The 54,729-nt window shown below is 46.6% G+C and carries 70 protein-coding genes (1 of these 70 only partly in view); 45 read left to right on the top strand and 25 right to left on the bottom strand.

Annotated elements, in window-relative coordinates:
* From rpoC to rplQ, 33 genes are all read left to right on the top strand, one after another.
* Positions 1-1,556, top strand: the final stretch of a protein-coding gene (gene rpoC, locus HXW94_RS03120) for a DNA-directed RNA polymerase subunit beta' (protein WP_178365439.1). 2,827 nt of this gene lie to the left of the window's left edge; 1,556 of the gene's 4,383 nt are visible here — the last part of the coding sequence; its start codon lies off the left edge, out of view; the stop codon is at positions 1,554-1,556.
* A gap of 102 nt (positions 1,557-1,658) precedes the next feature.
* Positions 1,659-2,030, top strand: a complete 372-nt coding sequence (rpsL, locus tag HXW94_RS03115) for a 30S ribosomal protein S12 (RefSeq protein ID WP_111956857.1) — start codon at positions 1,659-1,661, stop codon at positions 2,028-2,030.
* Positions 2,031-2,105: 75 nt separating this feature from the next.
* Positions 2,106-2,573, top strand: a complete 468-nt coding sequence (rpsG, locus tag HXW94_RS03110; protein ID WP_178365438.1) for a 30S ribosomal protein S7 — start codon at positions 2,106-2,108, stop codon at positions 2,571-2,573.
* Between the two features lie 47 nt (positions 2,574-2,620).
* A complete protein-coding gene (gene tuf / locus HXW94_RS03105; RefSeq protein ID WP_178365437.1) occupies positions 2,621-3,814 on the top strand; it encodes an elongation factor Tu in 1,194 nt (397 codons plus the stop codon).
* A gap of 23 nt (positions 3,815-3,837) precedes the next feature.
* Positions 3,838-4,146, top strand: a complete 309-nt coding sequence (rpsJ, locus tag HXW94_RS03100) for a 30S ribosomal protein S10 (RefSeq protein ID WP_178365436.1) — start codon at positions 3,838-3,840, stop codon at positions 4,144-4,146.
* Between the two features lie 24 nt (positions 4,147-4,170).
* Positions 4,171-4,803 carry a 50S ribosomal protein L3 gene (rplC, locus tag HXW94_RS03095; RefSeq protein WP_178365435.1) on the top strand — a complete coding sequence of 211 codons (633 nt, stop codon included), beginning with the start codon at positions 4,171-4,173 and terminating at the stop codon, positions 4,801-4,803.
* 142 nt (positions 4,804-4,945) lie between these two features.
* Positions 4,946-5,566: a 50S ribosomal protein L4 gene (rplD, locus tag HXW94_RS03090; RefSeq protein WP_178365434.1), complete on the top strand. Its 621-nt coding sequence runs from the start codon at positions 4,946-4,948 to the stop codon at positions 5,564-5,566.
* A gap of 1 nt (position 5,567) precedes the next feature.
* Positions 5,568-5,855 carry a 50S ribosomal protein L23 gene (gene rplW, locus HXW94_RS03085; RefSeq protein WP_178365433.1) on the top strand — a complete coding sequence of 96 codons (288 nt, stop codon included), beginning with the start codon at positions 5,568-5,570 and terminating at the stop codon, positions 5,853-5,855.
* 12 nt (positions 5,856-5,867) lie between these two features.
* Positions 5,868-6,701: a 50S ribosomal protein L2 gene (rplB, locus tag HXW94_RS03080; RefSeq protein ID WP_218576543.1), complete on the top strand. Its 834-nt coding sequence runs from the start codon at positions 5,868-5,870 to the stop codon at positions 6,699-6,701.
* 10 nt (positions 6,702-6,711) lie between these two features.
* Entirely contained in the window at positions 6,712-6,987 is a 276-nt protein-coding gene (gene rpsS / locus HXW94_RS03075) for a 30S ribosomal protein S19 (protein WP_178365432.1), read from the top strand.
* 29 nt (positions 6,988-7,016) lie between these two features.
* The gene (gene rplV, locus HXW94_RS03070) at positions 7,017-7,352 is read left to right on the top strand and encodes a 50S ribosomal protein L22 (RefSeq protein WP_178365431.1); all 336 of its coding nucleotides are present in this window, start codon (positions 7,017-7,019) and stop codon (positions 7,350-7,352) included.
* A 16-nt stretch (positions 7,353-7,368) separates the two neighbouring features.
* Entirely contained in the window at positions 7,369-8,022 is a 654-nt protein-coding gene (gene rpsC, locus HXW94_RS03065; RefSeq protein WP_178365430.1) for a 30S ribosomal protein S3, read from the top strand.
* Between the two features lie 23 nt (positions 8,023-8,045).
* Entirely contained in the window at positions 8,046-8,456 is a 411-nt protein-coding gene (rplP, locus tag HXW94_RS03060) for a 50S ribosomal protein L16 (RefSeq protein WP_178365429.1), read from the top strand.
* Positions 8,453-8,656, top strand: coding sequence for a 50S ribosomal protein L29 (rpmC, locus tag HXW94_RS03055; RefSeq protein WP_425484209.1), 204 nt, complete (start codon positions 8,453-8,455; stop codon positions 8,654-8,656). The genes rplP and rpmC overlap by 4 nt, the downstream gene beginning before the upstream one ends.
* Positions 8,657-8,671: 15 nt before the next feature.
* Positions 8,672-8,932, top strand: a complete 261-nt coding sequence (rpsQ, locus tag HXW94_RS03050) for a 30S ribosomal protein S17 (RefSeq protein WP_178365428.1) — start codon at positions 8,672-8,674, stop codon at positions 8,930-8,932.
* 18 nt (positions 8,933-8,950) lie between these two features.
* Positions 8,951-9,319, top strand: coding sequence for a 50S ribosomal protein L14 (gene rplN, locus HXW94_RS03045; RefSeq protein ID WP_178365427.1), 369 nt, complete (start codon positions 8,951-8,953; stop codon positions 9,317-9,319).
* 29 nt (positions 9,320-9,348) lie between these two features.
* Positions 9,349-9,669 (top strand): 50S ribosomal protein L24, encoded by a 321-nt coding sequence (rplX, locus tag HXW94_RS03040; protein ID WP_218576542.1) that lies wholly within the window; start codon positions 9,349-9,351, stop codon positions 9,667-9,669.
* A 22-nt stretch (positions 9,670-9,691) separates the two neighbouring features.
* Complete coding sequence (gene rplE, locus HXW94_RS03035) at positions 9,692-10,231, top strand: 50S ribosomal protein L5 (RefSeq protein WP_178365426.1); 540 nt, start codon at positions 9,692-9,694, stop codon at positions 10,229-10,231.
* Between the two features lie 21 nt (positions 10,232-10,252).
* Entirely contained in the window at positions 10,253-10,438 is a 186-nt protein-coding gene (locus tag HXW94_RS03030; protein WP_178365425.1) for a type Z 30S ribosomal protein S14, read from the top strand.
* 55 nt (positions 10,439-10,493) lie between these two features.
* Positions 10,494-10,892, top strand: coding sequence for a 30S ribosomal protein S8 (gene rpsH, locus HXW94_RS03025; RefSeq protein ID WP_178365424.1), 399 nt, complete (start codon positions 10,494-10,496; stop codon positions 10,890-10,892).
* A 15-nt stretch (positions 10,893-10,907) separates the two neighbouring features.
* The gene (gene rplF / locus HXW94_RS03020; RefSeq protein WP_178365423.1) at positions 10,908-11,450 is read left to right on the top strand and encodes a 50S ribosomal protein L6; all 543 of its coding nucleotides are present in this window, start codon (positions 10,908-10,910) and stop codon (positions 11,448-11,450) included.
* A 19-nt stretch (positions 11,451-11,469) separates the two neighbouring features.
* Entirely contained in the window at positions 11,470-11,838 is a 369-nt protein-coding gene (gene rplR / locus HXW94_RS03015) for a 50S ribosomal protein L18 (protein WP_178365422.1), read from the top strand.
* 17 nt (positions 11,839-11,855) lie between these two features.
* Positions 11,856-12,356: a 30S ribosomal protein S5 gene (rpsE, locus tag HXW94_RS03010; protein WP_425484208.1), complete on the top strand. Its 501-nt coding sequence runs from the start codon at positions 11,856-11,858 to the stop codon at positions 12,354-12,356.
* Between the two features lie 11 nt (positions 12,357-12,367).
* Positions 12,368-12,550, top strand: a complete 183-nt coding sequence (rpmD, locus tag HXW94_RS03005; protein WP_020589492.1) for a 50S ribosomal protein L30 — start codon at positions 12,368-12,370, stop codon at positions 12,548-12,550.
* 1 nt (position 12,551) lies between these two features.
* Entirely contained in the window at positions 12,552-12,989 is a 438-nt protein-coding gene (gene rplO, locus HXW94_RS03000; RefSeq protein WP_178365421.1) for a 50S ribosomal protein L15, read from the top strand.
* Between the two features lie 26 nt (positions 12,990-13,015).
* Positions 13,016-14,335 carry a preprotein translocase subunit SecY gene (secY, locus tag HXW94_RS02995; protein ID WP_178365420.1) on the top strand — a complete coding sequence of 440 codons (1,320 nt, stop codon included), beginning with the start codon at positions 13,016-13,018 and terminating at the stop codon, positions 14,333-14,335.
* A 34-nt stretch (positions 14,336-14,369) separates the two neighbouring features.
* Positions 14,370-14,588 (top strand): translation initiation factor IF-1, encoded by a 219-nt coding sequence (infA, locus tag HXW94_RS02990; RefSeq protein WP_004073836.1) that lies wholly within the window; start codon positions 14,370-14,372, stop codon positions 14,586-14,588.
* A gap of 35 nt (positions 14,589-14,623) precedes the next feature.
* Entirely contained in the window at positions 14,624-14,737 is a 114-nt protein-coding gene (rpmJ, locus tag HXW94_RS02985; protein WP_084691657.1) for a 50S ribosomal protein L36, read from the top strand.
* Positions 14,738-14,751: 14 nt separating this feature from the next.
* Entirely contained in the window at positions 14,752-15,120 is a 369-nt protein-coding gene (rpsM, locus tag HXW94_RS02980) for a 30S ribosomal protein S13 (RefSeq protein WP_178365419.1), read from the top strand.
* Between the two features lie 30 nt (positions 15,121-15,150).
* Entirely contained in the window at positions 15,151-15,546 is a 396-nt protein-coding gene (gene rpsK, locus HXW94_RS02975) for a 30S ribosomal protein S11 (protein WP_020589487.1), read from the top strand.
* Positions 15,547-15,595: 49 nt separating this feature from the next.
* A complete protein-coding gene (rpsD, locus tag HXW94_RS02970) occupies positions 15,596-16,222 on the top strand; it encodes a 30S ribosomal protein S4 (protein ID WP_178365418.1) in 627 nt (208 codons plus the stop codon).
* Between the two features lie 47 nt (positions 16,223-16,269).
* Positions 16,270-17,292 (top strand): DNA-directed RNA polymerase subunit alpha, encoded by a 1,023-nt coding sequence (locus HXW94_RS02965; protein WP_178365417.1) that lies wholly within the window; start codon positions 16,270-16,272, stop codon positions 17,290-17,292.
* A gap of 5 nt (positions 17,293-17,297) precedes the next feature.
* A complete protein-coding gene (gene rplQ / locus HXW94_RS02960) occupies positions 17,298-17,654 on the top strand; it encodes a 50S ribosomal protein L17 (RefSeq protein ID WP_178365416.1) in 357 nt (118 codons plus the stop codon).
* Between the two features lie 59 nt (positions 17,655-17,713).
* On the opposite strand, the gene HXW94_RS02955 is transcribed toward rplQ, so the two are convergent.
* From HXW94_RS02955 to HXW94_RS02930, 6 genes are all read right to left on the bottom strand, one after another.
* A complete protein-coding gene (locus HXW94_RS02955; RefSeq protein ID WP_218576541.1) occupies positions 17,714-19,210 on the bottom strand; it encodes a response regulator in 1,497 nt (498 codons plus the stop codon).
* Positions 19,211-19,437: 227 nt separating this feature from the next.
* Positions 19,438-20,457, bottom strand: a complete 1,020-nt coding sequence (locus HXW94_RS02950; protein ID WP_178365414.1) for a sensor domain-containing diguanylate cyclase — start codon at positions 20,455-20,457, stop codon at positions 19,438-19,440.
* A 20-nt stretch (positions 20,458-20,477) separates the two neighbouring features.
* Positions 20,478-21,461 (bottom strand): GTP 3',8-cyclase MoaA, encoded by a 984-nt coding sequence (gene moaA / locus HXW94_RS02945; protein ID WP_178365413.1) that lies wholly within the window; start codon positions 21,459-21,461, stop codon positions 20,478-20,480.
* Between the two features lie 8 nt (positions 21,462-21,469).
* Positions 21,470-23,020, bottom strand: a complete 1,551-nt coding sequence (cobA, locus tag HXW94_RS02940) for a uroporphyrinogen-III C-methyltransferase (protein WP_178365412.1) — start codon at positions 23,018-23,020, stop codon at positions 21,470-21,472.
* The gene (gene hemC / locus HXW94_RS02935) at positions 23,017-23,943 is read right to left on the bottom strand and encodes a hydroxymethylbilane synthase (protein ID WP_178365411.1); all 927 of its coding nucleotides are present in this window, start codon (positions 23,941-23,943) and stop codon (positions 23,017-23,019) included. The genes cobA and hemC overlap by 4 nt, the downstream gene beginning before the upstream one ends.
* Before the next feature lie 2 nt (positions 23,944-23,945).
* A complete protein-coding gene (locus HXW94_RS02930; protein WP_178365410.1) occupies positions 23,946-24,209 on the bottom strand; it encodes an FmdB family zinc ribbon protein in 264 nt (87 codons plus the stop codon).
* Between the two features lie 241 nt (positions 24,210-24,450).
* On the opposite strand from HXW94_RS02930, the gene HXW94_RS02925 reads away from it, so the two are divergent.
* Positions 24,451-25,626 (top strand): ATP-binding protein, encoded by a 1,176-nt coding sequence (locus HXW94_RS02925; RefSeq protein ID WP_178365409.1) that lies wholly within the window; start codon positions 24,451-24,453, stop codon positions 25,624-25,626.
* A gap of 17 nt (positions 25,627-25,643) precedes the next feature.
* Here the strand turns inward: HXW94_RS02925 and HXW94_RS02920 are convergent, their stop codons facing one another.
* From HXW94_RS02920 to HXW94_RS02890, 7 genes are all read right to left on the bottom strand, one after another.
* Positions 25,644-26,654 carry a GSU2086 family protein gene (locus HXW94_RS02920; protein ID WP_343054541.1) on the bottom strand — a complete coding sequence of 337 codons (1,011 nt, stop codon included), beginning with the start codon at positions 26,652-26,654 and terminating at the stop codon, positions 25,644-25,646.
* On the bottom strand, positions 26,644-27,216 hold the full coding sequence (locus tag HXW94_RS02915; RefSeq protein ID WP_178365408.1) for a D-sedoheptulose-7-phosphate isomerase: 573 nt from the start codon (positions 27,214-27,216) through the stop codon (positions 26,644-26,646). Before HXW94_RS02915 ends, HXW94_RS02920 begins: the two co-directional genes overlap by 11 nt.
* 61 nt (positions 27,217-27,277) lie before the next feature.
* Positions 27,278-28,507, bottom strand: coding sequence for a tetratricopeptide repeat protein (locus HXW94_RS02910; RefSeq protein ID WP_178365407.1), 1,230 nt, complete (start codon positions 28,505-28,507; stop codon positions 27,278-27,280).
* Positions 28,504-29,916, bottom strand: a complete 1,413-nt coding sequence (gene selA / locus HXW94_RS02905) for an L-seryl-tRNA(Sec) selenium transferase (RefSeq protein ID WP_178365406.1) — start codon at positions 29,914-29,916, stop codon at positions 28,504-28,506. The genes HXW94_RS02910 and selA overlap by 4 nt, the downstream gene beginning before the upstream one ends.
* Positions 29,897-30,913 (bottom strand): HDOD domain-containing protein, encoded by a 1,017-nt coding sequence (locus tag HXW94_RS02900; RefSeq protein WP_178365405.1) that lies wholly within the window; start codon positions 30,911-30,913, stop codon positions 29,897-29,899. The genes selA and HXW94_RS02900 overlap by 20 nt, the downstream gene beginning before the upstream one ends.
* 258 nt (positions 30,914-31,171) lie before the next feature.
* Positions 31,172-31,423 (bottom strand): hypothetical protein, encoded by a 252-nt coding sequence (locus HXW94_RS02895; RefSeq protein ID WP_178365404.1) that lies wholly within the window; start codon positions 31,421-31,423, stop codon positions 31,172-31,174.
* Between the two features lie 264 nt (positions 31,424-31,687).
* Complete coding sequence (locus HXW94_RS02890; RefSeq protein WP_178365403.1) at positions 31,688-32,740, bottom strand: GGDEF domain-containing protein; 1,053 nt, start codon at positions 32,738-32,740, stop codon at positions 31,688-31,690.
* Between the two features lie 153 nt (positions 32,741-32,893).
* On the opposite strand from HXW94_RS02890, the gene pyrF reads away from it, so the two are divergent.
* Positions 32,894-33,628, top strand: a complete 735-nt coding sequence (pyrF, locus tag HXW94_RS02885; protein ID WP_178365402.1) for an orotidine-5'-phosphate decarboxylase — start codon at positions 32,894-32,896, stop codon at positions 33,626-33,628.
* A 245-nt stretch (positions 33,629-33,873) separates the two neighbouring features.
* Here pyrF and HXW94_RS02880 read toward each other — a convergent pair whose 3' ends face one another.
* From HXW94_RS02880 to HXW94_RS02865, 4 genes are all read right to left on the bottom strand, one after another.
* On the bottom strand, positions 33,874-35,091 hold the full coding sequence (locus HXW94_RS02880) for an aspartate kinase (protein ID WP_178365401.1): 1,218 nt from the start codon (positions 35,089-35,091) through the stop codon (positions 33,874-33,876).
* A 62-nt stretch (positions 35,092-35,153) separates the two neighbouring features.
* Positions 35,154-35,627 (bottom strand): tRNA (adenosine(37)-N6)-threonylcarbamoyltransferase complex ATPase subunit type 1 TsaE, encoded by a 474-nt coding sequence (gene tsaE, locus HXW94_RS02875; protein WP_178365400.1) that lies wholly within the window; start codon positions 35,625-35,627, stop codon positions 35,154-35,156.
* Positions 35,624-37,183: an NAD(P)H-hydrate dehydratase gene (locus HXW94_RS02870; RefSeq protein WP_178365399.1), complete on the bottom strand. Its 1,560-nt coding sequence runs from the start codon at positions 37,181-37,183 to the stop codon at positions 35,624-35,626. The genes tsaE and HXW94_RS02870 overlap by 4 nt, the downstream gene beginning before the upstream one ends.
* 16 nt (positions 37,184-37,199) lie before the next feature.
* Positions 37,200-37,772: a DNA-3-methyladenine glycosylase I gene (locus HXW94_RS02865; protein ID WP_178365398.1), complete on the bottom strand. Its 573-nt coding sequence runs from the start codon at positions 37,770-37,772 to the stop codon at positions 37,200-37,202.
* 119 nt (positions 37,773-37,891) lie between these two features.
* Between HXW94_RS02865 and HXW94_RS02860 the strand changes: the two genes are divergently transcribed.
* Positions 37,892-38,755, top strand: a complete 864-nt coding sequence (locus tag HXW94_RS02860; RefSeq protein WP_178365397.1) for an N-acyl amino acid synthase FeeM domain-containing protein — start codon at positions 37,892-37,894, stop codon at positions 38,753-38,755.
* A gap of 93 nt (positions 38,756-38,848) precedes the next feature.
* Here HXW94_RS02860 and HXW94_RS02855 read toward each other — a convergent pair whose 3' ends face one another.
* The 3 genes from HXW94_RS02855 to HXW94_RS02845 are packed head-to-tail and all read right to left on the bottom strand — an operon-like array spanning position 38,849 to position 42,674.
* Complete coding sequence (locus HXW94_RS02855) at positions 38,849-40,612, bottom strand: alpha-amylase family glycosyl hydrolase (RefSeq protein ID WP_178365396.1); 1,764 nt, start codon at positions 40,610-40,612, stop codon at positions 38,849-38,851.
* Entirely contained in the window at positions 40,593-41,816 is a 1,224-nt protein-coding gene (locus tag HXW94_RS02850) for a glycosyltransferase family protein (protein ID WP_178365395.1), read from the bottom strand. Before HXW94_RS02850 ends, HXW94_RS02855 begins: the two co-directional genes overlap by 20 nt.
* Positions 41,817-41,834: 18 nt before the next feature.
* Positions 41,835-42,674: an HAD-IIB family hydrolase gene (locus HXW94_RS02845; protein ID WP_178365394.1), complete on the bottom strand. Its 840-nt coding sequence runs from the start codon at positions 42,672-42,674 to the stop codon at positions 41,835-41,837.
* Positions 42,675-42,953: 279 nt separating this feature from the next.
* Here HXW94_RS02845 and HXW94_RS02840 point away from each other — a divergent pair, with 279 nt between their 5' ends.
* The 5 genes from HXW94_RS02840 (at position 42,954) to cysS (ending at position 46,901) form a co-directional block, all read left to right on the top strand.
* Complete coding sequence (locus HXW94_RS02840) at positions 42,954-43,505, top strand: NifB/NifX family molybdenum-iron cluster-binding protein (protein ID WP_178365393.1); 552 nt, start codon at positions 42,954-42,956, stop codon at positions 43,503-43,505.
* A gap of 210 nt (positions 43,506-43,715) precedes the next feature.
* A complete protein-coding gene (locus HXW94_RS02835) occupies positions 43,716-44,096 on the top strand; it encodes a CGGC domain-containing protein (RefSeq protein ID WP_178365392.1) in 381 nt (126 codons plus the stop codon).
* A gap of 85 nt (positions 44,097-44,181) precedes the next feature.
* Complete coding sequence (locus tag HXW94_RS02830) at positions 44,182-44,850, top strand: ion channel (RefSeq protein WP_178365391.1); 669 nt, start codon at positions 44,182-44,184, stop codon at positions 44,848-44,850.
* Positions 44,851-44,958: 108 nt separating this feature from the next.
* Complete coding sequence (ispF, locus tag HXW94_RS02825) at positions 44,959-45,444, top strand: 2-C-methyl-D-erythritol 2,4-cyclodiphosphate synthase (RefSeq protein ID WP_178365477.1); 486 nt, start codon at positions 44,959-44,961, stop codon at positions 45,442-45,444.
* Between the two features lie 17 nt (positions 45,445-45,461).
* On the top strand, positions 45,462-46,901 hold the full coding sequence (gene cysS, locus HXW94_RS02820) for a cysteine--tRNA ligase (protein ID WP_178365390.1): 1,440 nt from the start codon (positions 45,462-45,464) through the stop codon (positions 46,899-46,901).
* Between the two features lie 99 nt (positions 46,902-47,000).
* Here the strand turns inward: cysS and HXW94_RS02815 are convergent, their stop codons facing one another.
* Positions 47,001-48,698 carry a glutamine--tRNA ligase/YqeY domain fusion protein gene (locus HXW94_RS02815; protein ID WP_178365389.1) on the bottom strand — a complete coding sequence of 566 codons (1,698 nt, stop codon included), beginning with the start codon at positions 48,696-48,698 and terminating at the stop codon, positions 47,001-47,003.
* Positions 48,699-49,106, bottom strand: a complete 408-nt coding sequence (locus tag HXW94_RS02810) for a CoA-binding protein (protein ID WP_178365388.1) — start codon at positions 49,104-49,106, stop codon at positions 48,699-48,701.
* A gap of 79 nt (positions 49,107-49,185) precedes the next feature.
* Between HXW94_RS02810 and uvrB the strand changes: the two genes are divergently transcribed.
* On the top strand, positions 49,186-51,186 hold the full coding sequence (uvrB, locus tag HXW94_RS02805) for an excinuclease ABC subunit UvrB (protein WP_178365387.1): 2,001 nt from the start codon (positions 49,186-49,188) through the stop codon (positions 51,184-51,186).
* Between the two features lie 60 nt (positions 51,187-51,246).
* On the opposite strand, the gene HXW94_RS02800 is transcribed toward uvrB, so the two are convergent.
* The 3 genes from HXW94_RS02800 to HXW94_RS02790 form a co-directional block, all read right to left on the bottom strand.
* Positions 51,247-51,645 carry a hypothetical protein gene (locus HXW94_RS02800; RefSeq protein WP_178365386.1) on the bottom strand — a complete coding sequence of 133 codons (399 nt, stop codon included), beginning with the start codon at positions 51,643-51,645 and terminating at the stop codon, positions 51,247-51,249.
* Positions 51,646-51,722: 77 nt separating this feature from the next.
* Positions 51,723-51,956: a hypothetical protein gene (locus HXW94_RS02795; RefSeq protein WP_178365385.1), complete on the bottom strand. Its 234-nt coding sequence runs from the start codon at positions 51,954-51,956 to the stop codon at positions 51,723-51,725.
* Entirely contained in the window at positions 51,934-52,236 is a 303-nt protein-coding gene (locus HXW94_RS02790) for an RRXRR domain-containing protein (RefSeq protein ID WP_343054542.1), read from the bottom strand. Before HXW94_RS02790 ends, HXW94_RS02795 begins: the two co-directional genes overlap by 23 nt.
* 50 nt (positions 52,237-52,286) lie before the next feature.
* Between HXW94_RS02790 and HXW94_RS02785 the strand changes: the two genes are divergently transcribed.
* The 3 genes from HXW94_RS02785 to HXW94_RS02775 all read left to right on the top strand — a co-directional run bounded on the left by HXW94_RS02785 (position 52,287) and on the right by HXW94_RS02775 (position 54,589).
* Positions 52,287-52,517 (top strand): hypothetical protein, encoded by a 231-nt coding sequence (locus HXW94_RS02785; RefSeq protein WP_178365384.1) that lies wholly within the window; start codon positions 52,287-52,289, stop codon positions 52,515-52,517.
* Positions 52,518-52,874: 357 nt separating this feature from the next.
* Positions 52,875-53,171: a hypothetical protein gene (locus HXW94_RS02780; protein WP_178365383.1), complete on the top strand. Its 297-nt coding sequence runs from the start codon at positions 52,875-52,877 to the stop codon at positions 53,169-53,171.
* Positions 53,168-54,589, top strand: coding sequence for a hypothetical protein (locus HXW94_RS02775; protein WP_178365382.1), 1,422 nt, complete (start codon positions 53,168-53,170; stop codon positions 54,587-54,589). Before HXW94_RS02780 ends, HXW94_RS02775 begins: the two co-directional genes overlap by 4 nt.
* Positions 54,590-54,729: the final 140 nt, after the last annotated feature.

The following is a 54,729-nucleotide window of genomic DNA, read 5'->3' as shown; positions in this document are numbered from 1 at the left end:
CATCTGATACAGAACTTAATGAAGCCCATGTGGCTAAAATTGAAGCCGCAGGTGTTCAACGGGTCAAAATCAGATCCGTATTAACATGCAATTCAAAACATGGCGTCTGTTCAAGATGTTACGGCCGTGATCTTGCCCATGGTGCCACCGTAGAAATTGGACAGGCCATTGGTATTGTGGCCGCTCAATCCATTGGCGAACCCGGAACCCAGTTGACCATGCGGACCTTTCACATCGGCGGTACAGCGTCCAGAAAAGTTGAGGTTGCTGAAGTCAAAGCCCGTGTTGGTGGCATTTTAAAGTTTAATGACGATATTCAAACCGTAACTTCGGCCCAGGGCGATATCATCGTCATGAATCGTAAAGGTGGCGGGGTGACCGTTGTCGGCGAGGATGGACGTGAACGTGCCAAGGATAATGTCATTTATGGTGCCACCCTTCAAGCCAAAAATGGTCAGCAAATTGAACCAGGTGATGTTATAGCCTCCTGGGATCCCTTTACTACGCCGATCATCACTGAAGTATCCGGTCGGATTAGATTTGCTGACATTATTGTGGGCAATACGGTTCAGGAACAAATTGACCCGGTTACCGGCAAGGTGTCAAGAACGATAATTGAAAGCAAGGATATTGAGGTTCGACCCAGAATAACGATTAAGGATAAAGAGGGTAAAGCGGTTAAGCTGCCCAATTCTAAGACGCCGGCCAGATATTACCTGCCGGTAAATGCCATTCTCACTGTTGAAGAGGATGACAACATCACCGCCGGTGATGTAATTGCCAAGTTGCCGCGTGCCACCACAAAAACAAAAGATATTACCGGTGGCCTGCCCAGGGTTGCCGAGCTTTTTGAGGTCAGAAAGCCAAAAGACCCGGCAGTGCTGACTGAGATTGATGGCTATGTTACTGTTTCAAAGGGCACCAAAGGCCGTCAGAAGGTTACGATTAAGCCTGGCGATGTTGGCGAGGCAAAAGAATACGCCATTCCAAAAGGTCAGCATGTGTCCGTTTATGACGGCGATTATGTAAAATCGGGGGATCCGCTGATCGCAGGTTCTGCCAACCCCCAGGATATCATGAACATTAAAGGGGAAGTGGCACTGGCTAAATACCTGGTTGACGAGGTTCAGGAAGTTTACAGGCTTCAGGGCGTACGAATCAATGACAAGCACATCGAAGTTGTTATCCGTCAGATGATGCGCCGGGTTAAAGTGATTTCCACTGGAGATACCAATTTTATCCCCGATGAACAGGTTGATCGTATTATTTTTGAGGAAACCAATCGCAAAGTTGCCATGGAGGGCGGTGAGCCGGCCAAGGGTGAGCCCCTGATTCTTGGTATTACCAAAGCCTCTTTGTCCACAGACAGTTTTTTGTCTGCAGCATCGTTTCAGGAAACGACCAAGGTGCTGACCCTTGCAGCTATTGAAGGTAAATATGACAGCCTCAAGGGATTGAAAGAAAACGTTGTTATGGGGCGACTTATCCCGGCCGGCACGGGTTTTCCCGGCTATCGCAATCTGGAGGTGGGATATGGTGAATTCGCTGAAGTATAGAAAAAAATAAATATTATTGACATTTGGGAAAAGTGTAAGTAGAATTAAATATTTTGTCGTGTATGGCGACTTATTAAGTTTGATGAAGGAGCATGTGGAGTTATGCCGACCATAAATCAATTGGTAAGAAAAGGTAGAAAGAGAACTGAAAAAAAAGTTAGTACGCCGGCGTTGAAGGGTGGGCCTCAAAAACGCGGGGTTTGCACCAGGGTGTATACTTCTACTCCTAAAAAACCGAACTCGGCTTTAAGGAAAGTTGCAAGGGTTCGTTTGACAACCGGTATGGAAGTTGCGGCTTATATCCCGGGTATGGGGCATAATCTCCAGGAACACTCTGTTGTCCTGGTCAGGGGCGGAAGGGTAAAAGACCTTCCAGGTGTGCGCTATCATATTGTCAGGGGTGCCCTTGATACGCTGGGTGTGGATGATCGTCGCCAGGGGCGTTCAAAATATGGTGCCAAGCGTCCCAAGTAATCATGATGGCCCAAATAGTCATGAAGGGCTTAAGCATTCATATTAATAAAATATAAATTTGGTGGACTTTTTAAGATGGCAGAAAAATTAGTATTTAAAGAAGGTTTCATGCAGGATGCCACGCATGAGGAAAAGCTTGCAGCCAAGTTTGTCAATTGTGTCATGAGAGACGGCAAAAAGAATGCTGCCCGAAAAATTGTGGCGAATGCGTTGATGATTGCTGAAGATAAAATTGGCGAACCTGCTCTGGCAGTGTTTAAAAAAGCGATTGATAATATTAGGCCTTCTGTTGAAGTGAAATCAAGAAGGATCGGCGGGTCTACCTATCAGGTGCCCACTGATATAAAACCCGGTCGCCAGACTGCTCTGGCCTTCAGGTGGCTTATCAATTTCAGCAGAAGTCGTTCTGAAAAAGGCTTTGCGAATAAGCTTGCTGCTGAGTTGATGGACGCTTATAACGAGCGTGGCGGGGCAATCAAGAAAAGAGAAGATACACATAGAATGGCTGAAGCTAATAAGGCATTCGCACATTTTAGGTGGTAGAAATTTAAAAATATCTTTGTAAACATTCCACAGGAGGAATACAGAAGATGGCTAAGGAGAAATTTGAGCGGAACAAACCGCATGTGAACATCGGGACAATCGGGCATATCGATCACGGGAAAACCACTCTGACCGCCGCGATTACCAAGCTTGCCGGTCTGAAAGGTCATGGGGAGTTTGTTCCCTTTGATGAAATTGATAAGGCCCCGGAAGAAAGAGAACGTGGTATCACCATCGCCACCGCCCATGTTGAATATGAGACCGAAAACCGTCATTACGCGCATGTCGATTGTCCGGGCCATGCTGACTATATTAAAAATATGATCACCGGCGCCGCTCAGATGGATGGTGCTATTCTTGTTGTGTCCGCCGATGACGGCCCTATGCCCCAGACCCGTGAGCACATTCTGCTTGCCCGTCAGGTTGGTGTGCCTAAGATCGTTGTTTTTCTAAATAAATGCGATATGGTTGATGATGAAGAGTTGATTGAACTGGTTGAAATGGAACTTCAGGAGCTTCTTGATTCCTACGATTTCCCAGGTGATGAGACGCCGATTATCCGGGGATCTGCGCTTAAGGCCCTGGAGTGCGACGACGTGGATGCTGAAGACGCCAAGCCTATTTTTGAGCTTCTTGATACGCTTGACTCCTATGTTCCTGAGCCTGAAAGAGATACCGATAAGCCTTTCCTGATGCCGATTGAGGATGTTTTTTCAATTTCCGGTCGTGGTACGGTTGTTACGGGACGTATTGAGCGTGGTGTGATTAAAACCGGCGAAGAAATTGAAATCGTGGGTATCAGGGATACGGCTAAAACTGTATGTACCGGTGTCGAGATGTTCAGAAAGCTTCTGGATGAGGGCCAGGCCGGTGATAATGTCGGATTGCTGCTGCGCGGTACAAAACGTGATCAGGTTGAGCGTGGTCAGGTTGTATGTAAGCCCGGCTCAATTGAGCCACATACCAAGTTTAAAGCTGAAATGTATGCCCTGAGTAAAGAAGAGGGTGGGCGCCATACACCGTTTTTTACCGGGTACAGACCCCAATTCTTCTTTAGGACCACTGATATCACCGGCGTTTTGACTCTGGAAGAGGGTGTTGAAATGATTATGCCTGGTGATAATGCTACCATTAACGTCGAATTGATCAACCCTATCGCCATGGAAAAGGAACTTCGTTTCGCTATTCGTGAAGGTGGCCGTACAGTTGGTGCTGGTGTTGTTGGTGAAATCATAGAATAGTAGATTAAGAAAGAACAATAACAATGTTGAAGACTAAGATAAGAATTAGGCTCAAAGCTTATGATCATAAGCTGCTTGATCAGTCTTCAGTAGACATTGTTGATACGGCAAGGAAAACCGGTGCCAGAATTGTGGGACCGGTTCCCTTACCTACCCGGATCAACAAGTTTACTGTGTTGCGTTCCCCTCATGTGGATAAGAAATCTCGTGAGCAGTTTGAAATCAGGACGCATAAGAGAATGATGGATATTCTTGAGCCGACACAGCAGACCGTGGATGCGTTAATGAAACTTGACCTCTCCCCCGGTGTCGATGTTGAAATTAAATTATAGTGCATTAACAGGGACATATTTGTTATGATGAGTGGATTGCTTGGAAAAAAAATCGGGATGACCAATGTGTTTGCCTCCGATGGACAGCTCGTTCCTGTTACAGTGCTGCAGGTTGGACCCTGTGTCGTAACCCAGATAAAAACGGAAGAGACGGACGGGTATGCAGCCTTGCAGCTCGGGTTTGATGAAAAGCCGGTTGAGCGCTTGAATAAACCCATTGCAGGACATTTAAAAAAAGCATCGGATAAAGGCTTTCGCGTTTTAAGAGAATTTAGAGAAGATTCAATTGAAGATATAGAAACCGGTGCAACCATTGGTGCTGATATGTTTTCAGTTGGTGATAAAGTAACCGTGACCGGTATTTCAAAGGGTCGTGGTTTTCAGGGAACCATTAAACGACATGGTTTTTCCAGAGGACCTGAAACCCACGGTAACCGGAACCACAGAAAACCAGGCTCCATCGGTAACTCTGCTTGGCCTGCAAAGGTCATCAAGGGAAAGAGAATGCCTGGCCACAAAGGGGTTGACAGAGTTACGGTAAAAAATTTAACCATTGTAGATATTAAGCATGACGATAACCTCATCCTCGTAAAAGGTGCTGTTCCAGGTTTTAACACTGGCGTTGTCGAAGTGCGTAAAACTGATGTAAATAAATAAAACAGTTTTTGACGCCGTGTTTTTTATGAAAATTAGAGAACGCGGCAGGACATCAGTTCGATTAAATAGACGAATAGCGGCTATGGGTATTGCAATTATTTCGCAGTGATGCATAGTCGATCAAAATTGAAGAGGAAGAATAATGGCTGCTGTAGAGGTATTAAACAGTACAGGTGCTAAAGTGTCTGAAGTTGAGCTGCCTGACGAAATTTTCAGCATACCGGTTAAAACAAGTGTTCTTCACGAGGTCGTGCGGTCCCAGCTCGTTTCAAAACGGGAGGGGACTGCTGCGTCTAAAACCAGGGGTATGATTTCAGGTTCCACGAAAAAATTATTCAGGCAGAAAGGGACCGGGAATGCACGGGCTGGTAGTATAAAATCCCCATTACGTAAAGGTGGGGGCGTTATCTTTGGTCCCAGCCCCAGATCTTATGAAATAAAAGTACCTAAGAAAGTAAGAAAACTTGCCCTTAAAATGGCTTTAAGTGCGAAAGTTTCCGACAGCCGGCTTTTTGTTATTGATGCGCTTGAACTTGAAGAAATCAAAACAAAAGCATTGACCCATGTGCTTTCCACATTGAAGCTTGATGATCTTCTCATTGTTTCAGATGCCGACGATGCAAAGCTTGTGCTGTCCTCCAGAAATATTCCGGATGTCAAAGTGATTAAAACTGAAGGTCTCAATGTTTATGACATTTTAAAGTTTAAGAACCTTCTGCTGCTTGAATCCAGTATTGAGAACATCAAAGGGAGGCTGAGTTAAGATGATTGAATATGACATCCTCCGTGGACCTGTCGTTACCGAAAAATCCACCCTTCAAAGAGAGTTGTTCAACCAAGTGACTTTAAAAGTAGCCAAGGATGCCAACAGGGTTGAAATTAAAAATGCTGTTGAAAAAGCGTTCAATGCACAGGTCAAGCAGGTCAGAACCGTACAGGTTAAAGGAAAAATAAAACAGCGTGGCAGAATTATCGGCAAGAAAAAGGACTGGAAAAAAGCCGTTGTTACGCTGATGCCTGGACAACGAATTGATTTTTTTGAAGGTGTGTAAAGAGGTATTAATATGTCAACAATAGTTAAGACCAAGCCGACATCTCCGGGAAGACGCGCCCAGGAGTATCTTTCTTTTGAAGAAATTACAAAAGAAAGTCCTGAACGAAGGCTGACAAAAAATATCAATAAGCGGTCCGGCCGAAATTCTTATGGAAGAATTACCGCCAAGCATAGAGGTGGCGGGGCTAAGAAAAAATACCGTATTATTGATTTTAAAAGAGACAAAGACGGAATTCCAGCCAAGGTTTCTGCCATCGAATATGATCCGAACAGGTCAGCCAGAATCGCCCTGTTAACCTATGCTGACGGTGAAAAGAGATATATCTTGGCGCCTCTTGATATCAAGGTCGGTGACATTCTTGAGACCGGTCCTGATGCGGATATTAAACCAGGAAACTGTTTGCCGTTGGAAAATATCCCCACCGGTACGAGAATTCATAATATTGAGCTTAAGCAGAACAAAGGTGGACAGATTGTCAGGAGTGCCGGCGGATACGCACGGTTAATGGCTAAAGAAGGCGCTTATGCCCAAATCCTGCTTCCTTCCGGTGAAGTTCGTATGATTCACCTTAAATGCAAAGCCACTGTCGGACGTGTTGGGAACGAAAAACACAGTGATGTCAGCATCGGTAAAGCAGGGCGTACGAGATGGATGGGAAAACGGCCCTCTGTTCGTGGTGTGGCAATGAACCCTGTGGATCATCCCATGGGGGGCGGTGAAGGCCGTTCTTCTGGTGGTCGACAGCCATGTTCCCCCTGGGGTGTGCCTGCCAAGGGTAAAAGAACCCGTAAAAGTGTCAGAACAGATAAGTATATTGTCAAAAGAAGGGCTAAAAGGAAATAGGTGATAAATTATGCCAAGATCGTTAAAAAAAGGACCCTATATCGCGCCTGAGCTTCTTAAAAAAGTTCTTGAAGCCCAGAAGTCCAGCAGTAATAAAGTAATCAAAACCTGGTCGCGCCGTTCCACTATTTTACCTGAAATGGTCGGCAATACCTTTGCTGTGCATAACGGAAAAAAATTTATTCCGGTATTTGTAACGGAAAATATGGTGGGGCATAAACTTGGTGAATTTTCACCCACAAGAACTTATTGGGGTCATGCCGCAGATAAAAAATCCAAACGGTAATCTGCTATGATTTAGAGGAAATTTAAGATATGGAAGTTAAAGCGACTACAAGATACGCAAGAATCTCACCGTTTAAGCTTCGGCTGCCCATCAGCGAGATCAAAGGCAAAAATGCCGAACAGGCGCTGACCTTATTAAAGTTCATGCCGTTAAAGGCAGCGGGGATTATGTATAAAACCCTATCGTCTGCCATTGCCAATGCCGAGCATAACAATGAGATAGATGTTGACAAGCTGGTAGTGAAAAATGTGATTGTTGATCATGGACCATCCATGAAACGGTTCAGGCCGCGGGCAAGAGGACGCGCTGCCCGTATTCTAAAAAGAACCAGTCATTTAACAGTGGTTGTAGAAGAAACCGTCTAAATAAGGAGGGAAAGGCTTGGGCCAAAAAGTAAATCCTACCGGATTAAGATTAGGCATCATCAGGACTTGGGATTCCAGGTGGTACGCTGACAAAGAGTATGCAAACTTTGTCGAAGAAGATTTTAAAGTAAGAAAATTTTTGAAAAAGAAACTATACCACGCCGGTATCTCAAAAATTGAGATTGAGCGGTTTTCAAAACAGATCAGGCTCAGAGTTTTTGCAGCCAGGCCAGGCATCATTATCGGCAAAAAGGGTTCAGAGATCGCCTTGTTGAAAAACGAGCTTGAAAAAATGCTTAATCCTGAAGTGTTGATTGATATTAAAGAGGTCAGAAGACCTGAAACTGATGCACAATTGGTAGCGGAAAATATTGCAAGCCAGCTTGAAAAACGCATTGCCTTCAGAAGAGCAATGAAAAGAAGCGTTTCCTCTGCCATGAGATTTGGAGCAAAAGGTATTAAAATTATTTGCTCCGGTCGCCTGGGGGGTGCGGAAATGGCCAGAACCGAATGGTACAAGGAGGGTAGAATCCCGTTGCATACGCTTAGAGCTGATGTGGATTACGGATTTATTGAAGCCAAGACCACCTATGGGACCATTGGGATTAAGGTGTTCATATTCAAAGGGGAAGTTATAAACCCTGGTGAACAGACTCTGGCAACTAATTAAAGGCAATAAGGAGAAATTAGCAAATGCTGAGTCCCAGAAATATCAAATACCGCAAACAGTTTCGTGGTAGAACTAAAGGAACACCGACTCGAGGAAATACATTGAGTTTTGGAGATTATGGACTCCAGGCTGTGGAATGCGGGTATATAAATGCAAGACAGATTGAGGCTGCCAGGGTCGCGATGACCAGAAAGGCAAAAAGACAGGGCAAAAGCTGGATTCGTTTTTTTCCGGATCATCCCATTACCAAAAAACCGGCTGAAGTCAGGATGGGTAAAGGTAAAGGGGCAACGGATTCTTGGGTGGCAAGGGTAAAACCCGGCAAGATTCTTTATGAAATGGAAGGCGTTGACAGGGAATTGGCCAAAGAGGCCTTAAGGCTAGCGGCCAGAAAACTTTCCGTGAAAACCCGTTTTGTGGAAAGGAATAAATGATGTTAAAGGCCAGTGAAATCAGGGACATGGATGCAGGTCAGATTAAAGACAAAATCGTTGAGCTTAAAAAACAACTGTTTAACCTTCGTTTTCAGAATAATGTGGGTCAGCTCGCGAATACAGCCAATCTGTCCAGTGTAAGAAAAGACATCGCCAGACTTTACACGATTTCCAAAGAAATGAATATCAAAATTAGCTAACTAACGAGTATTGATATGGAAACTACAAAAAAAAATAAAAAAGAGCTGATTGGTCTGATCGTGTCCGACAAAATGGATAAGTCCGTGGTGGTCAGGGTTGAAAGAATTGTACAGCATAAGGTGTATAAAAAATACATCAAACGTTACAAAAAATATCATGCCCATGATGAACAAAATGAATGCAAAATTGGTGACGAAGTCAAAATTATCGAAACCAGGCCGCTGAGTAAATTAAAACGGTTTCGGATTACTGAAATTGTTAAAAAAGCGGTCTAGTGTCTAAGGAGTTGAATAATGATTCAAAGTGAAACCAGACTGACAGTCGCTGACAATTCAGGCGCCAAAGAACTGTACTGCATAAAAGTTCTTGGCGGGTCTAAAAGAAGATACGCCACCATCGGAGATGTTATCGTTGTTTCCGTAAAAGAGGCTATTCCCAATTCAAAGGTCAGCAAGGGAGACGTAGTTCAGGCAGTTATTGTCAGAACCAAAAAAGAGATCTCCCGGCCCGACGGATCATCCATCCGTTTTGATGATAATTCCGCTGTCGTGATTAACAAAAATAACGAGCCGGTGGGAACCCGTATTTTCGGACCAGTGGCAAGAGAACTTCGCGCAAGGCGTTTTATGAAGATTATTTCTCTTGCGCCTGACGTACTTTGATCCAAGGCCAGGGAGAACAAAAAGAAGTCATGAAAATAAGAATAAAAAAAGATGATAAAGTTAAAGTATTGACCGGCAAGGACAAAGGAAAGATCGGCAAGGTTCTGAAAGTTGCCAAAAAGACGAACCGGATTGTTGTTGAAAATATCAACATGGTCAAAGTTCATCAGCGTCCTTCCCAGGAAAACCCCCAGGGGGGCATCGTTAAAAAACCTATGCCCATGGACGTATCCAATCTTATGCTGATGTGTAATTCCTGTGTAAAGCCGACCCGTATCGGAATCAAGCAGCTTGAAGATGGAAAACGGGTAAGAGTCTGTAAAAAATGCAATCAGCAGATAGACTCATAACACCTAAAGCCGGAGAAAATAAATGACTACGCTTAAGGAAAAGTATACCAATGAAGTGGTCCCCGCATTGACGAATGAGTTTAACTACACCAATCAGTGCCAAGTACCAAAGTTGGATAAAATTGTACTGAATATGGGGCTTGGCGAGGCGGTCAGAAACCCGAAGATCGTTGAAACCGCAGCCCAGGAACTTGGATTGATTGCAGGACAAAAGGCCGTAATTACCCGCGCAAAGAAACCCATTGCAAATTTTAAATTGCGTGCGGATCTTCCCATCGGGTGCAAAGTGACACTTAGGCGGGAAAAAATGTATGATTTTTTTGATAGATTAGTCAACATCGCACTGCCCCGTGTAAGGGATTTTAAAGGAATTTCAGGAAAAGCATTTGATGGCCGTGGTAATTACAGCTTGGGGATTACTGAGCATATCATTTTTCCTGAAATTGATTATGATAAAACTGACGTTATCAAGGGCCTCAATGTAACGGTTGTCACCACAGCCCAAACCGATGAAGAAGGGAAATCATTTCTTAAATTAATGGGAATGCCCTTTAAAAATTAAGGACCTAAGGAGGAAGATCGTTTGGCTAAAAAAGCTTTAATTGCAAAGGCACAAAGAAAACCCAAATTTGGTGTACGGGCTTATAACAGGTGCCCCTTATGCGGTAGATCACGTGCATTTATTAGAAAAGTTGGTATTTGCAGAATCTGTTTCAGAACGCTTGCGTCACAAGGTAAATTGCCGGGTGTCACCAAGTCTTCTTGGTAGCGGATTCAGATTCTAACGATTGTTTAAATATCAGCTTATTTAAGGAGATTTTCAAATGGCAATTAGTGATCCCATTGCAGACATGCTGACCATAATCAGAAATGGTGGTAAAGCAGGTTTGACCAAAGTGGATATCCCCGGATCAAAAATTAAACGTGAAATGGTGCGGGTGCTGAAGGAACAAGGGTATATCAAAGATTACAAATTTCTCGAAGATGAGACCCAGGGGGTTATCCGGGTGGCCTTGAAATATGTTTCAGAAGGCGAACCGACTATTTTTGGTATACAACGTGTCAGCAAACCCTCTTGCAGGGTCTACGCTAAATCAAAAGATATCAAGCCGGTGTTAAATGGCTTAGGTATTTCCATCATTTCCACTTCTAAGGGGTTGATGACCGACATACAGGCAAAAGAAGCAAAGGTCGGCGGTGAAATTCTTTGTAACGTTTGGTAAGACAGGAGCGATAAGATGTCCAGAATAGGAAAAAAGCCGGTTCAGCTTCCAGATAAGGTTCAGATTACCCTTGATGGGGATACCATCAATGTCAAAGGGCCTAAAGGCAGTCTTGACCGTAAGCTGCATCCGGCAGTCAATATTGAAATTGATAACCAGGTGTTGAATGTAACCACCGACACCTCTGATAAAAAGAAAGTGGCGCTACAGGGTCTTTTCAGGTCTCTTATTTTTAATATGGTACATGGTGTCACCCAAGGTTATGAAAAAAAACTGATACTTTCCGGCATTGGTTACCGGGCTGAGACGAAAGGAAAAAATTTGGTGCTGTCTGTCGGGTATTCCAATCCTGTGGACTTTGCCCTTCCTGATGGTGTAACTGCTGCGGTGGATAAAAACGTCGAAGTTACCCTTAGCTGTATTGATAAAGAGCTTCTGGGGCAGGCTGCAGCAAATATTCGAGCTGTTAGACCTCCCGAGCCTTATAAAGGCAAAGGCATTATGTATGCTGACGAAAGAATTATCAGAAAAGCAGGTAAGACTGCTGGCAAAGATTAAAAGGTAGGGAATATCGACTATGGCAAATACATCACCAAGGCTGGTTGCACGGCTTAAAAGAAAAAAACGGATTAGAAAAAATATATTTGGTAATCAGGAACGTCCTCGACTTAGCGTTTTCAGAACCGCCAAACATATTTACGCCCAGATTATAGACGACACTAAAGGCATGACACTGGTTGCCGCATCAACCCTTGACAAAGAATACAAAGATGCGCCTGTTGAGGGGAAAAAACAGGATGTTGCAAAGGCTGTGGGTAACCTTATCGGCAAAAGGGCAATGGATAAAGGAATTACAAAGGTTGTTTTTGACCGGAATGGGTTTCTTTTTCACGGACGCGTAAAAGCACTTTCAGACGGGGCCCGGGAAGCCGGACTTGAATTCTAAATTAAGGAGGAACATCCTTGGCAAGACAACAACAGCAGATGGAAGATACAGGGCTGATCGATAAGGTCGTCAGAATTAACCGTGTTGCGAAGGTCGTTAAAGGTGGCCGGAATTTTACCTTTACTGCCTTGGTGGTCGTCGGTGATGGCGAAGGCAGCGTGGGATACGGACTGGGAAAGGCTAAAGAAGTCCCTGAAGCCATTAGAAAGGGAATGGAAAAAGCCAAACGAAATATGAAAAAAGTTTCAATCCTGAACGGCACGGTGCCCTTTGAAGTTTTGGGGCACGCCGGATCCGGCCGGGTCCTTCTCAAACCGGCTTCTCCCGGTACAGGGCTGATTGCCGGCGGTGGTATTCGTGCGGTCCTTGAAGCAGCCGGTGTAACCGATATTTTAACCAAGTGTATTGGTTCACACAACACCCAGAACATTGTAAGAGCCACCATGGCCGGCCTCCAGTCTTTGTGTACCAAGGAGGACGTTGCCAAAAGACGCGGGCTTAACCCTGAAGAAATATAAAGAGGCGAACAATGGCTGATAAAATTAAGATTACGCAAATAAGAAGCGCCATCGGTCGTCCTGCAAAGCATGGACGGATTATACGCTCCTTGGGCATTAAACGGATGCATCACACTGTGGAGCACGATAATACCCCTGTGATTATGGGGCAGGTGAAAAAGGTGTCACACCTGGTGAAAGTAGAGGAGGTTTAGGATGCAGTTACATGATCTGGCTCCTGCGCCCGGCAGCAGAAAAAATAGAAAAAGAGTCGGGCGTGGGCCCGGTTCTGGTATGGGTAAAACATCTACCAGAGGCCATAAAGGCCTTAAGGCGCGTTCCGGGGGATCTGTTCGTCCCGGTTTTGAAGGTGGTCAAATGCCTATTTACAGGCGGCTGCCAAAACGTGGTTTTAAAAATTATATGTTTAAAACCCATAATGCAGTTCTCAATGTCAAAGATCTTGATCGGTTTGATGATGGTGCGCAAATTACTGAGGCCGTTCTCAGAGAAGCCGGTCTTGTTAAAGGATCTGCGAATGGTATTAAACTGCTTGGAAATGGTGAGGTAACCAAGAAGTTTATCTTGCAAAATATTTTGGTTTCCCAGAGTGCCAAAGAAAAAATTGAAGCTGCCGGCGGCAGCATAGAATAAGCATAACGGTATAAGGAAAAGTTCCAATGATCCACAATAGCTACCAGAATATGCTCAAACTGCCGGAGCTGAAACGTAAAATATTGATAACGCTTGCCTTGCTTTTTGTTTACAGGGTCGGGGTGCATGTCCCGACACCCGGTATTGACGGGGCAGCACTGGAATCATTTTTTGCATCGGCGTCAGGCACGTTGTTTTCGATGTTTAATATGTTCTCTGGTGGAGCGCTGGAGCGGCTTTCCATTTTTGCATTAGGGATTATGCCTTATATTAGTGCGTCCATTATTCTGGAATTGATGACCGTGGTTGTTCCCTATCTTGAACAGCTCAAAAAAGAAGGGGATGCCGGCCGTAAAAAGAAAACCCAGTTAACCCGGTATGGTACGGTTGTTTTAAGCGCTATACAAGGTTTTGGGATTGCTGTGGGTCTTGAATCTATGACATCACCTGCCGGTATTCCCATTGTACCTTATGCCGGCTGGGGATTTAGACTGATTACCATTATCACCCTGACTGCAGGAACTGCATTTATCATGTGGCTTGGTGAGCAGATTACCGAAAGGGGGATCGGTAATGGTATTTCTTTAATTATTTTTGCCGGTATTGTCGCCAATATGCCGTCTGCAGGTATTAAGATGGGACGGCTTTTGAGTACGGGTGAGATGGGGTTGTTTTCTACCCTCATTCTGATTGTATTGATGGTTGCCGTGGTTGCTGCCATTATTTTCATGGAATTGGCCCAGCGCAGAATTCCGGTTCATTATGCCAAACGTGTGGTCGGCAGAAAGATGTATGGCGGACAGACCTCGCATCTTCCGCTTAAAATTAATACATCGGGGGTAATTCCGCCTATTTTTGCATCTTCCATCATCATGTTTCCCACCACGCTGGCCCAGTTTATCAATCTGCCCGTCATGCAGACCGTGGCCGGCATGTTCAGTCCGGGAACTATTTGGTATTATTTGTTATATGTTGGTTTTATCGTCTTCTTCTGTTTTTTTTATACAGCAGTTCAGTTCAACCCTGAAGATGTAGCCGAAAATATGAAAAAGAACGGCGGGTACATCCCGGGCATTCGTCCGGGAAAACGGACAGCTGAGTATATTGATAAAGTGCTTACAAGGATTACTGTGGGTGGTGCAGCTTATGTCTCAGTGGTCTGTGTGCTGCCTACTGTATTGATGAATAAGTTTAACGTACCTTTTTATTTCGGCGGGACAGCGCTGTTGATTGTTGTTGGTGTTGCTATTGATACCATTTCTCAGATTGAGTCCCATTTGATTACCAGCAATTATGACGGTTTTATGGGACGCTCGGGAAATAAACGGATCAAAAGCCGGTCCTGATCTGATATAGCATCATAAAGGAGAAGAATTTAGTATGGCTAAAGAAGAGCCCATTAAAGTAGACGGTAAGGTCCTCGAAACACTTCCCAATGCCATGTTCAAAGTTGAACTGGAAAATAAGCATGTTCTGTTGGCACATATTTCCGGGAAAATGAGAATGCATTTTATAAAAATACTTCCCGGCGACAGGGTGACTGTGGAAATTTCTCCCTATGACCTGAGTCGTGGCAGAATTACTTACCGCTATAAATAAAAAATTATTGGAATAATGAGATGAGGAGCAGTTAGATGAAAGTCAGAGCATCCGTAAAAAAAATCTGTAGAAACTGCAAAGTTATTAAAAGGCGCGGTGTCATCAGAGTCATTTGTGTCAACAAGCGCCATAAACAGCGTCAGGGATAGGAGGATAGAAAAATTTGGCACGTATAGCTGGAGTTGACTTACCAAGAGATAAACATGCGTGGATCGCTTTAACCTATATCTATGGTATCGGGAATAGCAGGTCTATGCATATACTTGAAAAAACGGGCATTGAGCCCACAATCAAAGCCAACGATCTGACCGAAGAACAAATCAATGAAATCAGAAAAGTCATTGATGCTGAATTCAAGGTTGAAGGTGAATTGCGTTCTGAAGTGTCCATGAATATTAAACGCTTGATGGATCTCGGATGTTACAGGGGACTGCGTCATCGTAAAGGCCTGCCCTGTCACGGGCAGCGGACTAGTACCAACGCCAGAACCAGAAAAGGTCCCAAACGCGCGGCAGTGAAGAAGAAAAAGTAGGACTTAATTAAATAGGGATAAATAACAATTATGGCGAAAAAGTCTAAAAAGGTCGTTGCCAAAAAGCGGGTTAAAAAAAATATATCAACCGGCATAGTGCATATTCAGTCTACCTTTAATAACACCATTGTTACCATTGCAGATGAAAACGGTAATACCATCTCCTGGTCATCCGCCGGGATGCAGGGGTTCAAAGGGTCTAGGAAATCCACCCCCTTTGCAGCTAAACTGGTTGCAGAAGATGCGGGGGCGAAAGCAATGGAACATGGTATGAAAAACATTGGGGTATATGTTAAAGGCCCGGGTCCTGGAAGAGAATCTGCGCTTCGGGCATTGCATGCCCTTGGGTTCAATATTTCCATGATCAAGGATGTGACGCCGGTACCACATAACGGATGCCGTCCCCCAAAAAGAAGACGTGTATAAACAAAATTTTAAACGTGTAAACTTTATCTAAAAGGATAAAGGAGGAAACTTGGCAAGATATAGAGGTTCTGTCTGCAGACAGTGCAGACGTGAGAATATGAAGCTTTTTTTAAAAGGGGACCGTTGTTTTTCTGATAAATGCAGTTTTGACAGAAGAGGGTTCCCCCCGGGTGAACACGGTCAGAAAAGAGTCAAACAATCAGATTACGGCATACAGCTTCGGGAAAAACAGAAAGTTAAACGTATCTATGGTGTATCTGAAAAACAGTTCAGAAATACATTCAAAAGGGCAGATCGTCAAAAAGGCATTACAGGTATTAATTTGTTGACATTACTTGAGACCCGGTTAGACAATACCGTGTTTAGACTTGGATTTGTAAATTCCAGAAATCAGGGTCGTCATTTTGTTCGCCATAATCATTTTACTGTCAATGGCAAAAAGGTTAATGTCCCATCTTACCAGGTAAAAAAAGGGGATGTTATCGAACTTTGTGAAAAAAGTAGAACTATCCAAGCCATTATCGATTCCCTGGACGCCATTGTAAGGCGTGGTATCCCTCAATGGCTTGAAATTAATAAAGAGAGTTTTAAGGGTGAAATAAAAGGGTTACCTGGTAGGGAAGATATTTCTCTGCCGATCCAGGAACAGTTGATCGTCGAGCTTTATTCAAAATAGGTTTATCATATACATGATCTACCAAATTATCTATTCAGGAGATTTAAATGTCATCTGAAAATCTTGCATATGTTAACTGGCGAGAGATGATCAAGCCGGAAAAGCTTGATGTTACCACAACTTCCACCTATGGTAAGTTTGTGTGTGAACCCCTTGAAAGGGGATACGGCATCACCATTGGTAACTCGCTTCGGCGAATTATTTTATCATCCATTTATGGCGCCGCCATAGTCTCCGTGAAATTCGATGATGCACTTCACGAATACAGCGTTATATCAGATATTAGAGAAGATGTTTCCGAGATTATTCTAAATCTGAAAGAACTAAAGCTCAAAGTGGACGATCCAGAAGAAAAAATATTGACCCTTAATGTTACCGGCGAGGCAGAGGTTACAGGTGCGGACATCGTCAGTCCTGAAGGTGGGGTGAAGATTCTTAATCCGGAGCAGCATATTGCCACGGTAAATAAAAATGGAAAACTTAATATTGTCATGGTTGTGAAAACAGGTAAGGGGTATGCGCTCTCTTCAGCGAATAAGGACGACGATGCCCCCATCGGTACAATCCCCATTGATGCAGCGTTTTCCCCCATTAAGCGAGTAAAATATGTGGTGGGCACATCTCGTATCGGTCAGAAAACCGACTATGACAAACTGACCTTTGAGGTCTGGACAGACGGTAGTGTTACACCTGATGATGCTGTTGCCTACGGCGCAAAGATACTTAAAGAACAGATGAATCCATTTATCAATTTTGATGAGGAACTTGAACCTGATGAATCGGAATATAAAACCGATGACGGTGAAAAGGGATTCAATGAGAATATTTATCGTTCCGTGGATGAACTCGAGCTCTCTGTTCGCAGCTCAAACTGTCTGAAAAATGCAAGAATCCATACCATTTACCAGCTGGTTCAGAAAACCGACAGCGAAATGCTCAAGACAAAAAATTTCGGCCGAAAATCGCTCAATGAAATTAAAGAAGTGCTCAATTCCATGGATTTGTCTTTGGGGATGGACCTTGAAGGGATCGAACCGCCGGAAGATGTCAATACTCAGGAAGGAGAATAAATACCATGAAGCATAGAAAATCCGTATTAAAGCTGAATAGAACTAGCGCCCATAGAAAGGCGATGTTTAGGAACATGGTAACTTCTCTGTTCAAACACAGCAGCATCAAAACCACTGAGGCTAAAGCCAAAGGCCTTCGTAAAATTGCCGATAAAATGATTACCTTGGCCAAGCGCGGGGATCTTCATGCCAGGCGCCAGGCCATGGCGGTAATCCGTGAGAAAGATGTTGTGCATGCCCTTTTTGAAGAGGTAACAGAGAAGTTTAACTCAAGGCAGGGTGGATATACTAGAATTACCAAGTTAGGACCAAGAAAGGGGGACGTTGCTCCCATGGTTCAGATTGAGTTGATCACCGATTAGTTAATTAGATCGTAGAAAGGGCATGGTTTAGGTTTAAACCATGCCCTTTTTGATTTTCGTTACGCGCTGTCAGGTTTTTTTTTATCAAGCAATGTTCTCATGGTGCTGAGCAGTTGGTATGTATCCAAAGGTTTTTCAAGAAAGGCCTGAATCCCCATCGCTTTAATCTTGGACCGGGTAATGATTTCATTATAGCCGGAGCATAAGATTATAGGCATATTTTTATCTTCAGATAGTATGGCTTCAGCCAGGGCAATACCGGTCATACGGGGCATGGTCATATCGGTAATTACCATATCAAAGTTGATTTTGCCTTCCTGATAGGCATTCAGGGCACTTTCTCCATTATTAAACAGGTGGGGCGAATAATCAAATTTGTTAAGCAGTTCTTCAATTAAATTCAGGATAGCAGGCTCGTCATCTACGATCATGATGACTTCTTTGCCTGATTTCAGGGATAAATCGTTTTTTGTAGAACTGTCTGCCGACGGAGTGCTTTTTGTTACGATCGGCAAATAAACAAAGAATGCGGTTCCACCTCCTGTAATATTTTTAATATAAGAAAGGCCTTTATGATCTTCTATAATGGCTCTGACAAGGGTCAGCCCCAGCCCTCCTCTACCCCGGCCCATCTCTTGGGTAGTAAAAGAGGAATCAAAGGCCTTTTCAATGGTTTCTTGATTTATCCCGTGGCCGGTATCTTCAACCATCAGTTTTAAAAATGGTCCCGGCCGAAAATAAGTTTTGCGCTGATGTTCAGGCTGGATATGGTCCACGGTGGTCAGGCTTACCGTCAACGTCCCACCGGATGTCTTCATGGTCTGATAGGCGTTTGTACACAGGCTTATGATCATTTGATGCATCTGGGTGGGATCTGCATTAACCATATCTTTCGTCTCCACCCGGATTGCCATTTTAATTGTAGTCGGTATGGAAGACCTGAGAAGCTTAAGCGCTTCTTTAACCACAAGGTGCAGTTTTAAAGGTTTTTTTTCATTTTCCTTCTGACGGCTGAAGGTCAGAAGCTGTTCAACAAGGTCAGCTGCACGCTGGGCCCCTTTAAGAATTTGGTTCATATGATTGTTGACTTTTTCCTGATTATCTCTACTCATTTGCGCCAGTTGGGCATAACCGAAAATGCTCGACAAAATATTATTAAAATCATGGGCAATGCCGCCGGCCAAGGTGCCGACTGCTTCCATTTTCTGCGCCTTTTGTAATTGGATCAGGAGGTTGCGACGTTCTTTCTCTGAGGCTTTAAGGGCATCCTGAACCTCAATGTCTTCCGGACACTGATCATTTATCTGATCATGATATTTTTCTATACGGGTCATGAACGTATTGAAGTGCCGGGCAAGGTTGCCGATTTCATCTTTGGCATTATCGTTCAGGCGAATGCTGTAGTCACCATCTTCATGATTGTCCAGGATTTGTGTGAAATTTTTTAAGGGTTTGGTGACGGCGCGTGACAATAGACAGGCCAAGCCTATAAACGCCGGAAGGAAAAATAAAATATCCAGAGTGACTAATGTGTACAATGTGCCTGAGGGCGTCAAGATTTCGTCCATCTTCTGAATTTGAACAAAGAGAAGTGTTTTGACTATAAGCATTAATGGAACAAAAACGATGAAAAAGGAAAATAAAAGTTTGTTCCTGAATGTAAGATTCCGAATTTTGGATAATATGATCAATGGTCGTTGATAATCCCTTAAGCTGAATTATTTTTTTATGAAAAAAGTCTAATATAAACCACAAAAAAAAGCCATAATAATTGCTGTTGAGTTTACGGTTTCTTTTTTTCGGCTTTGTGTCGGTACATTTCTGAATCTGCCGTTTTAAGCAGTTCCGATGGATTATATACGCCTTCATCGGACAGGCATGAGATGCCATGGCTTATCCGGATATTAAACACATATTCACCGGAAACCATAGGATTGGTCTCAAAATACGCGGTAACCCGTTTGATAAATTGCGCGGCACATTTTTTCCCCGTGGATGGTAAAATTACGACAAATTCATCGCCGGCAAGTCGGGCCACAATATCCTGTTCCCGTTTCAGGCTGCCCAAGGCATCCGCAAAAAAGCACAGGACTTTATCGCCGATGCGGTGCCCGGCGGTATCGTTTATTGTTTTAAAATCATCGAAATCAATAAAAATAAGTGACAGTTCGCTGTTGTATCGTTTTGCCCTTGAAAATTCCCGGTCAAGAATGCGTTCAAAGACCCGCCGGTTAAACAGCCCCGTCAACGGGTCATGATAGGCCATAAATTTTAACTGCTCATAGGCCGTGACATTGGACAAACACAGGGATACTTTCCGGGCCAGTTGTTCCAACAAAGAGGTGTCAATGCCGGGCTCAAAACGGTGGGCATCAATATCTGCCAGGTTAATACTGCCCACAAGTTTCCCATCCAGCGTTATTGGGGCGATGGCAAGGGAGCCTATGGGCTCAGTTAAGGTGACGGGCATCAGGTCATGGAAATATGTTAAATTTCTATTGGCAAGCACAGGTTTTTGGTTGTTGATAATGGAAATAAAACGTTCATGGGACACAAACGCAATCGTTGATTTCAGGCCTTCGGAATCACTGTTACCCTTGAGCTGCTTACCAATAGTGCTTTCCCGGATAATAGAAAACCAGATATGCGGTATGCTGAACTTGTCTGCAATCTGGAACAAGAGTCGCTTAAAAAAATCATCAAAGTTCAGGATACTGAGAATGCTCATTTCAATCTCGTTGAACTTTCCGGCTATTTCCTCGTTTCTTTTGAGTCGTTCCAACAAGTATTGCGGTATTTGCATGAATAGCCCTGATCCTGTTTTTATCCCCCAATGGATGTCATATGATTCAATGGTATATCCCGGGCTGTTCTCTTTTCTAAACTATGGTCTAACGGTTTGTCTTTCAAGGCTGTTATCATAATTTGTTTTAACGCCTCATCATCGGCGCCGTTGCGCAGGGGGGTGAGAATATCGGTTTCATTATTTCTCAGCAGGCACGGTCGAAGGGTTCCCCGGGCAGTTAAGCGCAATCTGTTGCATTCACTGCAGAAATGAGAACTGACCGGGGTGATGAACCCTAAAATCCCCGGTGCACCGATCAGTCTGTAGGTTTTTGCCGGACCGTCATTTACGCCTTTAGGGACTGCGGTCAAAGGCCCATGGGCGGCAATGATGATATGTTTAATATCCCGGGTCAGGATTTGTTGCGCTTCACCCACATCTGTATGTCCCATGGGCATGTATTCAATGAACCGGACATGGAAGGGGTATTTCCAGGTCAGTCCGGCAATGGCTTGAATTTCATTATCGTTGAATCCTTTCAACGCCACGGTGTTGATTTTTATGGGGGACATGCCCAGATCGTATGCAGCCATGATATTGTCCCATACCCTTTGGAACCGGTCCCGCCGGGTAATCCGGATAAATGTCTCCGGCACCAGGGTATCCAGGCTGAAGTTGAGCCTTTGGATACCCATATCCATCAACGCTTTTATTTTATCCCGGTTCAGACGAGATCCGTTGGTGGTAATGGAGATATCTTTTAACTGGGGAATACGGCATAATCGGCGGATAAAGGAGAAAATACCTTTTCTGACAAACGGCTCTCCGCCGGTGACCCTGACTTTGGAGATGCCCATGTCACAGCCGATGCGGACAATTCTTAATATCTCTTCATACCGGGCAATGCTGTCATGCGCAATGACCTTGAACGGTGCTGCAGGAATACAATATATACACCTGAAATTGCACCGGTCCGTGACGGAGATTCTCAAATAGTTGATGGTTCTGGTTCCGGCAATCATGGTGCGCTTTAATTTTCTGAAACACCGGGCAACGCGTTTTCATAATGTTTGAGCAGTGCTTCAATCAGACCGTCAATCGTAAATGAATCCGCCTCAATATTTGGGGAAAGCCCTTTTTCCCGGATGGTATCCGAGGTGATGGGGCCGATGCTGGCAAGGATCACCCCTTTAAGCAGGGCAGGGGCGTTTTGGCCGTCAAGCAGGGTCAAAAAATTGGTAACCGTGGAGGATGAGGTAAACGTCACCGCGTCAATATCACCGGCTTTAAGCATATCAATGAGCCGCTCTTTTCCCTCATCTGCCAGCCGGGTTTCATATGCGGTGACCTCATCCACCAGGGCGCCCATGCGTGTCAGCTGTTCCGGCAGGATGGTGCGCGCCTTTTTTGCCCGGGGCAGCAATACTTTTTTGCCGGTCATATCAAGGCTTGAAAACGCATCAATAACAGATTCCGCCCGATATGTTTCGGGCAGAATATCGGAAATAATGCCGTAATCCGCCAGGCGTTCTTTGGTCACAGGGCCGATGCAGGCAAATTTAAGATGTCCCAGGGCACGGGCATCCTTTCCCTTTTCAAAAAGGGTGTCAAAGAAAAATTTTACCCCGTTCACCGAAGTGAGTACCAGCCAGTCATACCGGTTCAGGTGATCAATGGCCGCTTCCAACGGATTTTTATCTTCAGGCGGGGCGATTTTAATGGTGGGTATCTCAATGCACTGGGCTCCTAAACGGGTAAGCTCGGCCACAAGGCCGGAGGCCTGGGCCCGGGCCCGGGTAATCACAATTTTTTTTCCGAATAACGGTTTTTTGTCAAACCATGTCAACTCATCCCGTAAAGAGACCACATGTCCCACCACAATGATGGCCGGGGATGTCAGCCCGGCTTTTTCAACCACATCAACAATGGTGGCAAGGGTGCCGGTTACAGTCTGCTGGCGGGTGGTGGTGCCCCAGCGCACCAGGGCCACAGGGGTGTCCGACGGTTTGCCGTGTTCCATCAGTTTTGTCACGATGTTGGACAGATTTTTGACCCCCATCAGAAAAACAAGGGTGGCATCGGATTTTGCAAATATGTCCCACTGCATCCGGGACTCTTTTTTATCGGGCCGTTCGTGACCGGTAATAAAGGAGACAAACGAGGTGTGGTCCCTGTGGGTCACCGGGATACCGGCATAGGCCGGGGCTGCCACGGCAGACGTGACACCGGGGATCACCTCATAGCTGATGCCGTAGGACAGCAACTCCTGGGCCTCTTCCCCGCCGCGGCCGAAAACAAAGGGATCGCCTCCCTTGAGGCGGGCCACGTTTTTGCCTTCCCTGGCCTTGTCCACCAGGAGCCGGTTGATTTTGTCCTGGGTCAGGGTGTGGTCCCCGCCTTTTTTCCCCACATAGATAATTTCAGCGTTTTTTCCCGCATAATCAAGCAAAACGGGGGGTGCCAGGTAATCATAAACCACCACATCCGCAGATTGAATACACGCTTTTGCCTTTACGGTGATAAGTCCCGGGTCTCCCGGGCCTGCGCCAATCAGATAAACCGTTCCCCTGGGTTGTGTCATGGGATATCAAGTGCCTCCAATATGCGTTGTCCGCCTTTATCAAGAACAAGTTTTGCCAGTTCTCGGCCCTTTTCAGTGATTTGTTCCGGGGTTGATTCAATGGTTTCTTTAATAAAGGATGCGCCGTCTTCTGATGCCACCACTGCGGTAAAAATTATTTGGCTGTCCCGGATTTTGCCGAAACAGGCCACAGGAATATGGCAACTGCCTTCGATCTCTTTAAGAAATGCCCGTTCCCCGGTCACGCAGACCCGTGTAGGATCATGGTCAAGGACGGATAAGATGTCTTTCATATCCGGATCATTTTCCCGGGTTTCAATACAAAGCGCGCCCTGGCCAACTGCCGGTACCATCTCGGTTTCCGTAAGGTACTCGGTGATCTCACCGCCCTGGCCCAAACGTTCAAGCCCGGCAGCCGCCAGAACAATTGCCGCATATTCACCGGATTTGAGTTTTTTTAGCCGGGTATCCAGATTGCCCCGTATGGATTTGATTTCAAGATCCGGGCGCAGGTGTTTAAGTTGAGAGCCCCGGCGAAGGCTGGACGTGCCGATGACTGCGCCTTGGGGGTATTCCTTGAAAAGTGTTCCCTGGGCAGATATGAGTACATCAAAGGGATTGGCCCGTTCCGGTATGGCCCCGATTGCCAGTCCGTCGGGCAGTTCGCCCGGCATATCCTTCATGGAGTGAACGGCCAGGTCAATACCGCCGTCTAAAAGCGCTGCTTCGATCTCTTTAACGAAAAGCCCTTTACCTCCTACCATGGCAAGGGGGCGGTCCGTTATCCGGTCCCCCGTGGTTTTGATGATTTTTATATCAACCCGGATGTCCGGGAATGCTGTTTCAATGCTCTTTTTTACATGGTTGGCCTGCCACAGGGCTAATGTGCTTCCCCGGGTGCCGATGCAGATATTTGATTTCATGTTTACCCGATCGTCAGGCTGCTGCTGTTACTGCTGCAGGAGCTGCAATTTGTTGAAGTGCAGCCGCTACAGGCGGAGCTGCCGGCTGATGTGGTTGTCTGAATCTGGCCGCCCGGGCCTGTGGATTTGGACACAAACCCGCATTTTGACATCATTCGCGCCAGGTCTTCGCTGCTGCATGCCGGGCATGTCGGTGTATCACTACCCAACACCAGGGTTTCAAAATTTCTACCGCAGGCCTTGCAGGTATATTCATAAATCGGCATTCTTCCGCCCCTTTATATTGGTTTATAAGTTAAAAATAACAAACCAATATAAGGGTATAGGGCTTGTTTTTCAAGGCCATGATTCAATAATTTGCTTTAAAACATTGTGGTATCCCGGAAAACAAAACGCTGTACTGCACTTTCAATAATAAGAGGTATATTTGTGGTTTTAAATATCCCTTCCTTGAATAAAAGTAATCTCTAAGTTATAATTCGAAATTACTTAAATAAGGAGATCGAGATGTGGATAAACAGACGCATGGCAAGCAAATTAACCGCTGCTGTTAAATCAAGGCCGGCATTGCTTTTAACCGGGGCAAGGCAGACCGGGAAAAGTTCTCTTTTACAAAAGCTGTTTCCGGAAATTGAGTATGTTACCTTTGATTATCTCAGGCATGTCGAAACGGCAAAAGAGTCTCCGGAATATTTTCTCAGTCAGTTCAAAAACCAAGTCATTCTGGATGAAATACAATATGTGCCTGAATTGTTCCGGGAATTGAAGATCGTGATTGACCAAGACCGGTCCGGTTACGGCAGATGGATTATGACAGGCAGTCAGCAGTTTATTTTGATGGAAAAAATCAGTGAGAGCCTGGCCGGGCGGATCATTCTATTTCACCTCGAAACTTTAAGCGCCGAAGAGGTCAGGAACAAAGGGAATTTGAATCTCATTGATTTTCTTTGGAAAGGCGGATATCCGGAGCTTTGGTCCAATCCACACCTTAATGTAAGCGATTTTTTTGAAAGTTACATCCGAACGTATGTTGAAAGGGACCTGAAAACCATCATTGATGTAAAAAGATTGAACGATTTCAGAAGATTCATCCGGATTGTCGCAACCCGTTCAGGACAGTTGCTGAATTATAAAGGACTGTCAGCCGATGTGGGGGTGTCCGATGTGACCATCAGGAAATGGGTCCATGCTCTGGAAATCAGCGGACTCATATACCTTTTGCCGCCATACTATGCAAATATAGGAAAACGGCTGATCAAGTCCCCGAAGATTTATTTTGCCGACCACGGGCTGCTCTGCTACCTTTTAGGCATTGAAAGCGAATCCGACTGGTTTTCTCATCCCCTTAAGGGCAGTTTGTGGGAAAACATGGTCATGATGGAACTGGTCAAGACCCATGGCTTAATACCGGGAACCAATCTGTTTTTTTACAGGGACCAGAACGGGGTGGAAATTGATTTTGTTGTGGAACAAAAGGGCACCTTATATTTGATAGAGGCAAAGGCAGGAGAAAGGATTCCTCCGGGAAAACTCCATTTTAACCGGGTTGCCCCCCTTTTCCGGAAGACCTTCAAGACAGAAAATATTTTGGCCCTGAACATCAAAGAAGACAAAGTGCTCCGGCAAAAAGAATATGCGTTCCTGAATCCCTTGTATTCTGAAATTTCGCTTATGTCATTTTAGGAAAAGGGGGATTGGTTCTAACGTCTCATTTGTGATGGATCCTGTAGTGCCTCAATCACACCGGCAGCAATCAAGGGGATCAGTATTTCGTGATGCCCGACAATGGCATACCCTTTGCCCCGGCCCTGGGTGGGGCGGTTGACCACATTGGTCATGGGGCGGTAATGCCGGATAAAATCCAGATTTACCGTGGTGAAATCATCCACTTTATGGCCCAGGTTCCTGACCAGGGTCAGGGCTTTTAAGAATACTTCAGGAAGAATGACGGCGGATCCGGCATTGATGAACACGCCCTGTTCAAGGTCTGCCAGGGTTGATGCAAAGGTCTTGAAATCATGAAGGCTTGCCGCACCGCAGGCTGCGCCGTCAAAGCCCGGGTGCATATGAATGATGTCCGTACCAATGGCCACATGAACAGTTACGGGCAAATCCAGGCGTGTGCCGGCAGCAATCAGGCTTGAATCCTTAAACGGCAAGTCCAGGTCTTCGATAAGCCGGCCCACAGCCCGTCCCAGCCCTGTTTTTTGCTCATGGGCCCTGGAAATGGCCTCATTGAGGAATTCCGATGTCTCTTTGGCCATGCCGAAGCTCCCGCAGGTCAGACTTTCGGCCACATCTTCACTGGTGCGGCCGGTGAATGCCACTTCAAAATCATGGATGATGCAGGAGCCGTTCATGGCCAGATGGGTAATCACGCCGTTTTCCATGAGATCAATCAGGATGGGTGCCATGCCGGTTTTGACCACATGCCCGCCCATACCGAAGCAGACGTGGCGATTTTTCTGGGCGGCAACCGCAATGGCGTCAATCACATGGCGGATATCTTTGCCCGCAAGAATGGCGGGCAGCCGGTCAAAAAAAGTCCCGAGGTCTGCGCCCTTTGTCCAGGGTTCGGCAAAATCATCCCGGGACACCAGGCTTTTTCTGTCCTTGATGGAATAGGTGGAGAGCTTTGAGTAGTCCAGTTTTAGGTGGTCCGGTTCTGAGCAATACAGGGGGGGCTGCCCGGTCCCTTTCTTATTGGTCACGGAACAGCATCCTTTCGGCAAGATCGCAAAGAATATGAGCCAGGGTGATATGAACCTCCTGGATACGGGCGGTTACGGGACTGTCCACACAAAAGGCCATATCACTGATCTCTTTCAGCTTTCCCCCGGCCCCGGAGAATCCTACCAGGGTCAGTCCCTGATCCTTTGCCACGGCTGCCGCCCGGATCACATTGGCGGAATTGCCCGACGTTGAGATCCCAATGGCCATATCCTTTTTGTCTCCTAAAGCCTGGACCTGTTTTGAAAAAATTTCATCAAAGGTATAATCATTGCCGATACTGGTGATAATTGAGGTGTCGCAGGTCAGGGCAATGGCGGGTAATGGTTTGCGTTCCATCTGAAACCGGTTGACAAATTCTGCAGCAATGTGCTGGCAGTCCGCTGCAGACCCGCCATTGCCGAAAAGCAGGAGTTTTCCGCCTGCATCAAAGGTGCCTGCCATTTGCCGGGCACAGGTTTCAATAAGATCCCCATGGGTTGCAAAAAATTTTTGCTTGGTGTCAATGGCATCCTGAACAGTTTGCCGGATCAACGCTTTCATGCGCTTTATGTCCTTTATGGTAAAATAAAATACTTAATGATTTCGTTCATAACATCGGGAATCAGGCGGATTTGATGGAAAGATCCTGATTTGTTTCTTTAATCCGGTCCTGGATATTTTGAATTTTTTCAAGATTCTGTTTATATTGTTTATTTTCAGGGTCCAGGTCCAAGCTTTTTTGGGCAAAGCTTAACGCAATGGACAGGTTCTTTTTCTGTAACGCCATGGCCCGGGCATAGCCGGATAACGCCTTGGGATCATTGGGGTTTAGTTTTACGGCCTGGTTAAACTGGGCTGCGGCGCCTGCGTAATCTTCTCTCGCCAGAAAGAGCTGGCCTTTGATTCTAAAAGCCGTGCCGGATTCGGGTTTAAGCCGGATGGCGGCATCCAGGTGGGGCATGGCCAGGTCAAATTCGTTTTCTTTGAAGAGAAGATGACCCAACAGCAGCTCAATTTCAAATACATCAGGATTGATCGCATGGGCTTTTCTAAGGTAGGCTAAAGCGGAATCGTTTCTTTCATTGATCCGGTGGATCAGGCCGATGTTGTGAATGACCATCACCTCTTCGGGATTGATATTGCGGGCCTTTTCAAAGAATTCCATGGCTTTGTCCAGGCAGGCATCCACCCCAAACGCGACGCCCAGACTATTGAGCAGGTTGATATCGACCGGGGCAATGGAAAGCCCTTTTTCGTATTCAGTGATGGCTGCGTCAATATTGTTGAGCTGGAACAGCCTGTCACCACTGATATTCAGGGACAGGCCGTCAAATTCAACCGTATGGCCGGGGCCGAAAAATGCGGCATGATCCAGGGCCTTGAGCGCACATCCCGCCATCTCTTCAACCGGGAAATTATGAAAAGGGAAAGCAATTGCCCCCATGATCAGTTCGGCATTCAGGGCCTGGGAAATTTTGTCATTGAGCAGACCAAGCAGTTTTTTACCTTGGTCAGCAGTTTTATAATTCCAAAATACAAAAATGGCAGTGAACGGGTCTAAGCATTCCCAGATGCCTTTGTCGTCATCCAGGACTGAATGAAAACAGGCGTGAAAAATCTCATTTGCTTTATCAATGGTTTCTTCCGACGCTGCCGGATCAATTTGTATGGCCACCGTGGTAAATGTCTGCAGAGATGCGCAGGTATCGGCGATACGCCGGGAAAAAATTTTGAATTCCTTTGACGGCTGTGTGAGCAGGTCCGAATAATAAACGTCCGGGGGCCTGAGATCAGGGGCGTCTCCGTTTTTTTTTAGAAACCGGATCTCTTTTGCAATGAATTTGAGCATCATAATGAATTTATCAGTTTTTTTAAGATGTTGGCAAGGAGTTTATCCTGTCCGGGTTGAAGTGTTCTAGGGTCAATGATGAAGCAATCATCCTCAATGCGTCCCATCACGGCCGGATCAAAGGCCCGCAGTTTCTTGTCCAGGGCTGTTACGGACATGGTTTTGGGCCGTATGGTCAAGCATCGGGTGGGCAAGGTCAGTCCGGGATAGGAACCGCCGCCCGGCCTGGACGTCATATCTGCCAGGGCAAGTTCCGCCTGGTTTCCCACAGCTTCTGTGACCCGTGAAAACAGAACGTCTGCATCCCGGCTGATCTGTTCATAGGACAACGTCAACATCCTTAGTGTGGGAATTTTTTCCACAGCCATCCGGGTGTCCCGGTACAGTTTGAGTGTTGCTTCCAAACCGGCCAGGGTCATCTTGTCAATGCGCAGGGCCCGGGTCAGGGGGTTGGCCTTGATCTGGTCCAGGCACTGTTTTGTACCGACAATAATGCCGGCCTGGGGACCGCCTAGAAGCTTGTCTCCGCTGAAGGTGACCACGTCGGCACCCGAAGCCACCTGTTTAAATACCGGGGGTTCGGAAGGCAATCCAAATGCACTGAAATCAATCAGCGTGCCCGATCCCAGGTCTTCCATCACCGGAATGCCGTGGGTTTTTCCAATATCCACCAGTTCCTTGAGCGAAACCGATGCGGTGAAGCCCTCAATTTTATAATTGGAGGTATGCACCTTGAGTAAAAGCCCTGTCTCTTCGGTAACGGCATTGACGTAATCATCGGGGTGGGTGCGGTTGGTGGTGCCTACTTCCTTTAAAATACACCCGCTTTTTATCATGACGTCCGGTACCCTGAAGGCGCCGCCGATCTCCACAAGCTCTCCTCTGGAGACAATGACCTGGCGTCCCTGGGCAAGGGTATTTAAGGCCAGCAGAACGGCACCGGCATTGTTGTTTACGGCCATGGCTGCTTGCGCGCCGGTCAATTCGCAGATCAGCGCTTCAATTGCCGCGTAGCGAATGCCGCGCTTGCCCGTCGCAAGATCAAGCTCAAGGTTGGAATAGGCGGATGAGACCGCCATGATATTATCTAAGGCATCCCGGCAGAGCAAGGCCCTGCCAAGATTGGTGTGCAGGACTACGCCGGTGGCGTTGATCAACGGGGTAAGCCGGTTTTTCATTTTTTGGCCGGCAAACAAGGCCGCCTGCTTTAGTATGGCTTCATCACTGATTGTTACAGGTTTGTCTGCAAGGATTTGTTTGCGGATATTGTCAATGGCCCTTCGTACGGATTCAAGCACGAGGCGGCGCGGTATCCGTGTAAATCGGTCATCTGTTTCGGTAAGGGTCAAAATATGATCTACACCGGGCAGGGATTTTAATTGTAAATGCGTATCAGGTCTTGGTTGTTCCATGGGGCGAATCCTGTATCAGTATATCCAGGGGCAGATCGTCGATGTACCGGGCCAGGGCTGCACCGTCCAGATCCATTTTTTTGATGATGGGTTCCAGGTGCAGGGCATCTATGTTATCAATATCAAACCCTGCGAAAAATTTTTCCATGATCCGGTCTGCCAGATAGACAATTTCCACCAGCTGTGAGTCGACTTGGGCATCTTCAGGGGTATGGTGGCAGCGGATGACTTCGGTCAATGCGTCTGAAAAGCCCCATTTTTCCGCCAGGATCACGCCGGCCCGGCAGTGGTCGAAGCCCAATACTTTTTCTTCGGATTGGAGGATACTTTGCTTGTCATTTCCCAAAGTCCGAAAAAAAAACGGTAAACAGTCTGATATATGCTGATCCAGGACGACCTTGCCGATGTCGTGCAGCAGGCCTGCCGTGTACGCTGACCAGGGATGTGCAACCCCGGTTTCCTTTGCCAGCCGTTCTGCAAGGCAGGCCACACCCACGGTATGGGAAAAAAGCCCGCCTTTGCATAGGGAGTAGCCTGATGGCCCGATCTGCTTGAAATAGCTTTCAATGGCCGTTGTTATTACACTTCTGACCAGTTTCTCCTTGCCAAGTATCAGCACCGCATCCTTGAGCGAGTCAATTTTTATGGTACCCGAGAAAAGAACGGAATTACACATTTGCAATGTCCGGGCAGACAGCACTTGGTCCTGGGACAGTTCCTGTATAATATCATTAATACTGTAGCTGCTCTGGTTGAACATTCTAAAAATTTTCAGTGCGGTCTGGGGGATCGGCTGGAGATTGTCAATGGTGTCCATGATGGCTTCAGAACCTGAAATCGGTGCCATGGCGCCCGGGACAATGGTTGTCTCCCATAGCGGTATAATTTTTGTTTCACCGGTCAACATCTCCAGCTCAAGGGTGCAGGCGAAAAAACCACCGGTCTCAGAGCTGAGGATTTCAATACCTTGCTCTTTTAATATAGTTACCAACTCCATAGAGAAATATAGAGATTGGTCTTAAACAGGTTGATTGACTGTCAGCGGCGAACCACCTATCTCTCGAAGCGTATAGCTCAGTTCTAACCTGTCGGATGCACTACGAGCATCCGGAAACCGCTTAAAACAAAAACGGTTTCATTTTGCGAAAATCTGTTAAGTCCTTTAGCTCAACATTTCCAAAACGTTTGGCTATGTTTTTGCCAGCATTAACATTCGCATTATCGGTATAATAGGCGTATTTTACTCTATTGTCAACTATTTTATGTTATATTTTATATGGAACTTCACGATACCTGTCGACGCATATTTTTCCGGGGTGCTGGATTGAAAATCCGTATTTTCTAATGGGGAGGGCAAAAGGATATGGATCAGTCCACCGGCTTTGCGCTTTGGGTCATACAGTGCCAGGCCCAGGCAGGTTCCAAGGATCGCCTGGAATTTCCGAGGTGATTTTTTTCCAACCCTGAGGCGGCCTGTGGGAATGTACTCGTTTTGTATATGGTTCATTAAATACAGATATTGATTTTTGTTAAAATCCCTTAATATCATTAATAGACATTATACCTATTTTTCATAACCTATTGATTTTATTGGGAAGTTGATTTTTGCAAATCTAATAAAATCAAGCACTTAGCTAAAATCGGTATAATGTCTAATGTGTTAAAGGTTTCAACCTTAATTTAAGAGTATAGGAATTTCCATTTCCCAGCACCCAGCACCCAGCACCCAGCACCCAGTACCTACCAGCCCGCCCAAAGGGCGCTAATTTAATTAAGGAAAAATAACCTCTTTGCCATTATGGATGGCGGTGCGGTTTCGACCCTTCTCCTTGGCTGAATAAAGGGCCTTGTCAGCCCGTGCAATCAGGCTGTTCAAATTTTCATCCGGAATGAACTGGGCCACGCCTAAAGAGATGGTGATCGTACCAATATCCTTACCTGAACTTTTGGATTGCCATTTCATTTTTTCAAGGCTGGTGCGGATTTGTTCGGCCAGGGCAAAACCGCCGTCCATTTTGGTTTCGGGCAATGCCATGATAAATTCTTCGCCGCCGAATCTGCCGGCAATATCCTTGCCTTTGATATGTTTCTGTAAAAGCCTGGACAGCAGTTTGAGTACATTATCCCCGGTGATATGGCCATAGTTATCATTTATTCGTTTAAACCGGTCGAGGTCTGCAATGATCAGTGTTAAGGGGGTGGTCTTTGCCTGGGCCTCTTTTATGGGTTTTACCATGGCATCCTCAAAACCACGGCGGTTGAGAAGCCCTGTGAGCATATCCGTTTTTGCCGCTTCCCTCAATTTTTTAAGTTCCAGTGTCAGCGCATCAAGTTCGCTGATGGTCTTGTGAACATTTTTTTTAACCTCGGTGTTGCCATCAATGATCCGCTGGGTTTCCAAAATAATATCCCTGCAAATATTTTTGATATCCGATTGGTTTGACGCATTGTTCAAATCTTCAATCCGGGCTTTGAGGTTGTCTCTCTGCCGACCCATACGGTTTCCGGCCTCGTTAAGGCACGAGGTCATTCCGTTAAGAAGGTTTTCTGCTTTTCTCGTTTGTTCTTTGGCCACAACCAATGGCCTGTCGGAAACGTAATGCTTGAACCATTCAAGGATCGTCTGATAGTTTATCAGGTCTTTTTTCTTGCGGGCGGCCTCGATCTCCTTATGCAGTTCAGGATTTCGGCCCGAGGCATACTCATACCACACGGAATAGGCAATTGGGGTATAAGGAAGTTTCAGTTCGGAGAGTTCTTTGAGGATTATTCGAAGATATCTTCCGGATGCTTCCAGGGAATCAGGATATAAATTTTTTAGCATTGCGTTATCTTTCGTTATTTATACTTATATACAGCCATGAATTATGGTTTACAAGTCTTTTGTCCGTGTTTTTTTAAAGGCAAAAAATGCCGTTTGTGGTAAGATCCACTCAATTTTTTATTTGTATCAACCCTAAGATTATAAAAGGCGCTTATGCAGAAAACAGCAAAAGAATATATTATTTTCCCTCTGGACTTTCCTTCCATGGCGGCGGCACAGTCGCATATCCGTCAGCTTGACGGCCGGGTGGGTATGTTTAAAATCGGTCTTGAACTGTTTATCCGCCAGGGTCCGGCTGTGGTGGAGATGGTCAAAAAGATGTCCAGTGCCGGTATTTTTCTGGATTTAAAACTGCATGATATTTCCGCCACGGTTGGCCGGGCCATGGCCCGGGTGGCGGATCTCGGGGTGGATCTGGTAACCGTTCATGGTGCGTCTTCACAAAAAATGCTTGGGGCAGCCGTTGACAATGCCGGAAAGACCAATGTGCTTGCCGTGACCCTGCTTACGGACAATGACGCAGATACGGTCCGTGCCCAGGGATTTAAGGATGAGTATGTCAATGCCCCGGAAAAGCTGGTGCTGCTGCGGGCCCGGATGGCCCTGGACGCCGGATGTGCCGGTGTGGTGTGCTCAGGACGGGAAACCGCCATGTTGAAAGCGCAATTCGGTAAAAGGTGTCTGGCTGTTACGCCGGGGATCCGGCCCCAATGGTACTTGACACCCGGGGATGACCAGAAGCGGATTGTTACGCCGGCTAAGGCTGTGCAAGCTGGTTCTGACTATATTGTCATTGGGCGGCCCATCCGGGATGCCGACGACCCGGCCCGGGCCGCTGAAAAAGTGGCCCGAGAAATTGAAGCCGGTCTGGCCGGCGCGTCCGTGTAGGACGGCCAGACAAACCGGCATTGGCAAAACAGCAAAAAACAGCTTTTACTCGATCGCCGAGGCCTTGGTCATATTTTCGGCCACACGAATTTCCGGTAGGTTGGGTTGAGGAACGAAACCCAACGCCGATAATGTTGTTGGGTTTCACTTCGTTCAACCCAACCTACGCTGTGGCCCATGTTCTGACCAAGCCCATCGTCGAAGTTGGGCAAATTAACAAAAACCGGATCATCGAATTTTAATTGTTATTCCTTGTCCAGGCCAAAGGCGGCATGCAGGGTTCTGACCGCCAGTTCCGCATATTTGGCCAGAATCACGCATGAAATACGGATTTCAGAAGTTGAAATCATGCGGATGTTAATGTTTTCTTCAGCCAGCGCCTTGAACATCACTGCCGCCACGCCGGAATGGCTTTTCATCCCCAGGCCGATGACTGATATTTTGGCAATTTCAGTGGCGGTTCTTATTTCGCCGGCATGGATTTGATCCGCCACTTTTTTGGAAATTTCCATTGCCCGTTCAAAATCGTCCATGGTCACGGTAAAGGTCAAGTCTGTTTCGCCGCCGGTGCGGGAGTTCTGGATGATCATGTCCACGGAGATCCCGGCCTCGGCAAGGGCCCCGAAAACCTTGGCTGATATGCCGGGCTGGTCAGGGACGCGCTTGAACGTAATTCTAGCTTCATTCATGTCACAGGTGACGCCTGATACCACCGGGCTTTCCATATTTTTACTTTCGTTGACAACCATGGTTCCTTCCTCCTCATTGAATGATGACCGGACATGCACGGGTACATTGTATTTTTTTGCAAATTCCACAGACCTGATCTGGAGAACTTTTGCGCCCAGAATGGCCATTTCAAGCATTTCATCATAGGAAATTCTGCTGATTTTCCTGGCTTTGGGGCAGATCCTTGGGTCGGTTGTGTACACCCCGTCCACATCGGTGAAGATTTCACAGACATCGGCTTTGAGCGATGCGGCAATGGCAACGGCCGAGGTGTCGGATCCGCCCCGGCCCAGGGTGGTGATATCTCCGTGGTCATCCGCACCCTGGAACCCTGCCACCACGACAATATGTCCTTCATCCAGGGCCTCCCGTAGATTATGGCTGTCGATCTCCCGGATTCTGGCCTTGCCTGACATATGGTCGGTATGGATACCGGCCTGGAAACCTAAGAAAGACTTGGCTTTCAGTCCCCTTGATTTAAGCATCATGGCCATTAAGGCCGCCGTGGTCTGTTCCCCGGTTGCCAACAGCACGTCCAGTTCCCGTTTGTCAGGGGTGTCAGATGCCTGTCCGGCAAGGCTGATCAGATTATTTGTCACGCCTGCCATGGCCGAAAGCACCACCACCATCCGGTCTCCGTTTTCATGGGCCTTTTGTACCCGGTCGGCCACTTTGGAGATCCTTTCGATATCTGCCACAGATGTGCCGCCAAATTTTTGCACCCGTAACGCCATTGTGTCTCCCAAAATTTTAACTTTTATTAATAACTTTACTTATTATACTCTCGATGATCGAGTTATAGGGATAGATTGCTTAGCAGATTTGTTCCGGCTTGTCCAGATGGTGAAAAGGTTATTTTTCTATTAAAGTCGGCATCAAATTCAAAATGGATATAGAGATCAAATATAAATCCGGTTTCAATGAGAAGATCAGGCCATTCCACCACGGTGACGCTGTTCTGTCCCATCTGGTCCTCAATACCGATATATTCCAGCTCGTCCGGGTCTGAAAGCCTGTACAGGTCCAGGTGGCACAGACGCATTTTTCCTGCCGGATATTCATTCATGATGGTAAAGGTGGGACTGGTGATATAGTAACCCTCCTCAATCTCCAGCCCTCCGGCAAGGCCCTGGACAAAACAGGTCTTGCCACAGCCAAGATCCCCGGTCAGGGCCATGGCGCAACTTAAGTGCTGTTCCCGGATATAATGACCCAGGCGCCTGGCCGGTTCCTGGGTCTGTTCCGGGCTCTGGGATATAATCTCTTTCATGAAAAAAGCGTTTTTAACGCCTGGGGAATGTTCGCCACCATATCTGATGCCGAAAAACCAAAGGCGTAATCCTGGGCCAGGAGATCCCCGCACAATCCGTGAACATAAACGCCTGCAAGGGCCGCAGATTCTGGGGGCAGATTTTGGGCCAGGAATGCCGCAATCATGCCGGTGAGTACATCCCCCATGCCGCCGCAGGCCATACCGGGATTGCCCGTGGGACAGATAGAGACAGCCCCGTCCGGGCAGGCCACAAGGGTCTGGGCACCCTTGAGCACCAGGATAACCTTGTATTTCTCTGCAAAGTTCCGGGCGGTTTCCATCCGGTTCTGCTGAATATCTGCAGTGGTTTTACCGGTAAGGCGGGCCATCTCACCTGGGTGGGGGGTAAGAATCACCGGGGCCTTGACCGTGCCCAGAATGTCAGGATTTTCAGCAATGCAGTTCAGGCCGTCAGCGTCAATGACCATGGGTACGGATGCAATGGCCATAATGCCTTTTATCAGTTCCCGGGTCCCGGGATCCGTGCCGATACCGGGTCCTAAAGCCAAAGCGGCTTTGTCTGCTAACAGTGCCGTAATGTCATCCACGGCCGTGGCACTCAAGCCCCCGGATGGCGTCTGGGCCAATGCAGTTGTCATGGGTTCCATGACCATGGGTTCGATGACGGGCATAAGCGTTTCAGGAACGCCTAAGGTCACAAGGCCGGCACCGGTTCGCATGGCCGCGTTGGCGCACAATGCCGCGGCCCCGGTTTTGCCCGGCGAGCCGGCCAGTACCAGCAGATGACCGAAACTGCCCTTGTGGGCATTGAAATTTCTGGCTGGTATCAGGTCTGCAATGTCATGGGATTCAGGCAGAAAAATATCGGGAGATTGTGCTTTTGCAATGTGACCGGGAATGCCGATGTCAATCACCTCCAGGTCACCTGTGTGAAAATTGCCCGGGTATAGAATGTGTCCGGCCTTGGCAAAAGCAAAGGTGGCGGTGGCATCGGCCTGGATGGCTACCCCGCATACGGCGCCTGTATCCGCATTGATTCCCGAAGGGATGTCCACGCTGAAAACCGCTTTGCCCGAATCGTTGATCAGTTCAATCACATCACGGTAAATGCCCCGGACATCGGCATTTAGTCCTGTGCCGAAAATAGCGTCCACAAACAGATCATGATCCTGAAGAATTTCGCCTGCCGCTTCCAAGGATTCTTTGTCGGTAATTTCAATAAATTGTGACTGGGAATGTTCGGCCAGAAGATCCATTACCAGGTTCATATTTACACCCGCATCACCCTGGACGCGGTTTGGGTTGGACAAAAGAAAAAAGCTGACACTTACCCCCATCTCCATGAGGTAACGTCCGATCACAAACCCATCTCCGCCGTTGTTGCCCCGGCCCGCTACCACAGCCACCCTGGCCCCTTTAAGGTCAAAGTGATCGGAAAGCGTCTCCAGGGCACCCCGGCCTGCATTTTCCATGAGTACCCGGCCTGGAATGCCAAAGCTTTCAATGGTGTTTTTATCCATTTGCTGCATCTGTCTGGTGGTCACAATGATCATAATTTATGTTCCTCTTTCAGGCCATTACTTCTTTATATCTGAAGCAGGATACCAGGTGATCGTTCACCATGCCCGTGGCCTGCATGTGGGCATAGATGATAGTGGGCCCGGTAAATTTAAACCCGCGCTTACATAAGTCTTTTGAGAATGCGTCGGACTGACGGCTCGTCGCCGGCACCTGGTCCTGGCTGGTATAGTGGTTGATGATGGGCGTGCCGTCCACAAACCGCCAGGCATAGGCGTCAAAACTACCGAATTCTTCCTGGATTTTTAAGAACGCCTGGGCATTGGTCACCGCAGACCGGACTTTAAGCTTGTTTCTGATGATGCCGGGATCTTGCAGCCGCTTTTGAATATCGGCTTCGGTAAATCGCGCGACCTTTTCAGGGTCAAACGCACAAAATGCATTGCAATATCCCTGGCGGCGCTTGAGAATCGTCAGCCAGGACAACCCTGCCTGGGCCCCTTCAAGGATGAGAAATTCAAAGATTTTTCGGTCATCGTGAACCGGCACCCCCCATTCCGTATCATGATAACGGATATATAAAGGATCACTGGTCACCCAGCTGCAACGTGTAATATCGTTCATGACGGATTTTAATATGAAAGTTCCAATGTGTTTTAAATCACTTTTATTTTTGTTGTGGGTTTAGTATATGTGTTTATAAGTTAGGATACTATAATCAATATTAAAAAAAAGAAAAAGCCATGAATATATCAAATGTACTATTAAATGCGTTTTTGCCTTGTCTGCCAACGGTCTGCAGAAAAAGAATCATCCGGCGTGCCCTTCCTGATTTTAAAACCAACCTGGACAATGTCACTTTCTGTGAGGCATCTAGTATCGAAGATTATATGTCCTGTTTCAGGTTGCTGCATGATGTTTATGTAAACGCTGGATTTATTCAGCCTTCCTCTCCGCCATTAAGAATTATCCCGCACCACTCCGATCCTGAATCCAGGGTGTTTATGGGGTATCGGAAAGATAATCAGGGGGCCAATACGCCCATATATACGGCCAGCCTGTTTCCGGATAATGATGAACACGGCCTGCCTATGGATATTGGATTTAAACGGCAAGTAGATGTGTTAAGAAACCAGGGGCGTCGCCTTGTTGAAGCCGGGTGCCTGGCATCACATCCGTTACACCGGAAAGGGAACAAGAATATCCCCATGCTGGGAAATCGTATGCTTGTGTCATATGCAATGAACACCGTTCGTGCGGATGATTTGTTAATTACGATTCACCCGAAGTATTTAAAAATATACGAAGATATTCTTTTGTTTGAGAAGATCGGACAGATTTCGTCTTATTCCTATGTGAACAATAATCCAGCCGTGGCCCTTCGGATAGACTTAAAAATGGTTTCTCAAAGATTTAAAGAAGTTTATGCCAAAAAGCCCAAAGAAAAAAATTTGTACCACTTCTTTTTTGAGTCAGGATCAACCGCCATTGACTTATCGCTGGAAGAGGAAAAAGAGAAGACTGATAGATATTATGGGGCTGATATGATCAAACGTGTACTTGTATATTCAGCAACCCGTCCGCTGCTTCCCCTGATTCCCGCTTAGGCCCATGGTCAGAATTAAATCTGCCACAGATGCGCCTCTTGAAAGACTGGAGATGTCACTGGGCGTCATTCAATGATCCTGTCAGCGTTTTGGTTATTTTGTCATTGTGATCCACATGCACTGGTAAGGGGCAAGATTTAATCCCGTATCAAGTTGTACGGTCTTTTCCAGGATCAGATCCACACCTGTCCGTTGCCACTGTTCGGGCAGATCTTTTCGGGGAATGGTGACGGCCTGGTCTGTGATGTTGTGAATGCATAACAGGACAGGGGCGTTGCTTTTTTTATTCGGCCTGCGCTGGAATGCCACAATTTTCCGGTTTATGTTAAAGATGATCTGCCCGGCATCCGGATGAAAGGCCGGTTGCTGTTTTCTTTTGTCCAAAAGGGCGCAAAGGGCAAAGAATACCTGATGGTGGTGGTCGTCGGGGTTGATCAGCTTTTTACACAGATCCGGATAGTTCCAGATATGGCGGTTGACGGCCCGGTTGGACTGCAAGTTTTCCCTGCGCTCATAATCATTCTCCGTGCCCAGCAGGCTGTGGATGTAAATGGCCGGAATCCCCTTGAGACCCAACATAATGGTGTGGGCACAGAGAAATCGTTCGATCTGGAAATTATCCTCCCGGCCGTGAATCGTTCCTTTCATGGCATCCCACAAACTGATATTAATCTCGTAGGGGTTATCCTTGTGGTCATTGAGCGCCCGGGTGGAGATCCTGCCGCCAAAGGCCTTCATCAGATCAATGAGTTGTGTCATCTCCTGGCGGGAAAAATAGTCTTCCACCGGCCGCAACCCAATGCCGTCGTGGGAAGCGATAAAGTTCAGATAGGTGGTGCTTTCCATGGTGTCGGGCATGGTTTTGAGCCAATCTGTAATCCCTTTGCTGTTGCCTGTGACCATGGTGTTGAGCAGAAACGGCGGTAACGGAAAATTGTAAATCATCTGGGCTTCGTCGCCTATGCCGAAATAGGACAGGTTTTCCCGGGCCGGCACATTGGTTTCCGTGATAATGATGGCCCTGGGGTCGTGGGCCTGGATCAGGGTGCGCATGAGTTTGATAATTTTATGGGTCTGGCCCAGATGCAGACAGGTGGTGCAGGCCTCCTTCCATAGAAACGCCACAGCATCCAGCCGGAATACCTGTACCCCGTTATCCAGGTAATGGCGGATAATGGATAAAAATTCCATGAGGACCTCCGGGTTTTTAAAATCCAGGTCCACCTGATCATGGCTGAAGGTGCACCAGACGTAACGGGGTCCATCCGGTGTGGCCACCTCCCGCAACAAGGGCGTTGTCCGGGGGCGAATCACCTGGGACAGATCACATTCCGGGTCCACGGTCACATAATAATCCTTTCCCGGGTGGCGCCCTTTTTTAAAATTTTCAAACCACCTGGTCCGGGATGAGGTATGATTGACCACAAGATCGGCCATAAGCCGGCAACGATCGGAAATTTTTCGGATATCCGCCCAGTCTCCCAGGCTCGGGTTCACCGTGTAATAATCCATGACCGCAAACCCGTCATCCGAAGAATAGGGAAAAAAGGGCAGGATATGGACAATGGAGAAGTGGTCATGGGTAAATTCTTCCAGAAACCGGTTAAGGGTTCTTAAGGGCCGCTTCTCTTCTTCCACAAGGGAATTGCCGTAAGTAATCAGGGCAATTTCCTTTTCAGACCACAGGGGGATGGCTGAAACACAGCTGCTGTCATCCACGGAATCATGCATAGGTTTGAAAACGGTAATGGCTTTCCGGGCCAAGGTGTCTGCATCCAGTCCGGGATAAATGATTTCAAGGTGAGCCTTGACTTTGTCAAACAGGCAGGCTGGTGCCTTAAGGGTGGTATTGTTCATAGTCTTTCTCAACCGCGTCTTTTAAGTCATCCATAATGTCGGCAAAAGCGGACTTGACCCGGTTCCAGGCCGGGATAAACGGCGTTGTATGGGGTCCTTCAAGGAAATTATTCCCGGCGGCCAGGATATTTTCAGCAAACAGCTCCACGGCCTGTTCTTCCTTGTGGCGGTCCAGGTTCAGTCCGTTCATTAATGCGTCATTGTGGTATATTTCCACAAAATCCAGGGCCTTGCGGTAATAGGTGGCCTTAATGGTCCGGAAGGTTTCAGCGGTAAACACCTCGCCTTCCGTGGCCAGTTTTTTAAAGATGGCTTTGGCAATGTCAATGCTCATTTTGGAGAGTCCAGCATCCACATCGCCAAGACTTAATGGCTGGTGCTTGTGATCATAGGTGTCGGCAATGTCCACCTGGCAGATCCGGTTAAGACTGTAATTTCGTTTCATTTCATATAAAATGCCCACCTCAAGCCCCCAGTCCGTGGGCATCCGTAAGTCTTTAAGCACATCGGTGTCCATGGAAAATTCACCGGCCAGAGGATACCTGAAGCTTTCCAGATAATCCAGGGATTCGGATGATGAACAGATTTTTTTCAAAGCGGATAACAGGGGCGATACCAGAAGCCGGCTCACCCGGCCATTGACCTTGGATTCGGTGAACCGCGCATAATACCCTTTGCAGAATTTATAGGTAAAGTCGGGATGGGCCACAGGATATATCAGACGGGCCAGAAGGGAACGTTCATAGGTTAAAATGTCGCAGTCATGCAATGCCACAGCATCTACCCGCCCGGAAGCCAGCACATATCCAAAACAGTACCACACGTTTCTGCCCTTGCCTGCTTCCGTGGGTGCCAGATTCATCTGTGCCAGTTTTTTGTCAATGGCCCGTAACCGCGGCCCGTCGTTCCAAAGGACGCGGTGGTGCTGGGGGAGGCCGGAGAAAAATTTTAACGCATGCCGGTACTGGTCTTCGGTGGCCCGGTCCAGACCGATAACAATTTGATCCAGATAAGTGACCTTGGCAATTTCTTCCACAATATGGGTCAGGGCAGGCCCCTCAAGTTCTGAAAAAAGAGAGGGCAGTATCAGGCCCAGGGGCCGTTTTTTTGAAAATTCATTGAGCTGGGATTCAAGAACCTCCGCCGGCTGTCGGGAGAGGTTGTGCAATATGGTGATAATACCGTTTTGATGAAAATCGCCCATGTATTAATGTCTCCTTCATTACGTTAAGTTAATGGACTCGAATGCCTCCTGCCACCCATCAGGTCCCCTGGCTGTTGTGCGGATAATGGTTTGGGGCCGGTTCAGTTTAATCTGATCACAGCGGGCTGAACAGATCACAACCGCAATATCCATCATATCCAGCATGGCCTGGTCGTTGGGGCTGTCTCCAAGACCAATGGTGAAAGGGGCGGAGCCCATGACCTCGGTATAAAGATGCAGCAGACATGCCACCCCATCCTTTTTATCAAAGGGTCGGGATATGGAGATAAACCGTCCCCCCTGGACCCAGCCAAGGCCCGCGTCTGCAAGATGTCCGGTAAACGCCTCCCACTGTTCGGGGGTGTCCTGCCAGAGAACGGGTTCGGTACTCAGGCGTTGCCCTGCCTCTATGGCCTGATTTTCCGTCAGCCCTGTTACCCGGGAAAGCCGATCCGGATTCATATCTGCAAAACCTTCAAAAGAAAAACCGTATGTTCGCCGCAATTGGTTTAATATATTTAAAACTGATTTCCTGTCGCCCCCAAGCCGTTTGACCAGAAGTCCGGATTGGGCCTGAAATAAAGGATCTTTGCGGGCAAGGCCGGGAAATGTCTGTTCCGGCACCGCCACCACAGAGCCGTTTTCTGCAATAAACGGGTGGCAATTGCCAAGGGCGCTGCGAATCTTAAGTATTTCAACCAGGGTTTTGCTGGAATTAAGGATAAGGGGGATCTTTTTTCGGGCAAGCATGGCCAGCGCCGGCAATGCCGGTTCAAAATCATAGGTGTCATGATTCAGAAGTGTGCCGTCAAGGTCTGTGAATACAAGTATTTCATTGCTATTTGGTATTTTGGTCATTAGGGTATTATAGAGGGCAAATAAAAAAAACGAAAGTTAAGGATAAATTAATTTGACAGATAAGGCAATACGCTGGAATAGTCCGTTTGTCTTGACCGTGACCCATTACAATAATGGCCGGTTGCAATTATGCGACCCTTGGTTTTTGTTTTATTGCGTCTGGAGAACGGATAAAAATATAACATGTTGTGAATAAACAATATAAAAATTGGTACGGGTTTTGCTAATATTCTTTGGTGGAGCAATTTTTCAACCCTATTACGCTTAAGGAGAAAATTTATGAAAGTCGCAATCAGTGCATACGGCCAGGACCTGGATGCTGAGATTAATCCCAGGTTTGGCAGGTGTGATTTTCTTTTGATCGTTGATACAGATACCATGAAATATGAGAGTTTTTCCAATGAAAGCATCAATTTGAGCGGAGGCGCCGGTGTTCAAACCGCCTCCTTTGTGATCTCTAAAGGTGCCCAGGCCGTTTTAACCGGCAGTTGCGGTCCCAAGGCCATGGAAGTTTTTAATTCCGCCGGTGTGGCTGTGTATCCGGGGCAGACAGGTACCGTATCCCAGGCCGTGAACCGGCTGAAAAACAATGAATTAACAAATGAGACCCAGGCCACAGCAGAAGAAAAGTCAGGCATGAAACCAGGAACTGCCCCTCAAAGACCCATGGCGGACCCAAACTCCCGGAATCCCGGTATGGGCGGTGGCCGCGGTATGGGTGGCGGCGGCCGCGGTATGGGCGGCGGTGGTAGAGGCATGGGCGGTGGTCGCGGCATGGGCGGCGGCGGTGGTAGAGGCATGGGCGGCGGCGGCATGGGCCGACAGCGGTAGGACTTTAGGGCCATAGCCCTTAGATCAGTTAAACTTTTTTTATCTTGATGATCAAGTTTTTAGGGCATTTGTTCAAATTCAAGGCGGAAACAATTTTTAACGGGATGAATATATAACATATTTTGAGGATTAAAATTTGTTTTCCAACGCCGAAGTTGGGCAAATTCACCTGAACTTGATCATTGAGTTTATGGATAACAGGAGGTGTGTATGATAAAAGTAGGGATTATCCGGTGCGAGAAAAATGAAACCAGGTGTCCTTTGACCAATTGTTTTAAAACAATGATTGAAACCACCCAGGCGTTTGCCGGTTATGATGCCTGCATGTCGGCAGGTGTATTTACCTGTCGGTGTCCCGGGGATAATGTGGCGGATATGGCAAAAATTCTTAAGTCAAAAGGGGCAGAGGCGATTCATTTGTGTACCTGTACATTTGCATCCAAAACCCAAGATGGCTGGGATAAAGCCCAAGGCGGGTTCTGTCCGGACATTGAAAAAATAGCGGCCAACATCACCCGGGCCTCGGGTCTGCCCTGTACCCTGGGAACAGCCCATCTGCCCAAGGATTATACCCCGGTCACCTTTGAGTAAAAAAAACATTACATTGAAAATATCCGGAACGTTGGTTCCGGACATTTTTATTACTCGATTATTGAGTTTCGGGCTCGTAATAAAGATGCTGCGCGTTTTCATACAAAATAAATACACCATTCTTTTATGCATTGTGCTTCTCAATGTCATTTCCGCCCCGTTTTTTTCAGATTCTGATCACCCCGGCGTTTTTTTTAACACGACGTTTTCATTGATTATACTCACGGCTGTGCTTTCCGTGATAGATGACAAGACATTGTCCCAGGCCGCTTCCATTGCGTTGATGCTACCTTGTTTGTTTTTTGTCTGGCAGGCATATTTTTACATTATTGAAGAACATATGCTCATGGCCTCCGCTGTGGTTCAGGCTATTTTTCTGGCCTATATGTCTCTGCTTATTATCCTGTTTATTTTCCGGGCACCCGTCGTGACCCGGGACCTGGTATCGGCAGCCCTGGTGGTTTATTTATTTTTAGCCATGTTCTTTGCCAAATTGTATCTGATACTGGAATTGGCATATCCTGGATCGTTTTCCCTTTCCCATGAAGTCATTCGCGATAAACCGGGGCTTTTAAGGTACTTTTCCATGGTAACCCTGTCCACATTGGGATATGGAGATTTATCCCCCGTTAACGATAAATCCCAGACTCTGGCAGGCATTGAGGCCATATTCGGTCAGATTTATCTGGCGGTTCTCATTGCCCGGCTGGTGGGCATGCAGGGTGCATCTATCAAGCGGTTTTCAAAAAAATAAAATGAATAAGTTATTTAAAATCCGTTTCTTGGTTTTTAAATTGGACTTTTGGATTCAGCATGCATATATTAATGGGCTAATTTGGGAACACAGGAGATTTAATTGCAGATGCAGATAAGGGTGGGTACAGGAACCGATGTCCATGAACTGGTGGCCGGACACAGGCTGGTCATCGGCGGGGTCGAAATCGACCATCCCATGGGTTTGAAAGGACATTCAGACGCGGATGTGTTGCTTCATGCCGTTTGTGACGCCCTCTTAGGGGCTGCGGGCCTGGGTGACATCGGGGAACATTTTCCGGATACGGATTCGGCATATAAAGGGATGGACTCCACCCGGTTTCTGTATATATGTAAAGATAAGATTCAGGAAAAAGGGTTTATGGTCGCCAATCTGGACTGTACCATCTTTGCCCAGGCCCCGAAGATGAGTCCCCATAAAAAGGCTATGGCCGCCTGTATTGCCGATGTCCTGGAATTATCCCCGGATTGTGTGAACATCAAGGCCACCACTACCGAGCATCTGGGATTTATCGGCAGAAAACAGGGCATTGCAGCCCAGGCCACGGTGCTGCTGTATAAACATAAAAGTTAAGAACGGGATAAAAAGCAATGAGTTTACGGATTTATAATACCCTGAGCGGGAAAAAAGAAGAATTTGTTCCGATTAACGCCAATAAGGCCGGTATGTACATATGCGGTCCCACTGTATATGACACCAGCCATATCGGCCATGCCAGGTCCGTGGTGGTGTTTGACATGGTGTACCGGTGGCTGATGCAGCTTGGGTATGAGGTGACCTATGTGCGCAACTTTACGGATGTGGATGATAAGATCATCAAAAAATCCAATGAAACCGGCCAGTCCTGCACCGCCATCACCACCAAATATATTGATGAATTTCATCATGAAATGGATGCGCTTAACGTGCTTCGACCCACCATCGCGCCCAAAGCCACCGAACACATTGATCATATTATCCGTTTTGTCCAGCGCCTGATCGACCAGGGCAAGGCCTACCATGTGCCGGGCGGGGATGTATATTTTTCCATTTCATCGTTTAGTGAATATGGAAAACTGTCCCACCGCAACCCTGATGATATGCAGGCCGGCGCGCGGATTGCGGTGGATGAGAAAAAGAGAAGTCCCCTGGACTTTACCCTGTGGAAACCGGCCAAACCCGGAGAACCTTCCTGGGACAGCCCCTGGGGAAAAGGGCGGCCCGGCTGGCACATTGAATGTTCGGCCATGAGTTACAAATACCTTGGGGAAAGCTTTGATATCCATGGCGGGGGCAAGGATCTGATTTTTCCCCACCATGAAAATGAGATTGCCCAGAGCGAGGCCGCTTTTGGCGTTCCCTTTGTCAAATACTGGATACACAACGGATTTGTGGACATCAACAATGAAAAGATGTCCAAGTCCCTGGGTAACTTCACCATGATCAAGGAGGTGCTGGCCGACTACAGTCCCGAAGTCATCCGCATGTTCCTTTTGTCCAAGCATTACCGTTCCCCCATTGATTACAGCGAAAACAGTATGCGCGAGGTGTCCGTGGGACTTGATCGTATTTATGCGTTCCTGGAACGTCTGGACAAGGCAGGCATTACCCCGGAAACCGCCGGAAGGGAACACGGTCCGTTATGGGCGGATATTGTTGCGGCGTTTAACGATGATTTTAATTCCGCAAAGGCCATGGCCGACGTGTTTGACGCGGTCAAAAAGGGCAATAAACTGCTCGATGATGCCAATGATACACCCGGGGAGCGTGACAGAAGACTGCTGGCCGGTATTTATGCAGATATCAGGTCCGCGTCAAAAATCCTGGGCATTTTTATGATGTCCGCGTCTGACTATTTTGCGGCCAAAAAGGACAGGGCCATGGTAGACCAGGATGTGGATCCTGCCATGATTGACGCCCTCATCGCCGAGCGGACAGCTGCCCGAAAGTCTAAAGATTTTGCCCGGGCCGATGAGATCCGGGACCAGCTTCTGGCAATGAAAATTGTACTGGAGGACGGCCCCCAGGGCACAACCTGGCGCATTGAATAACAGCCATATGGGTTGAGCCTGACTATTGATGGACCAGGCTCAACTCACAACAATTAAAAAGCAGCAAAATGCAGACCTAAAATAAGCGCCGCAGGCGCTTCACGATCTTGTCGCTTGTCTCTTGTTTCTAGTTTCCAGCTTCGCCCAAGTGTCCCTAAGCGTAACAGTGCGATTGAAAACCGGTTTTTCCGGTGTACTCTCCTTTGCGTCCAGGCAGAAGTAGCCCAGACGTTCAAACTGGTAAACCACCTCCGGTTCGGCTTTTTCAAGACGTCTTTCCAGTTTGGCATGTTCCAGAATCTCAAGGGAATCGGGATTGAGGTTTTCCACAAAGTCCTGGCCGTCTTTTTCCGGGTTTTCATCGTTGAAAAGCCTGTCATAAAGCCGGATCTGGGCATCTATGCAGTCCTGGGCGTTTACCCAGTGGATGGTGCCCTTGACCTTTCTGCCGTCCGGGGCATTGCCGCCGCGGGTTTCAGGATCATAGGTACAGATCAGTTCAACCACTTCTCCAGCTTCATTTTTAATGATCTCTTTGCAGGTGATCAGGTAGGCCGCGCGCAGGCGCACTTCGCGGCCCGGTCCCAGGCGGAAGAATTTTTTGGGGGGATCTTCCATGAAATCATCTTGCTCAACATAGAGATGTTTGGAGAAACTGACCTCTCGTTTGCCTGCTTCCGGTTTTTGGGGGTGATTCATGGCGGCCAGGGTTTCGGTCGCTCCCTCGGGATAATTTTCCAGCGTGATTTTTAAAGGCCGGATAACACCCATGACCCGGGGCGCATTTTCGTTGAGGTCTTCTCTGAGGCAGGATTCAAGCAGACCCATGTCAATGCGGCTCTCTTTTTTGGATACCCCGATGACATCGCAGAAATTACGGATGGCCGCCGGGGTATACCCCCTGCGGCGCATACCTTCCAGGGTGGGCAGTCTGGGGTCGTCCCATCCGGAGACCAGGCCCTCGCTGACCAGGCGCTGCAGTTTTCTTTTGCTTAACACCGTATAGTTGATATTCATCCGGGCAAATTCAATCTGCTGGGGATGGCAGGGGATGGTTATATTGTCCAGAATCCAGTCGTACAACGGGCGGTGATCCTCAAATTCCAGGCTGCACAGGGAATGGGTGACGCCTTCCAGGGCATCGGAAATGCAGTGGGTAAAATCGTACATGGGGTAAATGCACCACTTGTCCCCGGTGCGGGGATGGAGTGCTTTTTTGACCCGGTAGATCACCGGGTCCCTCATGTTGATGTTGGGGGAACGCATGTCGATCTTGGCCCGCAGGGTGTGCTCGCCTTCATCAAATTCTCCAGCCCTCATTCGCCGGAACAGATCCAGGTTCTCCTCAACACTTCTGTTCCTGTAGGGAGACTCTTTGCCCGGTTCGGTGAGGGTGCCGCGGTATTCTTTCATTTCATCTGCGGCCAGACTGCATACATAGGCTTTGCCCGTTTTAATCAGTTCAACGGCAAAATCATGAAGGGCGTCAAAATAGTCTGATGCATGTAACGGGGTATCGTAGTCAAACCCCAGCCATTTGACGGTTGACATGATGGAATCAATGTAAATCTGTTTTTCCTTGGCCGGGTTGGAGTCATCAAACCGCAGGTTGCATTTCCCGTTAAACTTCTGGGCCATGTTAAAGTTCAGGCAGATGGATTTGGCATGGCCGATGTGCAGAAAGCCATTGGGCTCCGGCGGAAAACGTGTGACCACGCGACCATTGTTTTTATTTTCGGCAAGATCTTCTTTGATAATGTTTTCAATAAAATGCCCTTTGGCGATTTGTGTTTCCATTTAGTCTTCTTTCCATGAGTTGTTAAAGGTTTTTGTATATTGGCCGGTTTTCAAAAGAACCAGGGTGCAGGCTTCCTGGACTTTTATTCCGGCGGGTTTAAGTTTTTCATAGGCCCGGGGGTTTTCCGTGCCGGGGTTAAAGATCACCCGCTGGGGCTTGATGTCCAGAATCTGGTCAATAACCTTGTCCTGGCGGGTCGGGCCTATATACATGGTCACCGTATTGATGGACCGGGGAATATCGGAAAGTGAATGATAAACGGTTTTGCCTTCAATGATTTTGTGCTTGGGGGCTACGGGTACGGGGGTGTGTCCGTATTCTTCCAGCATCGCCTGTGCCTGGTTGGAATATCTGTCCTTCAAGGGGCTTGCGCCGACTACGGCAACAGTTTCTTTTTTTTCTTCCATGGGTTTTGTACCTCCGGTATGGTATATTTTTTATATATTATAGTATCTGTCCAGAACAAAGGAAAGTACAGGAAAAAATATGGGACTATTCAATCTGGTGTCTCCCTTTGGCCCGGCCGGGGATCAGCCAAAGGCCATTGACTATCTGGTCCGGGGTGTAAAGGCGGATAAAAAATACCAGGTGCTTTTGGGGGTGACCGGGTCGGGCAAGACCTTTACCATGGCCAACATCATCAGCCGGGTGGAAAAGCCAAGCCTGATCATTGCACCCAACAAAACCCTGGCAGCCCAGCTGTATAATGAATTCAAGATGCTGTTCCCGGACAATTGCGTGGAGTATTTTGTCTCCTATTATGATTATTACCAGCCCGAAGCCTATATCCCTGCCTCGGATACCTATATCCAGAAAGATTCTTCCATCAATGAACTGATCGACAAAATGCGGCATTCGGCTACCCGCAGCGTTCTGGCCCGAAAGGATGTAATTGTGGTGGCATCGGTCTCCTGTATTTACGGTCTGGGGGCGCCCGAGGAGTATCTGGATCTGCGGGTGATTTTGGACAGGGATATGGAGATTTCACGGGAGGATGTAATCCGCAAATTTGTGGATATTCAGTACACCCGTAATGACGTGGATTTCCATCGGGGCACCTTTCGGGTCCGGGGGGACCGGCTGGAAATTTTTCCGGCTTATGAGGAGGACAAGGCTGTCCGCATTGATTTTTTCGGAGATACCATTGAAGAGATCAGTGAAATTGATGCCCTGAAAAGTACGGTGATCAAACGATTTGACCAGGTGGCCATCTATCCGGCCTCCCATTACGTCACCAATAAAAAGACCCGGAAACAGGCCGTGGAACGTATTGTGGCCGAACTCAAGGAACGCCTGGCCTTTTTGAATGACCAGAATATGCTGCTAGAGGCCCAGCGCCTGGCGGAGCGTACCCGGTATGATCTTGAGATGCTGGAGGAGATCGGTTATTGCAACGGCATTGAAAATTATTCCCGGCACCTGACCGGTCGTGCGCCGGGCCAGCCACCCCCCACGCTTCTGGATTATATGGATTCGGATTTTCTGCTCTTTTTTGATGAAAGCCATATCTCGGTCAGCCAGCTTGGGGCCATGTACAAGGCGGACCGGTCCAGGAAAGAGACCCTGGTCAAGCATGGGTTCCGTCTGCCGTCTGCCGTGGACAACCGGCCGTTGAAATTCGAGGAGTTCAAGGCTCTGGTGCCCCGGACCATCTTTGTGTCGGCCACTCCCGGGGATTATGAGATGGAAAAGGCAGGTGTCCGGGTGGCCGAGCAGATTGTCAGGCCCACGGGGCTGCTTGATCCCGAGGTGGAGATCCGGGATGCCAAAACACAGGTTGATGATCTGTACCAGGAGATCCTCAAACGGGTGGCGGCCCAGGAGCGGGTACTGGTGACAACCCTGACCAAACGCATGGCCGAGGATCTGACCGATTACTATTCAGACCTGGGACTCAAGGTAAAATACCTGCATTCGGACATCGGCACGGTGGAGCGTATTGATATTATCCAGGATTTGCGAAGAGGCCTGTTTGATGTACTCATCGGTATCAACCTGTTGCGCGAAGGCCTGGATATCCCGGAAGTGTCCCTGGTGGCCATTCTTGATGCGGATAAGGAGGGGTTTTTGCGCGCCTTTCGTTCCTTTATTCAGATGTTCGGCCGGGCTGCCCGTAATGTCTATGGCCAGGCCATCATGTACGCGGAAAAAGAGACCGGCTCCATGAAGAAGGCCCTGGCTGAAACCCGCCGCCGCCGGAAGATCCAGGAGGCATATAACCAGGCCCACGGCATTACACCGGCCACCATCAGCAAAAAGATCAACACCTTTGATTATACGATGGCCGACATGAATGCCAATTCCGTGGAAGCGGCCGTGAATGAGGAGCTTAAAGCCTATGATGCAGATGTACTGAATCTGGAAGATGTGATCCGGGACCTTGAGGCAAAAATGAATGAAGCGGCAGAAACCCTGGCATTCGAGCAGGCCGCACAATATCGGGACAAGATCCGGGAGTTGAGAAAGATCACAACCGCCCAGCCATGATCCGTGACAAAATGGCCTTTTTTTGACATCCCGGGCCTGGTCAATAGTAAATCAAAATATTTATGATACGACCTTAAATTCTCCCGATAATTGATGTTTTAATGGTTTCTTGGGACTTCCCCTATAGCATGCTAAAATGAAATATGAATGATCTTCGATGAGCCAATCTATGATGGAAATTTTTTTCCCAAGATGTTTTCGAGGAATGATCTGGATTTCATGGTCTTTAAACCAAACGTCTGCATCTTCAATTGTCCAATGGGGTTTCATAAAAGCGATCGATAATAATATAGGCCTCCCTAATTTGCTCGGACGTTCGCCATACGCGATGATTATGCCAATATCGGTGATTTCGACTTCCTGAATGTTTTTCAAATTGCTTCGATGAATTTTGACCTCATAAGCGTCTTGATAATTTATCCACTGAGCCATGAATATTCCTTTCATAAAATGCGGCAAGGAAACCCCTGAGTCTTTAGCTCAGGGGAGGAATGCCGCCCTCTTTATAATTAAGATATTAGCCCAGGCACCCGACCTTAGCACGTCGTATTGTAGGAATAACCGTCAGATGCATGAAGCAGCCTGCAGTATTTCCAGCTAATGCCCTGTACTGTTTTGTCCACTGTTTTAATGTTAAACGAACCGCTTTTTCTGACAGCGACGCGCCCGGTGTACGTTCCAACCTTTTTGCCGGAAGTGACAACCGCCTTGACGATGTCGCCCGTCTGAAATCCTTTGACTTTTTTCTCAAAGGTATTCCCGTACCTCATAACCCATGAATTCCCCCTGCTGATACGCGACACCGGATATTTCGGGATTCTGTATTTTCTGCATGTCAAACCGAACCAACTCCATTGAAATTGCCTGAATATTGCAAAACCGGCACAACCGGTTGACCCAGGTTTCGATATTGTAAACCCAGCTTTTTAATGAAGGCGGCAGCCATCCTTCCGCCCTGGTCCGGTTATCAAAGCGCGGCTTCCGGTATCGCGTTTTCCGGTTTCTCCGGGATCTTCTGATGGCTCGTCTTGATTCCAGGTTATAGTGTATGGTTTTTGATGAGATAAATCAAAAAAAATAACAACAAAAACAGAGGTCTTATGAATAAAAAACATATAAAAAATATCAGACGGATCATCACAAAGCAATTGAAAAAAAATTATCCAGACTGGAAAAGATTGACCAAGGCAACCAAAAAAGAAGTAACAAAAAAAGTCATGAATGAAGTTGTTGGCGATTACGATTATTCCCAAGAATTGGACATGCCCATAGAGGAACTTATAGGAATTGAATCTCAAGAACCTTCTGATGGGATTCGAAGTGTCCTATAAGTATCTGAATATATAAAAAACTTTCATTCCTTGATAAGGTTTTTTGGACCATATATATTTCCAAATTACACATGAACCCGCACGAAAGGTGGGTATAAAAGATACATCCAGGAGCAATGGTGTTTACAAAATACCCACTAGGAATTCTTACCTTTCTAATTGCGCTTTCCCTGATTAAATGTGTATAGATATAATCATGTAAAAAAGGGGGCGCCCATTAAAGGCCGCGCATGCAAATAGCGCAAATAGGGGAAGGGCACCGAGTCAAGTCTACGTTTAACCCTTAATCGAAATTATCCCCAACAACAGACATGCTGCCGGACAAGCCGCAGATGTCCATGGTTATGAGGATTGGGTATGAGTGAAGGGAATAAAATGAAGGAAGAAAACACAATCAATAGAAAATATTTGTGGTCAAAGTGTCAAGAAATTGAAAAAAAAGCATTAAAAGAAACAAATGTAATCATATGCGATTCTGGCCACAAGGCCCTTCAAGTATTAAATCAACGATTTAAAAAGAAAAAATATTCAAAACCCAAAAAATATTCTTTAGAAGAGATTCCTTTAGCTGTTACGGAACTTAACAAAAAGGATTTTCTTGATGAATTGATTCAGTTTTTAAAAAATGAGGAAAATGAGGCATCCTTCATATGACCTCAAAAGTACTTTACAGTCTTTTGGGGAAAGCCTCTACAAAGGGGAATGATCAAAAAAAGTGTAAAGTACTTTTGAAGGATGCCGAAAATGATCCTGAATTTCAGGTAAGTATATTGAGGGCTCAACAAATAGCAGGGGCACAGGTTGAAATCCCAAGTGAGCTGATGAATTCAGTCAAAGCAAAAAAAACAGACAAAATTACAAAATTATGGAACGAGTTGGAAAATTTAAAAGAAATAGAAGTTTGTGAATTACATGAACTTGATAATAACTATATTGCCTTTAAAATACGAACCCCCATTGGGGGCTATCTGAGTGAAGCAAAGGCAAAAGATATTTTAGCTTTGGCTAAAAGAGATATTGCAGCAGCAAATCAAGCAAAATGCCCTAATTGCAATCAATCAATTGATTTACTGAAACGAGATAATTGGGGCCTCTTAGGATGTACGTGTGGTGCAATCCTTGGTTCTATAATTACAAATTTATCAAATTTAATTATAGAAAAAATTAATAATTATGGGATTAAAGGGTTTTACAATGCACTTGTAAATTTTGATTTGTTGTTTTGTAAAGATGAGGATATTGATCTTAATTGCTTTGATTTTTATACCTTTGAAAAATATTTAAAAAATATTAATTTCCCTAATATTAAAGGGCCGGATTTAAGTAATCCTCATAAAACGATTACTGTTTCTACCTATATTGATATAGAAGGTGACGATGAAATAATCTTGCCGACCTGCAGGATGTGTTTGTTTTCACTGGAAATTTATAGTTATAGCGGGAGTAACTATCTATGTGTCTATCCCTTAAAGAAAGATCAATTTTTAGAATTAAATGATTTCCACCAGGAACAAGAATATATTAATTATGAGATTATTAGTGCTTCTTTCTTTTGGAACAAATTGTTAAGTGCTTTTTTAGACTATTTTATCGATACTGACAGACAAAAATGCAATCTTGAGGCAAAGTCTATACTGCTTAATGATTTTCACGGGCCGATTTGTCCTAATTTTTCAATCGATACAGATCATTTTTTGCTGGAAGAAAATTACGGGCCTATGAAAGTTACAGGCACAGACGCTTTAATATTTGGTCTTGAAAATTTTGAACGTAAAGCGCAGGAAAATGAAGTAAAAAAAATAAACAGATTTAGACAGGATTTTCCCAAAAAAATAAATCAAATCAAGAAAAATGAAAAGCTGAAAAATATAATAGATGCCCGGGTTGAGGCGGGAAAAGAATATCAAGAACCAAAGAAACAACTTGCGATTCTTCTCGCTCAACACTTTGATGGGGATCAACTTCGATATCTAAAAAATTGGGATGGTCTAAAACGATATATAAATTGTTCAAACAAAGCCCTTGTTCAAGTCGTATCTATGGCTATTAACTTGCAAAAAAATAAAAATTAAAGCATTTGTTTAACTCCCCATTCGCTCATTTGATATAAAGTATTTTTAAATTTCAAGTTGCGTATAAATAGAAGAGTCGAATCCCAATTTTTGGATAATTTGTTTTTGCAGATTCGATAATGGTTTCAATGAACGCATAA

The sequence above is a fragment of the Desulfobacter latus genome (assembly GCF_013389365.1).
Classification (GTDB): Bacteria; Desulfobacterota; Desulfobacteria; order Desulfobacterales; family Desulfobacteraceae; genus Desulfobacter; species Desulfobacter latus.
The sequence above is the reverse complement of the archived record's forward strand: the minus strand, read 5'-3'. Positions and strand labels throughout refer to the sequence as shown.

What these genes read in the sequence shown, in the direction of transcription:
- rpsL (WP_111956857.1), top strand. Translation starts at nt 1,659, where the DNA reads ATGCCGACCATAAATCAATTGGTAAGAAAAGGTAGAAAGAGAACTGAA.
- HXW94_RS02830 (WP_178365391.1), top strand. Translation starts at nt 44,182, where the DNA reads ATGCTGCGCGTTTTCATACAAAATAAATACACCATTCTTTTATGCATT.
- HXW94_RS02835 (WP_178365392.1), top strand. Translation starts at nt 43,716, where the DNA reads ATGATAAAAGTAGGGATTATCCGGTGCGAGAAAAATGAAACCAGGTGT.
- HXW94_RS02930 (WP_178365410.1), bottom strand. Translation starts at nt 24,209, where the DNA reads ATGCCGATTTATGAATATACCTGCAAGGCCTGCGGTAGAAATTTTGAA.
- rplO (WP_178365421.1), top strand. Translation starts at nt 12,552, where the DNA reads ATGCAGTTACATGATCTGGCTCCTGCGCCCGGCAGCAGAAAAAATAGA.
- rpmC (WP_425484209.1), top strand. Translation starts at nt 8,453, where the DNA reads ATGATGTTAAAGGCCAGTGAAATCAGGGACATGGATGCAGGTCAGATT.
- HXW94_RS02780 (WP_178365383.1), top strand. Translation starts at nt 52,875, where the DNA reads ATGAGTGAAGGGAATAAAATGAAGGAAGAAAACACAATCAATAGAAAA.
- rplN (WP_178365427.1), top strand. Translation starts at nt 8,951, where the DNA reads ATGATTCAAAGTGAAACCAGACTGACAGTCGCTGACAATTCAGGCGCC.
- tuf (WP_178365437.1), top strand. Translation starts at nt 2,621, where the DNA reads ATGGCTAAGGAGAAATTTGAGCGGAACAAACCGCATGTGAACATCGGG.
- rpsQ (WP_178365428.1), top strand. Translation starts at nt 8,672, where the DNA reads ATGGAAACTACAAAAAAAAATAAAAAAGAGCTGATTGGTCTGATCGTG.
- HXW94_RS02890 (WP_178365403.1), bottom strand. Translation starts at nt 32,740, where the DNA reads ATGCTAAAAAATTTATATCCTGATTCCCTGGAAGCATCCGGAAGATAT.
- rplB (WP_218576543.1), top strand. Translation starts at nt 5,868, where the DNA reads ATGTCAACAATAGTTAAGACCAAGCCGACATCTCCGGGAAGACGCGCC.
- selA (WP_178365406.1), bottom strand. Translation starts at nt 29,916, where the DNA reads ATGGAACAACCAAGACCTGATACGCATTTACAATTAAAATCCCTGCCC.
- HXW94_RS02845 (WP_178365394.1), bottom strand. Translation starts at nt 42,674, where the DNA reads ATGACCAAAATACCAAATAGCAATGAAATACTTGTATTCACAGACCTT.
- rpmJ (WP_084691657.1), top strand. Translation starts at nt 14,624, where the DNA reads ATGAAAGTCAGAGCATCCGTAAAAAAAATCTGTAGAAACTGCAAAGTT.
- HXW94_RS02910 (WP_178365407.1), bottom strand. Translation starts at nt 28,507, where the DNA reads ATGATGCTCAAATTCATTGCAAAAGAGATCCGGTTTCTAAAAAAAAAC.
- HXW94_RS02810 (WP_178365388.1), bottom strand. Translation starts at nt 49,106, where the DNA reads ATGGAAGAAAAAAAAGAAACTGTTGCCGTAGTCGGCGCAAGCCCCTTG.
- rpsH (WP_178365424.1), top strand. Translation starts at nt 10,494, where the DNA reads ATGGCAATTAGTGATCCCATTGCAGACATGCTGACCATAATCAGAAAT.
- HXW94_RS02870 (WP_178365399.1), bottom strand. Translation starts at nt 37,183, where the DNA reads ATGATCATTGTGACCACCAGACAGATGCAGCAAATGGATAAAAACACC.
- HXW94_RS02850 (WP_178365395.1), bottom strand. Translation starts at nt 41,816, where the DNA reads ATGGGCGATTTTCATCAAAACGGTATTATCACCATATTGCACAACCTC.
- secY (WP_178365420.1), top strand. Translation starts at nt 13,016, where the DNA reads ATGATCCACAATAGCTACCAGAATATGCTCAAACTGCCGGAGCTGAAA.
- HXW94_RS02795 (WP_178365385.1), bottom strand. Translation starts at nt 51,956, where the DNA reads ATGAGGTACGGGAATACCTTTGAGAAAAAAGTCAAAGGATTTCAGACG.
- HXW94_RS02855 (WP_178365396.1), bottom strand. Translation starts at nt 40,612, where the DNA reads ATGAACAATACCACCCTTAAGGCACCAGCCTGCCTGTTTGACAAAGTC.
- rplQ (WP_178365416.1), top strand. Translation starts at nt 17,298, where the DNA reads ATGAAGCATAGAAAATCCGTATTAAAGCTGAATAGAACTAGCGCCCAT.
- rplR (WP_178365422.1), top strand. Translation starts at nt 11,470, where the DNA reads ATGGCAAATACATCACCAAGGCTGGTTGCACGGCTTAAAAGAAAAAAA.
- rplV (WP_178365431.1), top strand. Translation starts at nt 7,017, where the DNA reads ATGGAAGTTAAAGCGACTACAAGATACGCAAGAATCTCACCGTTTAAG.
- rpsK (WP_020589487.1), top strand. Translation starts at nt 15,151, where the DNA reads ATGGCGAAAAAGTCTAAAAAGGTCGTTGCCAAAAAGCGGGTTAAAAAA.
- rplX (WP_218576542.1), top strand. Translation starts at nt 9,349, where the DNA reads ATGAAAATAAGAATAAAAAAAGATGATAAAGTTAAAGTATTGACCGGC.
- hemC (WP_178365411.1), bottom strand. Translation starts at nt 23,943, where the DNA reads ATGAAATCAAATATCTGCATCGGCACCCGGGGAAGCACATTAGCCCTG.
- HXW94_RS02880 (WP_178365401.1), bottom strand. Translation starts at nt 35,091, where the DNA reads ATGGCGTTACGGGTGCAAAAATTTGGCGGCACATCTGTGGCAGATATC.
- rplF (WP_178365423.1), top strand. Translation starts at nt 10,908, where the DNA reads ATGTCCAGAATAGGAAAAAAGCCGGTTCAGCTTCCAGATAAGGTTCAG.
- HXW94_RS02840 (WP_178365393.1), top strand. Translation starts at nt 42,954, where the DNA reads ATGAAAGTCGCAATCAGTGCATACGGCCAGGACCTGGATGCTGAGATT.
- moaA (WP_178365413.1), bottom strand. Translation starts at nt 21,461, where the DNA reads ATGATTGCCGGAACCAGAACCATCAACTATTTGAGAATCTCCGTCACG.
- cysS (WP_178365390.1), top strand. Translation starts at nt 45,462, where the DNA reads ATGAGTTTACGGATTTATAATACCCTGAGCGGGAAAAAAGAAGAATTT.
- HXW94_RS02950 (WP_178365414.1), bottom strand. Translation starts at nt 20,457, where the DNA reads ATGCAAATACCGCAATACTTGTTGGAACGACTCAAAAGAAACGAGGAA.
- rplC (WP_178365435.1), top strand. Translation starts at nt 4,171, where the DNA reads ATGATGAGTGGATTGCTTGGAAAAAAAATCGGGATGACCAATGTGTTT.
- cobA (WP_178365412.1), bottom strand. Translation starts at nt 23,020, where the DNA reads ATGACACAACCCAGGGGAACGGTTTATCTGATTGGCGCAGGCCCGGGA.
- HXW94_RS02900 (WP_178365405.1), bottom strand. Translation starts at nt 30,913, where the DNA reads ATGGAGTTGGTAACTATATTAAAAGAGCAAGGTATTGAAATCCTCAGC.
- HXW94_RS02925 (WP_178365409.1), top strand. Translation starts at nt 24,451, where the DNA reads ATGTGGATAAACAGACGCATGGCAAGCAAATTAACCGCTGCTGTTAAA.
- HXW94_RS02775 (WP_178365382.1), top strand. Translation starts at nt 53,168, where the DNA reads ATGACCTCAAAAGTACTTTACAGTCTTTTGGGGAAAGCCTCTACAAAG.
- rpsJ (WP_178365436.1), top strand. Translation starts at nt 3,838, where the DNA reads ATGTTGAAGACTAAGATAAGAATTAGGCTCAAAGCTTATGATCATAAG.
- rpsS (WP_178365432.1), top strand. Translation starts at nt 6,712, where the DNA reads ATGCCAAGATCGTTAAAAAAAGGACCCTATATCGCGCCTGAGCTTCTT.
- HXW94_RS02965 (WP_178365417.1), top strand. Translation starts at nt 16,270, where the DNA reads ATGTCATCTGAAAATCTTGCATATGTTAACTGGCGAGAGATGATCAAG.
- ispF (WP_178365477.1), top strand. Translation starts at nt 44,959, where the DNA reads ATGCAGATAAGGGTGGGTACAGGAACCGATGTCCATGAACTGGTGGCC.
- HXW94_RS02865 (WP_178365398.1), bottom strand. Translation starts at nt 37,772, where the DNA reads ATGAACGATATTACACGTTGCAGCTGGGTGACCAGTGATCCTTTATAT.
- rplP (WP_178365429.1), top strand. Translation starts at nt 8,046, where the DNA reads ATGCTGAGTCCCAGAAATATCAAATACCGCAAACAGTTTCGTGGTAGA.
- HXW94_RS02860 (WP_178365397.1), top strand. Translation starts at nt 37,892, where the DNA reads ATGAATATATCAAATGTACTATTAAATGCGTTTTTGCCTTGTCTGCCA.
- HXW94_RS02915 (WP_178365408.1), bottom strand. Translation starts at nt 27,216, where the DNA reads ATGAAAGCGTTGATCCGGCAAACTGTTCAGGATGCCATTGACACCAAG.
- uvrB (WP_178365387.1), top strand. Translation starts at nt 49,186, where the DNA reads ATGGGACTATTCAATCTGGTGTCTCCCTTTGGCCCGGCCGGGGATCAG.
- infA (WP_004073836.1), top strand. Translation starts at nt 14,370, where the DNA reads ATGGCTAAAGAAGAGCCCATTAAAGTAGACGGTAAGGTCCTCGAAACA.
- HXW94_RS02815 (WP_178365389.1), bottom strand. Translation starts at nt 48,698, where the DNA reads ATGGAAACACAAATCGCCAAAGGGCATTTTATTGAAAACATTATCAAA.
- rpmD (WP_020589492.1), top strand. Translation starts at nt 12,368, where the DNA reads ATGGCTGATAAAATTAAGATTACGCAAATAAGAAGCGCCATCGGTCGT.
- rplW (WP_178365433.1), top strand. Translation starts at nt 5,568, where the DNA reads ATGATTGAATATGACATCCTCCGTGGACCTGTCGTTACCGAAAAATCC.
- rplD (WP_178365434.1), top strand. Translation starts at nt 4,946, where the DNA reads ATGGCTGCTGTAGAGGTATTAAACAGTACAGGTGCTAAAGTGTCTGAA.
- tsaE (WP_178365400.1), bottom strand. Translation starts at nt 35,627, where the DNA reads ATGAAAGAGATTATATCCCAGAGCCCGGAACAGACCCAGGAACCGGCC.
- rplE (WP_178365426.1), top strand. Translation starts at nt 9,692, where the DNA reads ATGACTACGCTTAAGGAAAAGTATACCAATGAAGTGGTCCCCGCATTG.
- HXW94_RS02785 (WP_178365384.1), top strand. Translation starts at nt 52,287, where the DNA reads ATGAATAAAAAACATATAAAAAATATCAGACGGATCATCACAAAGCAA.
- rpsG (WP_178365438.1), top strand. Translation starts at nt 2,106, where the DNA reads ATGGCAGAAAAATTAGTATTTAAAGAAGGTTTCATGCAGGATGCCACG.
- pyrF (WP_178365402.1), top strand. Translation starts at nt 32,894, where the DNA reads ATGCAGAAAACAGCAAAAGAATATATTATTTTCCCTCTGGACTTTCCT.
- HXW94_RS02895 (WP_178365404.1), bottom strand. Translation starts at nt 31,423, where the DNA reads ATGAACCATATACAAAACGAGTACATTCCCACAGGCCGCCTCAGGGTT.